62 protein-coding genes and 3 pseudogenes (1 of these 65 only partly in view) are annotated in these 56,132 nt (G+C 34.7%); 46 read left to right on the top strand and 19 right to left on the bottom strand.

Annotated features, from left to right (window positions below):
• Positions 1 to 462: pseudogene (locus AC1DMU_RS15235) on the top strand (hypothetical protein); the annotation flags it as partial.
• Positions 463 to 786: 324 nt separating this feature from the next.
• Positions 787 to 1,734, top strand: coding sequence for a DNA-binding domain-containing protein (locus tag AC1DMU_RS15230; RefSeq protein ID WP_142291732.1), 948 nt, complete (start codon positions 787 to 789; stop codon positions 1,732 to 1,734).
• A gap of 94 nt (positions 1,735 to 1,828) precedes the next feature.
• On the opposite strand, the pseudogene AC1DMU_RS15225 reads toward AC1DMU_RS15230, so the two are convergent.
• A pseudogene (locus AC1DMU_RS15225) lies at positions 1,829 to 2,629 on the bottom strand (flagellin N-terminal helical domain-containing protein).
• Between the two features lie 259 nt (positions 2,630 to 2,888).
• Entirely contained in the window at positions 2,889 to 3,710 is an 822-nt protein-coding gene (locus AC1DMU_RS15220; RefSeq protein ID WP_088062911.1) for a flagellin N-terminal helical domain-containing protein, read from the bottom strand.
• 257 nt (positions 3,711 to 3,967) lie between these two features.
• Here AC1DMU_RS15220 and AC1DMU_RS15215 point away from each other — a divergent pair, with 257 nt between their 5' ends.
• The 19 genes from AC1DMU_RS15215 (at position 3,968) to AC1DMU_RS15125 (ending at position 19,379) form a co-directional block, all read left to right on the top strand.
• Positions 3,968 to 4,753 carry a lytic transglycosylase domain-containing protein gene (locus AC1DMU_RS15215; RefSeq protein WP_088062912.1) on the top strand — a complete coding sequence of 262 codons (786 nt, stop codon included), beginning with the start codon at positions 3,968 to 3,970 and terminating at the stop codon, positions 4,751 to 4,753.
• A 62-nt stretch (positions 4,754 to 4,815) separates the two neighbouring features.
• Positions 4,816 to 5,040 carry a flagellar motor switch protein FliN gene (locus AC1DMU_RS15210; protein WP_000775712.1) on the top strand — a complete coding sequence of 75 codons (225 nt, stop codon included), beginning with the start codon at positions 4,816 to 4,818 and terminating at the stop codon, positions 5,038 to 5,040.
• A gap of 14 nt (positions 5,041 to 5,054) precedes the next feature.
• Positions 5,055 to 6,041, top strand: coding sequence for a flagellar motor switch protein FliM (fliM, locus tag AC1DMU_RS15205; RefSeq protein WP_000012366.1), 987 nt, complete (start codon positions 5,055 to 5,057; stop codon positions 6,039 to 6,041).
• 10 nt (positions 6,042 to 6,051) lie between these two features.
• Positions 6,052 to 6,411, top strand: a complete 360-nt coding sequence (gene fliN, locus AC1DMU_RS15200; RefSeq protein ID WP_000680010.1) for a flagellar motor switch protein FliN — start codon at positions 6,052 to 6,054, stop codon at positions 6,409 to 6,411.
• A gap of 12 nt (positions 6,412 to 6,423) precedes the next feature.
• Positions 6,424 to 6,744, top strand: a complete 321-nt coding sequence (locus AC1DMU_RS15195) for a hypothetical protein (RefSeq protein ID WP_000121176.1) — start codon at positions 6,424 to 6,426, stop codon at positions 6,742 to 6,744.
• Entirely contained in the window at positions 6,741 to 7,499 is a 759-nt protein-coding gene (locus AC1DMU_RS15190) for a flagellar type III secretion system pore protein FliP (protein ID WP_001220582.1), read from the top strand. Before AC1DMU_RS15195 ends, AC1DMU_RS15190 begins: the two co-directional genes overlap by 4 nt.
• A gap of 33 nt (positions 7,500 to 7,532) precedes the next feature.
• The gene (locus AC1DMU_RS15185; RefSeq protein ID WP_001098085.1) at positions 7,533 to 7,808 is read left to right on the top strand and encodes a flagellar biosynthetic protein FliQ; all 276 of its coding nucleotides are present in this window, start codon (positions 7,533 to 7,535) and stop codon (positions 7,806 to 7,808) included.
• 15 nt (positions 7,809 to 7,823) lie between these two features.
• Positions 7,824 to 8,585 carry a flagellar biosynthetic protein FliR gene (locus AC1DMU_RS15180; RefSeq protein WP_088062913.1) on the top strand — a complete coding sequence of 254 codons (762 nt, stop codon included), beginning with the start codon at positions 7,824 to 7,826 and terminating at the stop codon, positions 8,583 to 8,585.
• A 10-nt stretch (positions 8,586 to 8,595) separates the two neighbouring features.
• On the top strand, positions 8,596 to 9,642 hold the full coding sequence (gene flhB / locus AC1DMU_RS15175; protein ID WP_001040117.1) for a flagellar type III secretion system protein FlhB: 1,047 nt from the start codon (positions 8,596 to 8,598) through the stop codon (positions 9,640 to 9,642).
• A 24-nt stretch (positions 9,643 to 9,666) separates the two neighbouring features.
• Positions 9,667 to 11,733: a flagellar biosynthesis protein FlhA gene (flhA, locus tag AC1DMU_RS15170; protein ID WP_064476528.1), complete on the top strand. Its 2,067-nt coding sequence runs from the start codon at positions 9,667 to 9,669 to the stop codon at positions 11,731 to 11,733.
• A 14-nt stretch (positions 11,734 to 11,747) separates the two neighbouring features.
• On the top strand, positions 11,748 to 13,067 hold the full coding sequence (gene flhF, locus AC1DMU_RS15165; protein ID WP_088062914.1) for a flagellar biosynthesis GTPase FlhF: 1,320 nt from the start codon (positions 11,748 to 11,750) through the stop codon (positions 13,065 to 13,067).
• Positions 13,068 to 13,109: 42 nt separating this feature from the next.
• Positions 13,110 to 13,883 carry a flagellar basal-body rod protein FlgG gene (locus AC1DMU_RS15160; RefSeq protein WP_088062915.1) on the top strand — a complete coding sequence of 258 codons (774 nt, stop codon included), beginning with the start codon at positions 13,110 to 13,112 and terminating at the stop codon, positions 13,881 to 13,883.
• A gap of 821 nt (positions 13,884 to 14,704) precedes the next feature.
• Complete coding sequence (locus AC1DMU_RS15155; RefSeq protein ID WP_088062916.1) at positions 14,705 to 15,835, top strand: RNA-guided endonuclease InsQ/TnpB family protein; 1,131 nt, start codon at positions 14,705 to 14,707, stop codon at positions 15,833 to 15,835.
• A 391-nt stretch (positions 15,836 to 16,226) separates the two neighbouring features.
• Positions 16,227 to 17,063: a TrmB family transcriptional regulator gene (locus AC1DMU_RS15150; protein WP_088062917.1), complete on the top strand. Its 837-nt coding sequence runs from the start codon at positions 16,227 to 16,229 to the stop codon at positions 17,061 to 17,063.
• Complete coding sequence (locus tag AC1DMU_RS15145) at positions 17,056 to 17,781, top strand: AzlC family ABC transporter permease (RefSeq protein WP_088062918.1); 726 nt, start codon at positions 17,056 to 17,058, stop codon at positions 17,779 to 17,781. The genes AC1DMU_RS15150 and AC1DMU_RS15145 overlap by 8 nt, the downstream gene beginning before the upstream one ends.
• Positions 17,772 to 18,083 carry an AzlD domain-containing protein gene (locus AC1DMU_RS15140; protein WP_000405863.1) on the top strand — a complete coding sequence of 104 codons (312 nt, stop codon included), beginning with the start codon at positions 17,772 to 17,774 and terminating at the stop codon, positions 18,081 to 18,083. The genes AC1DMU_RS15145 and AC1DMU_RS15140 overlap by 10 nt, the downstream gene beginning before the upstream one ends.
• A 62-nt stretch (positions 18,084 to 18,145) precedes the next feature.
• Positions 18,146 to 18,316: a DUF3951 domain-containing protein gene (locus AC1DMU_RS15135; RefSeq protein ID WP_088062919.1), complete on the top strand. Its 171-nt coding sequence runs from the start codon at positions 18,146 to 18,148 to the stop codon at positions 18,314 to 18,316.
• 87 nt (positions 18,317 to 18,403) lie between these two features.
• Complete coding sequence (locus AC1DMU_RS15130) at positions 18,404 to 18,988, top strand: TetR/AcrR family transcriptional regulator (protein ID WP_088062920.1); 585 nt, start codon at positions 18,404 to 18,406, stop codon at positions 18,986 to 18,988.
• Positions 18,981 to 19,379, top strand: a complete 399-nt coding sequence (locus AC1DMU_RS15125) for a DUF5367 family protein (RefSeq protein WP_142291709.1) — start codon at positions 18,981 to 18,983, stop codon at positions 19,377 to 19,379. Before AC1DMU_RS15130 ends, AC1DMU_RS15125 begins: the two co-directional genes overlap by 8 nt.
• 27 nt (positions 19,380 to 19,406) lie before the next feature.
• Here AC1DMU_RS15125 and AC1DMU_RS15120 read toward each other — a convergent pair whose 3' ends face one another.
• The 5 genes from AC1DMU_RS15120 to AC1DMU_RS15100 form a co-directional block, all read right to left on the bottom strand.
• Positions 19,407 to 19,766: a hypothetical protein gene (locus AC1DMU_RS15120; protein WP_088062922.1), complete on the bottom strand. Its 360-nt coding sequence runs from the start codon at positions 19,764 to 19,766 to the stop codon at positions 19,407 to 19,409.
• The gene (locus tag AC1DMU_RS15115) at positions 19,767 to 20,372 is read right to left on the bottom strand and encodes a dienelactone hydrolase family protein (protein ID WP_088062923.1); all 606 of its coding nucleotides are present in this window, start codon (positions 20,370 to 20,372) and stop codon (positions 19,767 to 19,769) included.
• 2 nt (positions 20,373 to 20,374) lie between these two features.
• Positions 20,375 to 20,710, bottom strand: a complete 336-nt coding sequence (locus tag AC1DMU_RS15110; protein WP_088062924.1) for an antibiotic biosynthesis monooxygenase family protein — start codon at positions 20,708 to 20,710, stop codon at positions 20,375 to 20,377.
• 176 nt (positions 20,711 to 20,886) lie between these two features.
• Positions 20,887 to 21,066, bottom strand: coding sequence for an H-type small acid-soluble spore protein (locus tag AC1DMU_RS15105; protein ID WP_087983182.1), 180 nt, complete (start codon positions 21,064 to 21,066; stop codon positions 20,887 to 20,889).
• A 66-nt stretch (positions 21,067 to 21,132) separates the two neighbouring features.
• Complete coding sequence (locus AC1DMU_RS15100; protein ID WP_088062925.1) at positions 21,133 to 22,347, bottom strand: helix-turn-helix domain-containing protein; 1,215 nt, start codon at positions 22,345 to 22,347, stop codon at positions 21,133 to 21,135.
• 118 nt (positions 22,348 to 22,465) lie between these two features.
• Here AC1DMU_RS15100 and AC1DMU_RS15095 point away from each other — a divergent pair, with 118 nt between their 5' ends.
• Positions 22,466 to 23,734 (top strand): MFS transporter, encoded by a 1,269-nt coding sequence (locus tag AC1DMU_RS15095; protein ID WP_088062926.1) that lies wholly within the window; start codon positions 22,466 to 22,468, stop codon positions 23,732 to 23,734.
• 126 nt (positions 23,735 to 23,860) lie between these two features.
• Complete coding sequence (locus tag AC1DMU_RS15090) at positions 23,861 to 24,385, top strand: COG3014 family protein (protein WP_088062927.1); 525 nt, start codon at positions 23,861 to 23,863, stop codon at positions 24,383 to 24,385.
• Between the two features lie 40 nt (positions 24,386 to 24,425).
• Here AC1DMU_RS15090 and AC1DMU_RS15085 read toward each other — a convergent pair whose 3' ends face one another.
• On the bottom strand, positions 24,426 to 25,319 hold the full coding sequence (locus AC1DMU_RS15085; RefSeq protein WP_088062928.1) for a LysR family transcriptional regulator: 894 nt from the start codon (positions 25,317 to 25,319) through the stop codon (positions 24,426 to 24,428).
• Positions 25,320 to 25,479: 160 nt separating this feature from the next.
• Here AC1DMU_RS15085 and AC1DMU_RS15080 point away from each other — a divergent pair, with 160 nt between their 5' ends.
• The 5 genes from AC1DMU_RS15080 to AC1DMU_RS15060 are packed head-to-tail and all read left to right on the top strand — an operon-like array spanning position 25,480 to position 31,271.
• The gene (locus AC1DMU_RS15080; protein WP_088062929.1) at positions 25,480 to 26,472 is read left to right on the top strand and encodes an ABC transporter ATP-binding protein; all 993 of its coding nucleotides are present in this window, start codon (positions 25,480 to 25,482) and stop codon (positions 26,470 to 26,472) included.
• A complete protein-coding gene (locus AC1DMU_RS15075; RefSeq protein ID WP_088062930.1) occupies positions 26,450 to 27,475 on the top strand; it encodes an ABC transporter substrate-binding protein in 1,026 nt (341 codons plus the stop codon). Before AC1DMU_RS15080 ends, AC1DMU_RS15075 begins: the two co-directional genes overlap by 23 nt.
• Before the next feature lie 12 nt (positions 27,476 to 27,487).
• Positions 27,488 to 29,158 carry an ABC transporter permease gene (locus AC1DMU_RS15070; protein WP_088062931.1) on the top strand — a complete coding sequence of 557 codons (1,671 nt, stop codon included), beginning with the start codon at positions 27,488 to 27,490 and terminating at the stop codon, positions 29,156 to 29,158.
• The gene (locus AC1DMU_RS15065; protein WP_142291710.1) at positions 29,155 to 30,417 is read left to right on the top strand and encodes an MBL fold metallo-hydrolase; all 1,263 of its coding nucleotides are present in this window, start codon (positions 29,155 to 29,157) and stop codon (positions 30,415 to 30,417) included. The genes AC1DMU_RS15070 and AC1DMU_RS15065 overlap by 4 nt, the downstream gene beginning before the upstream one ends.
• Positions 30,418 to 30,437: 20 nt before the next feature.
• Complete coding sequence (locus AC1DMU_RS15060; RefSeq protein WP_000755323.1) at positions 30,438 to 31,271, top strand: hypothetical protein; 834 nt, start codon at positions 30,438 to 30,440, stop codon at positions 31,269 to 31,271.
• A 52-nt stretch (positions 31,272 to 31,323) separates the two neighbouring features.
• Here AC1DMU_RS15060 and AC1DMU_RS15055 read toward each other — a convergent pair whose 3' ends face one another.
• Positions 31,324 to 31,746: a YfmQ family protein gene (locus AC1DMU_RS15055; RefSeq protein WP_073529983.1), complete on the bottom strand. Its 423-nt coding sequence runs from the start codon at positions 31,744 to 31,746 to the stop codon at positions 31,324 to 31,326.
• Between the two features lie 41 nt (positions 31,747 to 31,787).
• Here AC1DMU_RS15055 and AC1DMU_RS15050 point away from each other — a divergent pair, with 41 nt between their 5' ends.
• The 7 genes from AC1DMU_RS15050 (at position 31,788) to AC1DMU_RS15020 (ending at position 36,005) form a co-directional block, all read left to right on the top strand.
• Positions 31,788 to 31,904, top strand: a complete 117-nt coding sequence (locus tag AC1DMU_RS15050; RefSeq protein ID WP_002011946.1) for a hypothetical protein — start codon at positions 31,788 to 31,790, stop codon at positions 31,902 to 31,904.
• A gap of 65 nt (positions 31,905 to 31,969) precedes the next feature.
• Entirely contained in the window at positions 31,970 to 32,131 is a 162-nt protein-coding gene (locus AC1DMU_RS15045) for a peptidase (RefSeq protein WP_087983163.1), read from the top strand.
• A gap of 161 nt (positions 32,132 to 32,292) precedes the next feature.
• Positions 32,293 to 32,928, top strand: a complete 636-nt coding sequence (locus AC1DMU_RS15040; RefSeq protein ID WP_060489788.1) for a cupin domain-containing protein — start codon at positions 32,293 to 32,295, stop codon at positions 32,926 to 32,928.
• A gap of 99 nt (positions 32,929 to 33,027) precedes the next feature.
• Entirely contained in the window at positions 33,028 to 34,119 is a 1,092-nt protein-coding gene (locus AC1DMU_RS15035; RefSeq protein WP_088062932.1) for a serine hydrolase, read from the top strand.
• Positions 34,120 to 34,169: 50 nt separating this feature from the next.
• Positions 34,170 to 34,811 carry a DUF3885 domain-containing protein gene (locus AC1DMU_RS15030; protein ID WP_088062933.1) on the top strand — a complete coding sequence of 214 codons (642 nt, stop codon included), beginning with the start codon at positions 34,170 to 34,172 and terminating at the stop codon, positions 34,809 to 34,811.
• A gap of 157 nt (positions 34,812 to 34,968) precedes the next feature.
• Positions 34,969 to 35,544 carry a histidine phosphatase family protein gene (locus AC1DMU_RS15025; RefSeq protein WP_088062934.1) on the top strand — a complete coding sequence of 192 codons (576 nt, stop codon included), beginning with the start codon at positions 34,969 to 34,971 and terminating at the stop codon, positions 35,542 to 35,544.
• Positions 35,545 to 35,633: 89 nt separating this feature from the next.
• Positions 35,634 to 36,005, top strand: coding sequence for a hypothetical protein (locus AC1DMU_RS15020; RefSeq protein WP_046959012.1), 372 nt, complete (start codon positions 35,634 to 35,636; stop codon positions 36,003 to 36,005).
• Positions 36,006 to 36,023: 18 nt separating this feature from the next.
• Here the strand turns inward: AC1DMU_RS15020 and AC1DMU_RS15015 are convergent, their stop codons facing one another.
• The 3 genes from AC1DMU_RS15015 to AC1DMU_RS15005 are packed head-to-tail and all read right to left on the bottom strand — an operon-like array spanning position 36,024 to position 37,644.
• Positions 36,024 to 36,884, bottom strand: a complete 861-nt coding sequence (locus AC1DMU_RS15015; RefSeq protein WP_088062935.1) for an alpha/beta hydrolase — start codon at positions 36,882 to 36,884, stop codon at positions 36,024 to 36,026.
• 36 nt (positions 36,885 to 36,920) lie between these two features.
• Positions 36,921 to 37,250, bottom strand: a complete 330-nt coding sequence (locus AC1DMU_RS15010; RefSeq protein ID WP_088062936.1) for a DUF3147 family protein — start codon at positions 37,248 to 37,250, stop codon at positions 36,921 to 36,923.
• Positions 37,234 to 37,644: a MarR family winged helix-turn-helix transcriptional regulator gene (locus tag AC1DMU_RS15005; protein ID WP_088062937.1), complete on the bottom strand. Its 411-nt coding sequence runs from the start codon at positions 37,642 to 37,644 to the stop codon at positions 37,234 to 37,236. The genes AC1DMU_RS15010 and AC1DMU_RS15005 overlap by 17 nt, the downstream gene beginning before the upstream one ends.
• Positions 37,645 to 37,768: 124 nt before the next feature.
• Here AC1DMU_RS15005 and AC1DMU_RS15000 point away from each other — a divergent pair, with 124 nt between their 5' ends.
• Positions 37,769 to 38,596, top strand: coding sequence for a PP2C family serine/threonine-protein phosphatase (locus AC1DMU_RS15000; protein ID WP_088062938.1), 828 nt, complete (start codon positions 37,769 to 37,771; stop codon positions 38,594 to 38,596).
• Between the two features lie 42 nt (positions 38,597 to 38,638).
• Here AC1DMU_RS15000 and asnB read toward each other — a convergent pair whose 3' ends face one another.
• On the bottom strand, positions 38,639 to 40,462 hold the full coding sequence (gene asnB / locus AC1DMU_RS14995) for an asparagine synthase (glutamine-hydrolyzing) (RefSeq protein ID WP_088062939.1): 1,824 nt from the start codon (positions 40,460 to 40,462) through the stop codon (positions 38,639 to 38,641).
• 417 nt (positions 40,463 to 40,879) lie between these two features.
• Between asnB and AC1DMU_RS14990 the strand changes: the two genes are divergently transcribed.
• Together AC1DMU_RS14990 and AC1DMU_RS14985 are read left to right on the top strand one after the other, a co-directional pair.
• Positions 40,880 to 41,446, top strand: a complete 567-nt coding sequence (locus tag AC1DMU_RS14990) for a sigma-70 family RNA polymerase sigma factor (RefSeq protein WP_088062940.1) — start codon at positions 40,880 to 40,882, stop codon at positions 41,444 to 41,446.
• On the top strand, positions 41,443 to 42,588 hold the full coding sequence (locus tag AC1DMU_RS14985) for a DUF4179 domain-containing protein (protein ID WP_088062941.1): 1,146 nt from the start codon (positions 41,443 to 41,445) through the stop codon (positions 42,586 to 42,588). The genes AC1DMU_RS14990 and AC1DMU_RS14985 overlap by 4 nt, the downstream gene beginning before the upstream one ends.
• A 39-nt stretch (positions 42,589 to 42,627) precedes the next feature.
• Here the strand turns inward: AC1DMU_RS14985 and AC1DMU_RS14980 are convergent, their stop codons facing one another.
• A complete protein-coding gene (locus AC1DMU_RS14980) occupies positions 42,628 to 43,701 on the bottom strand; it encodes a WD40/YVTN/BNR-like repeat-containing protein (RefSeq protein ID WP_088062942.1) in 1,074 nt (357 codons plus the stop codon).
• Between the two features lie 212 nt (positions 43,702 to 43,913).
• Here AC1DMU_RS14980 and AC1DMU_RS14975 point away from each other — a divergent pair, with 212 nt between their 5' ends.
• Both AC1DMU_RS14975 and fbpA read left to right on the top strand, forming a co-directional pair.
• The gene (locus AC1DMU_RS14975; RefSeq protein ID WP_088062943.1) at positions 43,914 to 44,813 is read left to right on the top strand and encodes a cation diffusion facilitator family transporter; all 900 of its coding nucleotides are present in this window, start codon (positions 43,914 to 43,916) and stop codon (positions 44,811 to 44,813) included.
• Between the two features lie 193 nt (positions 44,814 to 45,006).
• Positions 45,007 to 45,177 (top strand): Fur-regulated basic protein FbpA, encoded by a 171-nt coding sequence (fbpA, locus tag AC1DMU_RS14970; protein ID WP_000098304.1) that lies wholly within the window; start codon positions 45,007 to 45,009, stop codon positions 45,175 to 45,177.
• A 56-nt stretch (positions 45,178 to 45,233) separates the two neighbouring features.
• On the opposite strand, the gene AC1DMU_RS14965 is transcribed toward fbpA, so the two are convergent.
• Positions 45,234 to 45,905, bottom strand: a complete 672-nt coding sequence (locus tag AC1DMU_RS14965) for a GntR family transcriptional regulator (RefSeq protein WP_088063410.1) — start codon at positions 45,903 to 45,905, stop codon at positions 45,234 to 45,236.
• Positions 45,906 to 45,921: 16 nt separating this feature from the next.
• Complete coding sequence (locus tag AC1DMU_RS14960; protein WP_088062944.1) at positions 45,922 to 46,887, bottom strand: DMT family transporter; 966 nt, start codon at positions 46,885 to 46,887, stop codon at positions 45,922 to 45,924.
• Positions 46,888 to 47,142: 255 nt separating this feature from the next.
• Between AC1DMU_RS14960 and AC1DMU_RS14955 the strand changes: the two genes are divergently transcribed.
• From AC1DMU_RS14955 to fumC, 3 genes are all read left to right on the top strand, one after another.
• On the top strand, positions 47,143 to 47,802 hold the full coding sequence (locus tag AC1DMU_RS14955) for a class I SAM-dependent methyltransferase (protein WP_088062945.1): 660 nt from the start codon (positions 47,143 to 47,145) through the stop codon (positions 47,800 to 47,802).
• A 324-nt stretch (positions 47,803 to 48,126) separates the two neighbouring features.
• Complete coding sequence (nhaC, locus tag AC1DMU_RS14950; protein ID WP_088062946.1) at positions 48,127 to 49,530, top strand: Na+/H+ antiporter NhaC; 1,404 nt, start codon at positions 48,127 to 48,129, stop codon at positions 49,528 to 49,530.
• 123 nt (positions 49,531 to 49,653) lie between these two features.
• Positions 49,654 to 51,042 carry a class II fumarate hydratase gene (fumC, locus tag AC1DMU_RS14945; RefSeq protein ID WP_088062947.1) on the top strand — a complete coding sequence of 463 codons (1,389 nt, stop codon included), beginning with the start codon at positions 49,654 to 49,656 and terminating at the stop codon, positions 51,040 to 51,042.
• 88 nt (positions 51,043 to 51,130) lie between these two features.
• Here fumC and AC1DMU_RS14940 read toward each other — a convergent pair whose 3' ends face one another.
• Positions 51,131 to 51,553 (bottom strand): PH domain-containing protein, encoded by a 423-nt coding sequence (locus AC1DMU_RS14940; RefSeq protein WP_087983140.1) that lies wholly within the window; start codon positions 51,551 to 51,553, stop codon positions 51,131 to 51,133.
• Positions 51,554 to 52,066: 513 nt separating this feature from the next.
• Positions 52,067 to 52,218 (bottom strand): annotated as a pseudogene (locus tag AC1DMU_RS14935) (MBL fold metallo-hydrolase); the annotation flags it as partial.
• A 256-nt stretch (positions 52,219 to 52,474) separates the two neighbouring features.
• On the opposite strand from AC1DMU_RS14935, the gene AC1DMU_RS14930 reads away from it, so the two are divergent.
• Together AC1DMU_RS14930 and AC1DMU_RS14925 are read left to right on the top strand one after the other, a co-directional pair.
• Positions 52,475 to 53,239: a DUF2087 domain-containing protein gene (locus AC1DMU_RS14930; RefSeq protein WP_088062948.1), complete on the top strand. Its 765-nt coding sequence runs from the start codon at positions 52,475 to 52,477 to the stop codon at positions 53,237 to 53,239.
• 99 nt (positions 53,240 to 53,338) lie between these two features.
• Positions 53,339 to 54,748 carry an MATE family efflux transporter gene (locus tag AC1DMU_RS14925; RefSeq protein ID WP_000804150.1) on the top strand — a complete coding sequence of 470 codons (1,410 nt, stop codon included), beginning with the start codon at positions 53,339 to 53,341 and terminating at the stop codon, positions 54,746 to 54,748.
• Positions 54,749 to 54,804: 56 nt separating this feature from the next.
• Here AC1DMU_RS14925 and AC1DMU_RS14920 read toward each other — a convergent pair whose 3' ends face one another.
• Entirely contained in the window at positions 54,805 to 55,503 is a 699-nt protein-coding gene (locus tag AC1DMU_RS14920) for a peptidase E (protein WP_088062949.1), read from the bottom strand.
• 490 nt (positions 55,504 to 55,993) lie between these two features.
• Here AC1DMU_RS14920 and AC1DMU_RS14915 point away from each other — a divergent pair, with 490 nt between their 5' ends.
• Positions 55,994 to 56,132: the beginning of a DUF3942 family protein gene (locus AC1DMU_RS14915; RefSeq protein ID WP_002108594.1), read on the top strand. It continues 260 nt past the right edge of the window; only the first 139 of its 399 coding nucleotides appear in the window; its start codon is at positions 55,994 to 55,996; the stop codon falls past the right edge of the window.

Here is a 56,132-nt window from a genome sequence, read left to right as displayed (position 1 = left end):
GCAGCCACAAAAGGAAAAGAACTAGGAACAGCAACAGCGGCAGAAAATGCAGTAGAAGCAAAAGTAGAAATTGATCAAATCGCAAAAGACGCAAAAACAAAAGGCAATGTATACGTAAGTGTACAAAGTAAAGGTGAGTTAGAAAGTACACGTACAGTGAAAGCATATGATACAGAAATTACAGCGGCTCCAAATGCAAGTAATATTGTTGTGTTAAATAATGATGCTGGTGAAGATGATATTGTTCGAGTGACAGGCTTAAAAGCAGGAGATGTAGTGAAAGTATATGACGCGGCACAAGAAGGTAACGAGCTGAAATCAGCAACCGTTGCTGACTCAAAAACGGCAGTAAATGTTAAAATTCCTCAATTAGGTGAGAAAGCAGGAAAGGTATACATTACAGTAACAAACGTGAATAAGGAAGAAAGTGTACGTGTAGCAAAAGATTTTATAGGTGAATAAAAGGTAGAGTATTAAAAATTAGTAGTTCAATAGAGAGCGCCAGGAGGAAGTAGATCTCTTGGCGTTCTTGTTTTTGGTTAAGTAATATAGATAGTAATAAAAAATATTTTTAAAATGGGATATTTAAATTTATGGGAGAAATGCTTTATGCATAAATGAAATAGCTAAATCTGATTTTATACTTTTTATATCTTTTTATATGTTAATTATTTGACAGATAATTTCGAAATGTTATAATATGGATATGTTAAAATTTATATTTTCTTAAAAGACATGGGAGTCAGATGAGAATTGTGAAAGGATGAGGGGGGAGTGACACATATTATGTATCACCACACAGCAATTAATGTATTGAGTCTTTTACAAAACATGTCAAATAATAAAATGAACGATATGAAACTAGATGCGGAATTCAAAAAAATAGAGAAACAATTCAGAATAGGGTATGAAGAGCTAGTTGCTTTATATAAAAGAATGGTACTATTTCAAATAGATATAGAAAAAAATGGCGGTATGCGAGCATATGAAGAATCAGTAATTACATGGCTGAAATCTGAGTTAGAACTATTATATGAAGTGTATCAATTTTGTCAACGTCACGGTTTAAACATCGCAAATATTTCAAAATATGTTAGTAAAAATGAATTGAATATTTTTCCGAAAACAGAAAGCCAATTACAAAACACGTATTATAAATTAAAAAAACAAGAGATGTCTTTTGAAAATATTGAAAAACAAAAACCAGGTCGAAAACGAAAATATAAACCTGTGAAAGAGAAGATTGTTGAGACGAGACAAGAAAGAAAACAAGAAGTAAAAGAAGACGTTCGAAGTAAAGAGGATGAAAAAAGTCTTGTAACAGTTATATCGGGTATCGTTGACAACTTTGAAACAATTAGTCAATGTAGCGAAAAGAAGGAACATGAACTGCATCAATTCATGGAAGGTATTTATAAGCTTTCTAGCATGGCTGCAGATCGTTCGAAAGATGAAAAAAATACACGTGACCTTGAAAGTCAATTAAAGTCGCTACAGTTTGAAAATGAAAGGTTAAAGAGGGAGAAGGAAGAACTCGTCTTTGATATTAAAGAAATGACGCATCATTTAATTCATTTCATTACGAGCTCTGATATCGATCAAATTCGCACATTACCTTACTTTGTAGAAGAGTGTAAACAAGACCTACATAAGCTAGGGCTATATAACGCTCAAGATGGAAAAATGAAAATTATGGTCGATCGTAGTGGACAAGTTATGACCGTAACACAATAAAAAAATTGGGTACAAAATAAAAGGGAGATACATAGTGTATATGTATTTCCCTTTTGTTTTGTGTGGAATCGTTCCAAAGAAGGAGGATGAATTTTTACGATTGTAGTAACTTAGAAACCATTTGCGGAATTTGATTAGCCTGTGAAACCATACTAAGTGCAACTTCAGTTAACAATTTAAACCTTAAAAAATCGCTCATTTCCTGCGCCATACCCGCATCTTCAATTCGAGAAGAAGCATCTGTTAGAGCCATACTTTGGCTATTTAAATTTTCAATATTAAACTGTAAACTATTCATCATGGCACCGAGATTGGCACAATGATGTGATACATTTTGCAAGACCTCTTCAATTTTCCGAATTGCCGCTCTTGCTTCTTGCTCAGTTGAAATGTTGATGCCATGTTGTGTAGGAGAAGGGGGAATATGTTTCATGATATGTACGGTATAACCGATAGCATCTAACGTAATAGAACGGTTTTGTTCGTCAAATACAGATAAATCATTAAACTCAGTTGTCTCGCCGATATAGCCAATTTGTTCTGTTAACGATTGAAACTCTTTATTCAGCGCATCACGGTTTTTGTTTAAATTTGTACCATTCGCAGATTGAACAGCTAAATCACGCATACGCTGTAAAATAATCGTAACAATTTGAAGAGCAGCTTCCGCTGTACGAAGCATTGATATTGCATCCTCGTTATTACGAATCGTCCCACACATACTACTCGCTCTCGCATGCATACGAGTTACAATTGTAATATTAACAGGATTATCAGAAGCAGTATTCAACTTTGTACCAGTCGCTAAATCCTCCATCGAAACATTCATACATTTCTCATTCTCATACTATGACTGCCTAGCATTCATACTCAAAACATTCGTATCAATACGCATAATAGACACTCCTTACCTTAAAGATTCATATATGGTCTTAAAGCGAATAAACAGTTATGAAAAGAAAAAGGGACATATGCTTATCTTCTAGTTGTATTTTAACATGAGAGGGGATAGAGATAGCCACTGACCGCTTCTACGCAACGCGGATGCTCTCTTCCGCCTAAAAAAAGAAAGGTTTTACAAATAATTCATCTATATAGAAAAATAAACCTCTCCGCAAGCAGAGAGGTTTATTCATGAAACTAACTCAAATGGATTATTGTAATAATTTAGAAACCATTTGTGGAGTTTGGTTTGCTTGAGAAAGCATGCTGATACCGGCTTCGTTCAAGATTTTGAACTTAGTCATTTCAGACATTTCTTTTGCCATGTCAGCGTCTTCGATTTGAGAAGCAGCAGCAGCCATGTTTGTTGCTTGGCTAGTTACGTTGTTTAAGTTATGGTCTAAACGGTTTAATTGTGAACCGAAAGTTGCTCTAGCGTCTGCAATTGATTGGATAGCTTCGTCAAGCTTGTCTAATTCTGCTGCAGCCAGTTCATTAGTAGTTATATCATCGCCTAATTTTGCAGTTGTTAAATCTTTTGTATTTAGAGATTCAATTACCAATGTATCTCCTGAAGCGTCAGAAAGTTGAACTGAGATATCAGCATCACCACCAGCATCTGCGTTTAAGAATGCCTTACCATTGAAATTTGTTTTTTCAGCAATATGGTCAATTTCCGCTTTTAATTGAGCATATTCTTTACCAACAGAAGTAACATCGGTTGTACCATTTGTACCACTTGATGCTTGTGTTGCAAGATCACGCATACGAAGTAAGATGTTTGACATTGATTGTAATGCTGAATCACCAGTACGTAATGCTGACATAGCGTCTTGTGTGTTACGAGCACCAACAATTAAGCCGCCCTCTTTTGCACGCATACGAGTAGCGATTGCTAGACCAGCTGCATCGTCAGCCGCACTGTTGATTGATTTACCGCTTGATAAACGGTTCATAGCTGTATTCATTTTGTCTTGGTTTTGGCGCATGTACTCTTGAGTACGCATGCTGTTAATGTTTGTATTAATTCTCATGTTAAGAAACCCCCATTTTTTTATATTGACTTTTCTGCAAATTGAAAAACGGTAATATGCGAAAAAATCAATTTCGAGATTTATTGTAATCCCTGTCATAGCGGGTGTCAACTAAAAATTCGAATTAATAAATATAAAAAAATAACAGTTTAACAATATATTCATTTTTTTATTACAATATTATTAAAAGGATTATTGCAAACTTTAAAAAAAAACTCTAATATTAGATTATCTTTGTTTACCGAAAAGGTGATATTATGTTAGTTGGAAATATAGTAAAAGAAGTGCTTGCATATAAGAAAGGACAAATTCAGCAAAAGCTAAGTAGTCCGCAAGCATTCGTTAGTAGTCGTTTTCAAGAGAAGTTGCAGAGTGAACCTGCGAAGGAGACGAAGGGTACTACGCAGCCGGCAAATGTAGAGGATATGAGTCAGCCGGTACAATCTACAAAAATAGAAACGGCCGTAAATAAACCGGAACAATCTATTAATAAAGTAGAGGAAGCGAGTAAGCCTGAAGAAAAAGCTGAAACGAAGAACGTAGATGAAGTGCAAGTCGCACAAAAAGAGTTTGAACGACGTTTCCCAGAAACGAAAAATGAGGCTGCTGATACGTGGGAATTAACGAAGAAGTATAATATTCAAAAAATACGTTCTTCAAATGAGGGGAAGTATGAGGATATTATTGATCGCGCTAGCCGTACATACGGAATTCCGAAAACGTTAATTCAAAAAATGATTGAAGTAGAGTCTAATTTTAATCCGAAAACGGTGTCACATGCAGGTGCGATGGGTCTTATGCAGCTTATGCCAGCGAATGTGAAAGAGATGGGTATAAAAAATCCATTTTCACCAGCTGAAAGTATTGAGGGCGGTGTGAAAGAGTTAAGCGGTTATTTAAAGAAAAATAACGGCGACTTAGTATTGGCACTTGCTTCTTATAATGCTGGCCCTGGTAATGTGAGAAAGTACGGAGGCGTACCGCCATTTAAAGAAACGCAAGGATATATTAAAAAAATATTAAATATCGACGTTTCAAAATAAGAAATTTCATATATAGAGAGAACATGAAATTTTCGTGAACATGATATGGGAGTTGGCTAGATTTGAAATTACAAGATGATATTCCGTTAACAATTTATTTTGAAATCGGAAATACGAAAAAGAAAATTGAAGATTTGCTTCATATTACGAAAGGTACATTGTATCGTCTTGAAAATTCAACGAAAAATACGGTGCGTCTTATGCTTGAGAATGAAGAGATTGGAACCGGAAAGATTTTGACGAAAAACGGGAAGATGTACGTTGAAATCGTTGAATTGAAAAGGTAGGGAAGGGGATTGTCATGAGTGGCGAAAAATTAAGCCAAGAGCAAATTGATGCCCTGCTGAAGGCGGTAAATGAAGGCGAGGAAATGCCAGCTTTCGCACAAGAAGCAGGAAAGCAAGAGAAATTTCAAGAGTATGATTTTAATAGACCGGAGAAGTTCGGTGTTGAGCATTTACGTAGCTTGCAAGCAATTGCTTCTACATTTGGTAAACAGACGTCACAGACGTTGTCAGCGCGTATGCGTATTCCAATTGAGTTAGAGCCTTCTACGGTTGAACAAGTTCCATTTACGAGTGAGTATGTGGAGAAAATGCCGAAAGATTACTATTTATATTGCGTTATTGATCTTGGCCTCCCGGAGCTTGGAGAAATTGTCATTGAGATTGATTTAGCGTTCGTTATTTACATTCATGAATGTTGGCTTGGCGGAGATAGTAAGCGTAACTTTACGATGCGCAGACCACTTACCGCATTTGAGTTTTTAACACTGGATAATATTTTTATGCTCCTTTGTAAAAATTTAGAGCAATCATTTGAAAGCGTTGTTGCGATTGAACCAAAATTTGTAACGACGGAGACAGACCCGAATGCATTAAAGATTACGACAGCGAGTGATATCATTTCATTACTGAACGTAAATATGAAAACAGATTTTTGGAATACGACGGTGCGTATCGGTATTCCGTTCTTATCTGTTGAAGAAATTATGGATAAGTTAACGTCTGAAAATATTGTCGAACATTCTTCGGATAAGCGTAAAAAGTATACGTCTGAAGTGGAAGTGAAAGTAAATCAAGTGTATAAACCTGTTCACGTTGCAATTGGCGAGCAAAAGATGACAATGGGTGAGATTGAACAAATTGAAGAAGGCGATATTATTCCGCTTCATACGAAAGTTTCGGATGAATTACTTGGTTATGTAGATGGAAAGCATAAATTTAATTGTTTTATTGGGAAAGATGGAACGCGTAAGGCGCTCTTATTTAAAAGTTTTGTAGAGTAGGAGGATCCATATGAAGCATGAAGTATCTCCTGTGTCATTAATGGGATTAGAAGATTTTGCAGGGAAGCGAAATGAAGCAGGTAAAGCACATATTGATACTGTTTCAGACATTTCGATTGAACTTGGTGTAAAGCTTGGGAAGTCATCTATTACGCTTGGTGATGTGAAACAGTTAAAAGTGGGCGATGTTCTGGAAGTAGAGAAAAACCTAGGACATAAAGTAGATGTGTATTTAAGTAATATGAAAGTCGGCATCGGTGAAGCGATCGTAATGGACGAGAAGTTCGGTATTATCATTTCTGAAATTGAAGCCGATAAGAAGCAAGCTGCGCTTATGAAAGCGCAAAGTCAAATGCAAGATAAAGAGTAGAGGAGGAGTCATATGTCGTATATGACGACCTTATTTCAAGTCGTTTTACTGTTTGGTGCGCTCGGCTACGGTGCATATTATATGACGAAAAAGACGCGCAAGCAGCAGTTTTTTAAGCAAGGTGAAAATGGCCATATTCAAGTGAAAGACGGGGTGTATTTAAATCATCAAACGAGCGCCTTTTTATTTGAAGTAGATGGCAAGCAAGTGTTCACTGTTATTAGTAATAACGGTGTACAATCTGTGCAATTAACAGGAACAGGAAATCAGTTTCAACAAGCGTTAGAAGACGCGGTGAAGAGTGAAACGAAAAAAGTAGAGGATCCATCATGAGAATAAAGAAACAGTTATCATTATTAGCCGTTATTTTCGTATTTTCTATCGTTTTTTCAATTATTTTTGTAAATCCAGCGTATGCGGCCCCGAACGGTTTTATTAATTTCGAAAATGGAAAAGAGTTTACGAGTAATTCAAGTGTACAATTATTTGCGCTCGTTACCCTTTTATCATTATCTTCTTCTATCGTTCTATTATTTACACATTTTACTTATTTTATGATCGTTCTTGGGATTACACGTCAAGGACTTGGGGTAATGAATTTACCACCGAACCAAGTGCTTGTTGGACTTGCATTATTTTTATCACTCTTTACGATGCAGCCTGTACTTGGGCAGCTAAAGAGCGATGTGTGGGATCCGATGACGAAAGAGAAAATAACAGTAAGTCAAGCTGCAGAGACGACAGCTCCGATTATGAAAGAGTATATGTCAAAGCATACGTATAAGCATGATTTAAAAATGATGCTGAAAGTGCGCGGAGAAGAGTTGCCGAAAGATTTGAAAGATCTTTCATTATTTACGCTCGTACCATCCTTTACGTTAACGCAAATTCAAAAGGGATTATTAACGGGGATGTTCATTTATTTAGCGTTTGTATTTATAGATTTGATTATTAGTACACTTTTAATGTACCTCGGGATGATGATGGTACCGCCGATGATTTTAAGTTTACCATTTAAAATACTCGTTTTCGTATATTTAGGTGGATATACAAAAATCGTCGACATTATGTTTAAAACGGTCGCCTGAAACGTTTGATGCTATGTGATAGGAGTCATATAAATGAATACGTCACCAATTATAGATATTTTTCAAACCTTTTTTTATAAAGGGGTTATGATTTTAATGCCGGTTGCCGGTGTTAGTATGATTGTCGTTATTATTATCGCTGTCATTATGGCGATGATGCAAATTCAAGAACAAACGCTGACGTTTTTACCGAAAATGGCGAGTATTGTACTCGTTATTATCATTTTAGGTCCGTGGATGTTTCAAGAGTTAACGACGCTTATTTTAGATTTATTTGATAAAATCCCATCGCTATTGCGTTCGTACTAAGATAGGTGAACTGAAATGAATATGGAATTATGGGCGGCGACGTTTTTTGCGTTTTGCCGCATTACTTCATTTTTATATTTTTTACCGTTTTTCTCAGGTCGATCCATTCCAGCGATGGCAAAGGTTGTAGTTGGACTTGCTCTTTCAATCACAGTTGCGGATCAAGTTGATGTCTCTCACATAAAGACAACTTGGGACGTGGCAGCTTATGCAGGAACGCAAATAGTAATTGGATTATCGCTTTCAAAAATTGTAGAAATGCTGTGGAACATTCCAAAAATGGCAGGGCATATTTTAGACTTTGATATCGGTTTATCACAGGCAAGTTTGTTTGATGTAAATGCAGGTTCACAGTCTACTTTACTTTCAACCATTTTTGATATATTTTTTCTCATTATTTTTATTTCACTTGGCGGCATTAATTATTTCGTTGCCACGATTTTAAAGTCGTTTCAATATACAGAGGCGATTTCAAAATTGCTGACGACTAGTTTTCTAGATAGTCTACTCGCAACGTTATTATTTGCGATTACATCCGCGGTTGAAATTGCTCTTCCGCTTATGGGAAGTTTGTTCATCATTAACTTTGTTTTAATTTTAATCGCAAAAAACGCTCCGCAATTAAACGTTTTTATGAATGCGTACGTCATTAAAATCACATGTGGTATTTTGTTTATTGCGATGAGTGTACCGATGCTCGGTTATGTGTTTAAAAATATGACGGATGTATTGCTTGAGGAATATACGAAACTATTTAACTTTTTCTTAACGAAGTAGGGGGACGCGCATGGCAAAGGATAATAAAACAGAAAAGGCCACCCCGCAGAAGCGTAAGAAATCGCGTGAAGAAGGGAATATTGCCCGGAGTAAAGATTTAAATAATTTATTTTCCATACTTGTATTAGCAGTTGTCGTTTACTTTTTCGGAGATTGGCTCGGATATGAGATTGCAAATTCTGTAGCGGTGCTGTTTGATCAAATTGGAAAAAATACAGATTCAACTGAGTATTTTTATTTAATGGGGATTTTATTATTAAAAGTATCCGCGCCGATATTAATACTCGTATACGCTTTTCATTTATTTAATTATATGATTCAAGTCGGTTTCTTATTTTCTTCTAAAGTTATTAAGCCGAAAGCGTCGCGTATTAACCCCAAAAACTATTTTACGAGATTGTTTAGTCGTAAAAGTTTAGTAGATATTTTGAAATCACTATTTTATATGGGATTAATCGGCTACGTTGCTTACGTTCTCTTTAAAAAGAATTTAGAGAAAATCGTTAGTATGATTGGATTTAACTGGACTGCGTCACTTACTGAAATTATTAGGCAAATTAAATTTATCTTTTTAGCTATTTTAATTATATTAATCGTTCTTTCTATTATTGATTTTATTTATCAAAAATGGGAGTACGAACAAGATATTAAGATGAAAAAAGAAGAAGTAAAAAGAGAGCATAAAGATAATGAAGGGGACCCGCAAGTAAAGGGAAAGCGAAAAAACTTTATGCATGCGATCTTGCAAGGGACAATTGCGAAGAAGATGGATGGTGCAACGTTTATTGTAAACAATCCGACTCATATTTCGGTCGTACTTCGGTACAATAAACAGGTTGATGCGGCGCCAATTGTCGTTGCAAAAGGGGAAGATGAGCTCGCATTATACATACGAACGCTTGCCCGCGAACAAGAAATACCAATGGTGGAAAACCGTCCGCTTGCTCGTTCTTTATATTATCAAGTCGAGGAAGATGAGACGATTCCAGAAGATTTATACGTAGCTGTAATTGAAGTTATGCGCTATTTAATTCAAACGAATGAACTTGAAGTATAATAGCGCGGTTGGAGGAGATCTCTTGTGTTTAAGATAGATTCTGCAAGAACCTATTTTTCTATCTTTTTAGCAGCGTCATTCGTAGTGGCGCTCTTAATTCCACTTCCACCATTTATACTTGATATCGTTATCGTTTTTTTACTAAGTATGTCAGTGCTTATTTATATGCGAGCAACAAGTATTAACGAGTGGGATGAATTAAAGTCATTTCCGACGATGCTGTTATTAATCGGGATTTTCCGCGTATCGATTAACGTATCGACGACGCGAGCGATTTTGACAGACGGAAATGCGGGGCATGTTATTGAAGAGTTCGGTCAGTTTGTTATTGGCGGGAACTTATTAATTGGTATCGTTATTTTCATAGTATTAATCATATTCCAGTTTATCGTTGCAAACGGTGCATCTCGTACAGCTGAAGTTGCAGCTCGTTTTACACTTGATTCTTTACCCGGGAAACAAATGTCGATCGATGCTGATTTAAACCAGCGTATTATTACTGAAAAAGATGCACAGGCAAAACGAAAGAAATTAAATATGGAAACAGAGTTTTACGGAGCGATGGATGGTGCCGGAAAGTTCATTAAAGGGGACGTTATTTTCGGGATTGTCATTTTATTCGTAAACATTATTTTCGGTTTAATTGTCGGGATGATGCAGCAGGGCATGAGTTTTGCTGAAGCAGCTATTCACTATACACAGCTAACTGTCGGTGACGGAATCGTAAACCAAATCGGTTCGTTAATGCTTGCGATTTCAACAGGTATTATCGTAACACGTGTATTTGATGGTTCAGCGGATACGGTAACTGAAGGTATCTTTAAAGAGTTATTAGCACATGAAGTTGTTGTATATGCGCTTGGTGGTTTATTTATTGCGATGGGTATTTTCACTCCGCTACCATTTCTACCGTTTGCTCTTGTTGGTGGGACAATTATTTTCTTAGGAATTCGTAATAAAAACCGAATAAAGAAAGAAAAAGAAGACGAGCTTCAAAAAGAATTAGAAATGATTCAAGGCGAAGATGAGCAACTGCAACAAGTGGAAGATTCATTCGGAGTATTTACAGATAAATATCCAATTATAGTAGAACTCGGTTTAGATTTAGCAGCCCTTGTAAAGCAGAAGATTAACGGGGAAACAGCTCGTGATAAAGTTGTTCTTATGAGGAAGTCGATTATTACCGACCTTGGTATTAACGTTCCTGGCATTAACTTTAAAGATAATACGAGTTTTAGACCACGCGGACGTTACATTATTCGTATTAAAGGTGCGAAGGCAGCTGAAGGTGTTTTAAAATCAGGTTATTTATTAGCATTGAAAACACCGAATGTAATGGCCGATTTAGATGCAGAACCAGCGAAAGATCCAATTTTCGGTGAAGATGGATATTGGATTTTAGAGCATATGGTACAAGATGCACAAATGAAAGGCTATCAAGTATTAGAGCCACTTAGCATATTAATCACACATTTAGATGTTGTCGTTAGACGTAATCTTCATGAGTTAATTCAGCGTCAACATGTAAAAGACTTAATTAACTCGCTTGAAAATGATAACGGTGTTTTATTAGAAGAGATTAAGAAGAAAGAAATCGACTTATCACTCGTTCAAAATGTTATTAAACAATTGCTAAAAGAGGGTATTTCTATTCGTGATTTACCAACTATTATCGAAGGTATTATTGACGGAAAAGAAATTTATCAAAATCATGTAGACGGTGTAACGTCATTCGTCCGTGAATGTATTTCAAAAGTGATTTGTGAAAATGCGAAAAATCCTGACGGTAAAATATATGCGGCGCTCTTCTCAGATTCAATAGAGTTAGATGCGGATGTTGTAAATAATTCATACCAAGGTTACTTATTAAACTGGGATTTAGATTTAGAAACACGTGTTGTTGAACAAGTACAGCGTGTCTTTAAACAAGCTCGTTTAATGGGAAGAGAACCAGTATTATTAACGCGTAGAAAAGATTTCAGATTTGCGATTGTAAGACTTCTTGAGCGTTATCAAGTAGAAGCGCAAGTACTTTGTATTAGCGAATTAGCACCAGAAATTGTTGTAGATCAAATTGCCTATATTGAATAGTAGGGGGTGAAGTAATGGAAAGTACAGAAAAGAAAGAAGCGTTAATGCGAATAAAAGCAGCTTCGAAAAATGAATTGTATCGAAAGTTATTTGACCAATATGGTACAGATTATTATTACGTTGTCGATGAAAGTGTAAAACGAAATATCCCGTTTTTTTGGAAAAAGAATTATGAAATGTTAGTTGCTTTTCCAGAGGATAAACAGGAAGAAGTGAATGAAGGCACAGCTCAATTTCATGAACAACTAATGGATGTTGTAAATGATTCTTCAGAACAAATTGTGAAGGCGAACGGAATTCAATCGGTACTGCACAATTTAGAAAACTTGACGACTTCTATGTCATATGCGGCGATGCAAACAGGAAATAGTGAAGAATGGACAAGAAAGAAAGAGAAACTATTAAAGTTGTTTGAAAAAGGTATCGTCGTTGTGAAACAGACGGAAGAAACGAAATTAGCGAAAGTAACAAAAAAGCAAAAAACTGTGAAAAAAGTTGTTCCGGTCAAGAAAGAAGAAGTGGTTGTAAAAAAAGAAAACCAAGAATCTGTACCGTTTATTATTCAAAAAGTAATTCGCATGCTAGAGCAAAATGATGTAGAACAATACTTCATTCATGCATATGCTGAGAAGTTAAAAGTGAAGTTTGAGAATGCGACGATGATTACAGAAGAAGAAGTGATCGGATACATATTGGAAGATATGAGGTCTCATTTCAATACGGAAAACGTTTTTGAAAAAGAAGTGCAAACAATTGCATTAATCGGTCCAACTGGAGTTGGAAAAACGACGACACTTGCGAAAATGGCATGGCAGTTTCACGGTAAGAAAAAAACGGTCGGTTTTATTACGACAGATCATTCGCGCATTGGAACAGTACAGCAACTGCAAGATTACGTCAAGACAATTGGATTTGAAGTAATTGCTGTACGTGATGAAGCTGCAATGACAAGAGCGCTTACGTATTTTAAAGAAGAAGCGCGCGTCGATTATATTTTAATTGATACAGCCGGAAAAAATTATCGTGCGTCAGAAACAGTAGAAGAAATGATTGAAACGATGGGACAAGTAGAGCCAGATTATATTTGTTTAACGTTATCAGCTTCGATGAAAAGTAAAGACATGATTGAAATCATTACGAATTTTAAAGATATTCATATTGATGGTATCGTATTTACGAAATTTGATGAAACAGCAAGTAGTGGTGAATTGTTGAAAATTCCAGCAGTATCATCAGCTCCAATTGTATTAATGACAGACGGACAAGACGTGAAGCAACATATACATATCGCTACAGCTGAACATTTAGCGAAACAAATGTTGCAAACATCATAGAAGAGAGGTGAAGGATAAGGCAACTGCCTTATTCAAACGATTATGAACGGTCTTTATATAGGTTCTATGGGTATGATGAATTACATGCAGCGCATTAATGTTCATTCGAATAACGTTGCAAATGCTCAAACGACAGGATTTAAAGCAGAAAATATGACTTCTAAAGTATTTGATGTACAAGACACATATCGCCGCGGAGATGGGGCTGTGACAAATATCGGTTCGACTGATTACGCTGTAGTACCAGCCGCAACGCATGTGAACTTAGTACAAGGAAATATACAAATGACAAATAGTGATACAGATTTCTTTTTAGATGACGGTACGGCCGGCACAGCTTCGTTTTTCGTTACATCTAAAAATAATGAAACGTTTTTAACGAGGGACGGTAGTTTTACATTAAATAGTGATCGTTATTTACAAACAACTTCAGGCGCTTTCGTAATGGGAGAGAATAATGAACGTATTCGTATTCCAGAAGGAGCAAAAGTAGCTGTACAAGCAGACGGTACGTTATATGATGCAGTAACACAAAATAATATTGCCCGCCTGCAAACAAAAACAGTAGATGCAGAAGCGAATGCACGTCTCGTACAAAGAGAGAACAAAAGCTTTGCGCTAGCTGAAGGGAATATTGCTGATTTACCGAACGGAACAGGGACAGTAAAAAACCATATGCTAGAAAATTCAAATGTAGATATGACGAAAGAGATGGCTGATCTTATGACAGATCAAAAAATGATTTCAGCGTCACAACGCGTTATGACTTCATTTGATAAAATTTATGAAAAAGAAGCGAATGAAATATTGAGATAAGAGACTTCCGTTAGCGGAAGTCTTTTTTTTTATTGCTTTTATTACAGTTACATCATAAAATGATAATGATTATCAACATCGTTATTGTGAGGATAGAATTTCATAATGATAGCAATGTTTATTTAACTAAGTGAATTAAAAAAGGGGTAACTAACTGTTACGATTTATTTAACCAATTATAACCAAAGTTAATTAAATATATCAGCAAGCCCTGCTAGTCAAGTGATTGGCTAGTAGTGAGGGTTAACTGCGGGCAATCCCTAAAGCTGATTGAACTACAACGTGGCTAGAAATAGCGAGTGTGAATGTCGCGAAAGCAGAAAAAATCAATCAGATGGTGCAAGGTTAAATCCTAAACATTAGAATAATGGGTCTTCCGCCTCGAATCATCTAAGTCAAAATGGATAAGATGAATGTTCAACGACTATCTCGTATAACTGACGAGAGTACACCACAAGCCTATGGTGGTGGAAAATCTTCTATCTCTAAAGAGATAAACATATAGTCTGCGCTCATGTGAAAACATGAGAAGTTCATAAGAGAACTGGCTAAGGGATTGCGCCCTTAGTTGAACGAGATAAATTTTATTAAATCTATCAAACTTCATTGAATATATAGAACGTATGTGCTATGGTGGATTCAATGAGGTGAGAATAATAATGAAATTTTCACGAGTTAGTCAAGTATCGGAATTAACAGGTTTGTATCCTAGTAGTCTTAGGAGAATGCTGGTGGAGTACGCTACTATTCAGAAGAATAAATCTTTCATTATCTGAAAGGTGAGTGCCCGAATAATCGCACAGTAAAGGAGTAGGCTTCTGATGATATTGGCGAAGAAAGTCAGACTGATTCCAACGCCTGAACAAGAAAAAGTGCTTAGAAACCATGCTGGTGCTGCAAGATTCGCTTATAACTATTGTAAAAGAATGAGTGATAGATACTATAAGCTATTTGGAAAATCTGTTTCACAGTTAGCTTTACAGAAACGATTTACAAAGATCAAGAAGCGAAAGAGATATGAGTGGTTAAATGACATCAACGCACAAGTTCCCAAACAGGCTTCAAAAGATTTTGATAAGGCGAGGAAACATTCGTTCAAAAAGTACAAAAATGGTTCTCACACTTCTTATAAATCCAAAAAAGATTTAATCCAAGGATTTTATGCTAATTATGAAAGACTGATTATAGGAAAGAAAGTAGTTCATATTCAGTCCGTTGGAGAAGTGAAAACAAGCCAACAACTACCAAGAAACAAAAAGCCATCAAATCCAAGAGTTACCTTTGATGGGCGTCACTGGTGGATTAGTGTAGGGTTCCAAGAAGACTTTGCATCACAAGAACTAACCAATGAGTCGATTGGTGTGGATGTTGGTTTAAAAGAGCTGTTTGTAGCTTCTAATGGTACGAAAGAACGAAATATAAACAAAGATGCTAAGGTTAAAAAACTTTTGAAAAGGAAAAAGTCAGCGCAAAGAGATATGTCTAGGAGATTTAAAAAAGGTGTAAAAATTCAATCTGCCGGATATGAAAAAGCCAAAACTGAGCACCTGCGGTTATCTAGGAAAATTATGAATATCCGAAATAACCATATCCATCAAGCAACAGCTAAATTGGTGAAAACCAAACCAATGAGGATTGTTGTGGAAGACTTATCTATCTCAAACCTGTTAAAAAACAAAAAACTATCGAAAGCATTTTCATTTCAAAAATTAAACTTCTTCTTTCAATGTTTATCATACAAGTGCGAGAAGTATGGCATTGAGTATGTAAAAGCTGATAAATGGTTCGCCTCAAGCAAGATTTGCTCATGTTGCGGAGTAAAATACGACCATTCAGTTCAACCAGAAGGACAGTGGAGTTTAAAAATACGTGAGTGGTGTTGTGCTTCATGCAATAGCCATCACGATAGGGATGTAAATGCTTCGATAAATTTATCAAGATGGGTAAAATAAATGCTTGATAATAGGAGGTAACGATACTGCCTCGTGTGGAGTGTTATATCCCTCGTCCCCTCGGGGTTGCGAGAACACGATGAAGCACTAATTTGTATAAATTTGATTGAATTGTATAGATTTAGTTAAGTTTATCGTATCGGAAGAGTATACAGGTTCTACTTTACGGGAGCATTTGGAGGAGAATCTATCAAATACGTTGCAGCTAAAATAAGTGGAATAGTATGTAAAAAAAGCCTTTTAATTAGAAGGCTTTTTATTTTCGGATGAAATTTCAGAATTATCAATTGACTTTACAGTTCTGTTTTTTTATATTAGTAGGTATACTAATAACTACTAACGTACATACATCGTTTTGAAATGAGAGTTATATAGATTGTGAGGGGTACTGATGGATGAAATTATAAAGGAATTACAAAAGTTAGGTTTTTCCCAGTATGAATGTAAAGCTTATATTGGACTACTAAAACATTCCCCAGTAACTGGGTATGAAGTGAGTAAACAGACAGGAGTACCTCGTTCGATGATTTATGAAGTGCTTGGTAAATTGATGGATAAAGGAGCAGTGCATATCGTTCCTACTGAACCAGTGAAATATGTACCAGTACCAGCTACGGAGTTAATGGATCGAATGCGAAAAGATTTTGAAAAGTCCTTTGAATTTTTAGACCGGAAATTAAATTGTTTAGAACAAGAGCGACAAATAGATGTAATTTCGCATATTCGCTCCAATGATCGTGTTGTAAAAGAAATATGCAATATAATTAATAGGGCGAAGGAAGAGCTATGGATTTCTGTTTGGGAAGATCAAGTGCATGAAATTGAGCCATATATTCGTCAAAAGGAAGAGGAAGGTGTACATATATTTTCAATCTTATTTGGCGCTCCAAATACAAAAATAGGCGCGACGTTTCACCATAATTATATGACGCCCCACGTTGTTGAAAAGAGAATGGGTGGTCATTTAACTGTTATTGCTCGTGATGGAGAGGAAGTATTAATTGCGAACTTCTCAAATGATAGCACTTCATGGGCCGTTACAACGTATGACCCAGCTTTAGTTCTCGTTGCTACAGAGTATGTGCGGCACGATATTATGGTCGAAGAAATTACGAAGGAATTTGGGGCTGATAAGTTAGATACGTTGTGGCGTGAAAATATAGATTTAGTTCATGTCGTAACAGGAAAAAGAACGATGGAAAGAATGGAGGATGATACGAATGAGTAAAGCTCAGGCCCATGTATCTTTACAGAGCGATGATACATTTCAGCAAGGAGTAAAAGATTGTTTACCAACTGTATTTGGTTATTTAAGCATCGGTATAGCAGCTGGTGTAATTGCAAAAACAGCAGGTTTCTCAATCATTGAAATTGCGTTTATGTCCACTTTAATTTATGCAGGTTCTGCCCAATTTATATTAGCTGGTATGTATGCAGCTGGCGCTCCTGCTTCAGCAATCATTTTTACCGTCTTTTTTGTTAATTTACGCCACCTTCTAATGAGTGCTGCCCTTGCACCGTACTTTACGAAACTTCCGCTATTAAAAAACGTATTTATCGGTTCTCAAATTACAGATGAAACGTTCGGCGTGGCAGTGCAGCATGCAGCGCAAAAAGGATATGTAGGCGACAGGTGGATGATGGGCTTAAATGTAACGGCATATTTAAATTGGATTCTTGCTACTATTATTGGCGGGCTGTTTGGTGAGTGGATACCAGATCCACATACGTACGGCATGGATTATGCATTACCAGCAATGTTTATCGGATTATTTGTTCTTCAGCTCATAAGTAGTAAACCGAAACTAGCAATTCATCTTACTGTTGCAATTGTAGCAATTATGATTGCATACGTTTCACACTTATTTATGCCAGATAGTATAGCGGTTATTATCGCTACATTACTAGCTGCGACGATTGGAGTTGTGATTGAAAAATGGAAATAAGATTGGATGTACTATTACTTTTACTAGCAGCAGGAGCTGTCACACTCGTGCCACGTATTTTACCTCTACTCGTATTTAGCAAACTTCAAATTCCGGACTGGGGTTTAAAATGGTTAAATTACATACCAATTGCGATATTAGCAGCACTTTTAGCCCAAGTATTATTTATGCATGAGACGATGCAGTGGGATTATCTTATCGCAGCAATCCCGACATTTCTTGTTGCAATATATACTCGTAGTTTATTAGGTACAGTATTAACGGGAGTGATTGTGATTATTTTGTTACGTTTCTTTTTCTAAAAAGGATTACGCTCATATAATAGCGAAAGGTGTAATAACATGAAAGATATAGGGGTGGTGTTATGATACTTTTAACGATAGGAGCAATTTTGTTAACGTTGTTTATTTTCTTTATTATCGGCTTTATTACGTTTATGATGTTTGTTGATAAGGCGACACCTCAAATATATTATACACCTTGTGAATCAGTGACAGTGAAAGCTAAAGGTAAAGATAAAAGGAAGAAAAGTTGAATGTTGGCTTTTCTTCCTTTTCTTTCATCTGATTTTTCTGTATAGTTTAAGTTAGTTATACAACTAACTTAAAAGGAGGTCGTAGAAGTGGCAAAACCGAACGTTGTTAATAAAGAGAAATTACTAGAAGCAGCAAAAGCAATTATTGCAGAGCACGGGATGGAAAAGTTGACATTAAAAGCAGTTGCAGAAAGTGCTCAAGTTACACAAGGTACCGTATATTATCATTTTAAAACGAAGGATCAATTATTACTTGAAGTAACTGAATCGTTTTGTAAAGCATCGTGGGAACAAATAGGAAAGGATGTACAGTTAGAGAAGGCTTTACAGTCTGCGGAAAGTAGATGTGTGAAAGATTCAATGTATCATCATTTGTTCTTTCAATTAGTAGCAAGTGGATTACAAAATGATGCGATGAAAGATAAAATTGGTGGATTGTTACATTATGAAAATCAAAAATTAAAAGGAGTGTTAAATAAAAAAATAGGAGATACAATGACATCTCAAATTTCAACGGAAACATTGAGCGTTTTATGTAATGCATTAATTGACGGATTGGCATTGCAAGCATTATTCAATCCATCTTTTTCTACAGACAAAGTATATGGTGATTTATATATGCTCTTGGAAAAGTTTACAGTGCTAGAAAAGGGAGGTAATGTCAGTGAATAATAGATTTTGGCTCACTATTTTATTTTCGATTGGTATATGGTTTTTTGCCTCAGCATTCTTCATTATTTTCGGTTCTTCCGTTTTATTAGAATACACTTCAAGTAGATTTTTTCTACAATTGACGTTTCTTGAATTAGGAACAGCTATAGCCTTATACTTTGTAATGTGGTTATACAAAAAACTAGATACCACGAAATATGCAGTTATTAAGTTAGGTATATGCGGTACAGCAATCGGTTTAATTTTAGATACTTACATCTTATATAATTCTTCTAATTTATTCTCACAATTCTCCGCACAGCAAATCATATCATTTACCATTTGGATGGTTATTGCTTATGCATTATATTTAACAATCCCTTTCATCATGGAACGAAAAAAATTGTTGTAAAGAGGTATGTAATCCTCTTTACAACAATTACATCCCGGAAAGAACTAACAAAAACAACCCAAATAAAAAACTAATAAAGGAAAGAAAACCGATACATATTGAGAACACACGATTGTTTCTCCATTCGCGCCAGAAAACGATAAATCCTAAAATACAAAGAAAAAACCAAATGGGCAGGAATATGAACTCGCTAACTTTCTCGGGGAGTAAACCATAAAAAGTTGTTAAATATAAGATCCAATTTGTAAAAAATAAAATGCAAACGATAATAGATTGTAAGTGGGGGCGTTTGAAAAACTCTCCTTTTTTTACGGTTGTAAAAATGATAGTTAGCGCTAATATAAATGTAATGAATATGAAAAAAAGTAAGAGTAATGTAAGTGTCATTTAGATCTCCTTTATAAGATTGTTTTTTACAAGAAATGAATCTATTACATTGTATGCCTGCTTTGTAGAGTTCTCACTATATTTTTCAGTGTACGGATTTAGAAATCCATGTTCACCGTGTAGTTGTATTATTTCTAATAAAGGATTCTTTTGTTGCTGCAATGTTTGGATTAAAGAGGATATTGAAAAACTAACTTCTTTTTCAGGGAAAATAAGTAAGGTAGCACATGTTGGTTTCATATGAATATAGTCACGTATACGGGAACCGTAACAGCCGATAATAAAATCTATTTTCGGATTGTTACTGCATAGCCAAGAGATGGTAGCGCCAACACTAAATCCGATAAGTCCAATATGTGTATAATTACTTGAAAGAGTATTGATGAATTCTTTAATTTGTTCTTTTCCATCATCAAATCCAATATTATTTACAAAATGTTGATATGCTTTTTCTTCATCACTATAATGAAATGCATGTTGCGATTGTAGAAGATTAGGACAGAATACATCTATATGAGATGAAGTGAAGTGGTGGATAACGTGATGCATATGGTCGTTCACACCATATATTTCATGAACAGCAACGAGAGCTAATTTTTTCTTCATCTTTACAATGTACCTCTATGAAACTTAAATTCTTTCTCAACAAGGCAGATACGTAGATGGAAGTTTTCATACCATTGCTCACGACCTCTTTTTTTCGCTTCTTTATGTAAGGCGTTCTGTTTCCAATTGTCAATTGCCGCAAGTGATTCCCAATAAGAAATTGTGATTCCGAGTCCCGAATGATTTCGTGCACTTTCTACACCTAAAAATCCAGGTTGCTGCTTTGCAACTTCCTCCATTTTGTCGGCAACGGTACTATAATCTGTCGTATCATTTGATAAATGAGAAGTGAATATAACTGCATAATAATGATTGTTTTTTTCTAAAGCAGATTTCATTATCTTTCCCCCTTAATATATAGTGCGAATAATTCATTTATAGTTTGTATTTTAGCAGGTTAAAAAAAGAAAAGAAGTAGAAGATTCTTATTTTTTCAGTTGTTGTAAAACAAGGGGGTATAGAGAATTTATATGAAAGTAAGAAAAATGCCACTTCAAAATCGAAGCGGCATTTTTTATATTTCCTCTAAGCTATTAACGGGGACCGTTAATTCGCGGTCTGGATTTTTAACTTCATATATGCGGGCGGTTTCGTTGCTTTCATCGACGTGTTGAATTGTAACAGGCATGCCTTGAAAACTGACATTTGCTTGTTCAGATGAAACAGAAAGCTCTTTTGCACGTTGAATATTCATTTATATTCCTCCCATCATTATTATCTTTGCTAAAAAAGAGGAATAATATACCATTTAGAGACATTCTTAAAGTTTTTGTATTATTTGTAATGTTTCTTTAATAAATGAAGAGAAAATAGAATCCGGATACGATTGTATCATTTCATTTGCTTTTGTTGCTTCTTCAAGAGCTCTTTTTTTATCATTCAGTTTAACGTAACAAAGTGCACGATATGCACCTGCTGTTGTAAGCCACGATTGATCCAATGGATGGTTCATATAATCCGGTATAATGCCACGTTGTAATGCTTCTAAAGCTTCTTCGTAACGTTTTAATCCGTATAAAGATTTTCCTTTTTCAAGATAATACAATCCGTCGTCTTGAAAAATGGGCTGATCTTTTAGTTTTTCTCGATATTGTTCTAGATGTTTTAATGCGATTGTATATTCATTAGTAATCGTGTTGTAGTAATAGGCTTTTAAAATATTAGTCATCGCAATGGATAGAGTATCTTCTGTAAAAATGGCAAATTGCTCAGATTTCTTTATGTAATATAAATAACGCTCTTTATCAACTGTAATGACTTTTTGATAAGATAAAATCCGGTAAAATACATCTGTTTTATAATACACTTGATGTTTTTTTGAAAATGTGAGTGTCTCTAATATCGTTTCTTCACATTTTTCATAATCGCCACATGCCAGTAATATGATGGCTTCATATAAACATAAATCAATATGTATAATAAGATCCATTTCTAAATGTTTCTCTTCATAATCATTTCTAATATTAGATATAAGTTGTAAACATTCTGCATACTTTTTACGTGTGAATATCGCAAAAGATAATTTTAATTTTGTTTCCGTACTGTCTCGGTATAACTTATATTTTTCGAAAATAGAAACAGCTTTTTCTACGTAAGATTCAATGTTGTAATCTTTCATAATCACCGCAGCAGTTACGAATTGTTTGTATATACGAGCCGTATTTAAAGTAGAAGGGAGCTCTTTTTGAACGATAGGTAGTAAAGTCTCGTACACTTCATCACATTTGTTTTTCTTTATGAGTTGCTCCATTTTTGTAATGAGTTCCACAATTTCTCCATCATCATCTTCTAATAAAAAACTCGCTTCACATTCAAGCTTTTCAGCGATGTATTGTAATGTTTTCATGGAAGGGGTAGCTTTTCCATTTTCAATTTGACTAAGCATACTTTTTGTAAGTTCCGAACCTGCCAGTTCTGTTTGTGTAAGTTTTTTTTCTTTACGTAACGCTTTAATTTTTTCACCGAGAGTTGCCATATTATTGCTCCTTTATAATTGGGAAGTTAAATTGTATTTAACTTTTTGTTGTAAAAATTGGAAAGTTGATTATATAATAAGTTTAACACAATTTAACTTTTAAGGGGAGAAAGTCATTATGGGAGATATAAGTATAGGAGAAAATGATTCAAGAATGAAAGTTGCAACGAGAAATATTATTTTGATGATGATTGGAAAGATGACGTCTTTATTAGGGGCAGGTATTTATACATTCGCAATGGGGTTATACGTATTAAAGACAACTGGTTCAGGGATGGGGTTTGCTATTACGCTCGTTTGCGGATCACTACCAAGGATGATCTGTGGTCCGATTGCAGGTGCTGTAGCTGATCGTGTGAATCGAAAATGGCTTGTCATTGGCACTGATTTATTAAGTAGTTTAACGATGCTTATTATGTTTATTCTTGCTACTATATTTGGACCGTCACTTCTTTTTATCTATATTTCAGCGGCATTATTATCAATTTGTGCAAGTTTTTATTCTGTTGCATTAACTTCGTCTATTCCTAATTTAGTAGATGCGGGGCGTATTCAAAAAGCGAGTGCTTTAAATCAAACGGCAGCTTCTTTATCAAATATTTTAGGGCCGATTATTGGTGGAGTTGTATTTGGTTTCTTTTCCATTAAGTCGTTCTTTTTGTTAAATAGTATTACGTTCTTTTTAGCAGTTATTTTGCAATTATTTATTGTATTTGATTTATACAAAAAAGAAGTGGCTGAGAGTAAAGAGCGTTTCTTGACGAGTATAAAAGAAGGATTTTCATATGTAAAACGACAGCATGAAATATATGGTTTAATGAAAATAGCATTGTGGGTAAACTTTTTTGCGTGTGGGCTAACCGTAGCACTTCCATATATTATCGTCCATACATTGCATCTATCTTCAAAGCAACTCGGTACTGTAGAGGGAATGTTAGCAGTCGGGATGCTAATGGGTGCGATTGCTTTATCGGTGCGTAAAGAAGTGAATAATCCGTTTCGTTCTATTTATACTGGGCTGTTTTTGTTTGCGGGTTTAAGTTTATGTACAGTCTTCCCATTGGTAGTTACCATTTCAAAAGGGGCAAGTTTTATTTACTATATTGCTTTTATGATGTTAACGGGTATAGCAATTATGATTGTAAATATTCCGATGCAAGTACATATGCAAAAAACGACAGATCCGAGCTACTTAGGGCGTGTGTTTGGCCTACTTGAAACAATTGCTACTGCAATCGCACCACTCGGTATGATTGTATATGGATTATTATTAGATATGTTGCCAACTAGCATTGTTATGATGACGATAGGCGGGGGGTTATTGTTAGTTGTATTAGTTGGAGTAAAGCAACATATGGCGAAAAAACAAGTAGATATGTCTGCTTAAAAATAAGAAAATAATAAAAATTTGACTTATCATCATGGAAATGACCAAATTAGTATTTTAGTTTTTGAAACTCTTTTTCATGTATGTTACAGTATAGTGAGCAGACAAAGAAAAGGAGAAAACATCATGAAAAAATTAAGTTTTGTTATGCTTTTTCTGTTAGTCGTAATGGCTGGATGTAGTAATTATGGCACGTATATTGATACAGGTATGCAATCATTGAAAGATGAAAAATATAGTGATGCAACGATGTGGTTTGAAAAAGCGGAAAAAGAGAAAACAGGAAATGAAGCGAAGGCATATAAAGAAGTCGCTCAGTTATTGGAGCGCGGAGCTACATCATTAAAAGATGGTAAGTATTTAGAGACGAAAGATATTGCAAATGAGGTATTACAAAAGAAAAAAGACGATGCACTTGAAAAAGCTGTGACATCAAATGCAGAGGATATGCTTCAAAAAGCAAAAGATGTGGAAAAGAAAGTAAATGAAAGAGTGGCAAAGCGGAGAAAAGTAGAAGAAGAAGGAATCGATAAACTCATTAAAGCGGTCGATAGTATAGATGACGTGAAAGAAAAAGAGAAGAAAGTTTCAGAAGCATTAGATAAGGCTGAAGAGGCGCAGGCAAAAGTTGAAGCGAAGAAAAATAAATAGAGTTATAGTTTGAAAGGCTGTCGTGCATAACGACAGCCTTTTAATTTTTTGCGGCATAAGAAGTGATGCTATGTAGTAAAAAAGAAATAATTTTAGAATTCCATCTGTCCTCATGATGAATCGTATAAATGTTACGTTGAAATTCAAATCCAGGGATAGGTATGTAGCATAGTTCATGTCGTTGTATTTCTTGTTCGATAGCGAGTTTAGAAATAAAAGCAATTCCATTACCGTATTTTAAAATTTGTTTCATCGTTTCTAATGAATCTAATTCAATTTCAGATTGGAACGTAATGTTATGTGCTAACGTCCATTGTGTAAGTAAATCTCTCGTTGTAGATGGATTACGATGCAATAATATACGTTCCCTCTCGATATCTTGTAGTGATACATTTTCTTTTTTTGAAAAATGATGTTCTTTGGAGAAAGCAAGAACAAGTGTATCAGGCATTACATTCGTCTGTTTTAAAAGGGATTCATCAAACGGTGCTGCAGAAATTACCCCGAGGTCAATTTCATGATTTTGTAGCATCGTTCGAATTTCAGGAGCTGTTTTTACCATGAGTGTTATTTTTATATTTGGAAATTCGCATTGAAATTGGTGAATAATTTCTGGTAAAAGATAAGTCGCTGGTACATAACTAGCGCCAATTGTTATAGCACCTTTATGAAAATCTTTAAACTCTTGCGTGACCCGCCTAGCTTCTTTCATAAGTGCATCTATTTTACAAGCATAATGATGCAATGCCTCACCAGCCTCTGTTAAGAAATATCTCCCGGATCGTAACTCAAATAAAGGTACACCAAGTTCCTCTTCTAAGCTTTTTATATGGAATGTAATAGTAGGTTGTTTAACACCAAGTTTTTCTGCAACAAGTGTAAGTTTTTTATATTTCTTAATAAGCACTACAATTTCTAATTTTAAGAGATTCATGGCAAGTTGCTCCTTTTTCTTCTAACTATAGAAAAAATCTATAGAAATAAATAGTTTATTAGAAGTTTTTTAATTTAATCTTTACAGTACATTAACATTCAGTATAAATCTTCCATATAGAATGAAAGCAGGTTAAGAGTAAGGGGAGAGAGGTGATACGATGGATATTAAAATTCATGGATTAGAAAAGAACTTTGGAAAAACACAGGCGTTGAAACCATTACAAATTGTTATGAAACAAGGCGAATTCACCACACTTTTAGGACCTTCGGGATGCGGGAAAACGACTTTACTTAGAATGATTGCAGGACTTGAAGAGCCAGATAAAGGTGAAATATATTTTGGGGATAAGTGCATGTATTCTGGTGCAAAAAAAATAAAAACATCTCCTCATGAACGTAATATCGGTATGGTATTTCAAGATTTTGCTTTATGGCCGCATATGACAGTGTTTGAAAATGTTGCATTTGGTTTAAGAGCTACAAAGCAAACGAATCAATTGCGGGAAAAAGTAGAAGATGCAATAAAGAGAGTTCGCTTGCAAGGGATGGAGAAAAGATATCCGCATGAACTCTCTGGTGGACAGCAGCAACGTGTCGCATTTGCTCGAGCAATTGTAACAAAACCGCATTTTATTTTGTTTGATGAACCGCTGAGTGCACTCGATGCAATTTTGCGAGAAGAAATGCGATTAGAGCTTATGGACATCGTTCATTCAATTGGTTTAACGGCATTGTATGTCACGCACGATCAAACAGAAGCAATGTCAATGTCAGATCAAATTATTGTCATGAAACAAGGAGAAGTATTACAAAAAGGAACACCAGAAGACATTTATGTGAAGCCATCTCATGAATTTGTTGCAAAATTTGTTGGTAAGGCAAATTGGCTTGTAGAGGGTAAACAAATGATTCGTCCAGAGCATGTGAGCTGGACGAAAAATGAAGTTTGCGAAATGTATACAGGTGAAATTCAGCACGTTACATATGTAGGAGAACGGTATGAAATGAAAGTAAACATGGGTGCACTTGGAATATGGACAGTTTATCACAATAGTAAATTAAGCATCGGTAAACCAGTATCGTTATATGTGCCAAAAAAATGTATTCATCATATAGGGGGAGAATCGTATGAAGAGATTCAGTTCGCTTAAGTCTTTATTTGTATGTACGTTATTATTTTCTGCTGTAGTAACAGGGTGTAGTTCAAAGACAGGTAATGCAGATGCAAAAAGTAAAAATACGAATGAAAAGAAAATTGTTGTATATAGTGCAGGACCAAAAGGATTAGCAGAAAAGATTCAAAAGGACTTTGAAAAGAAAACAGGTATAAAAGTAGAAATATTTCAAGGAACAACAGGTAAGATTTTAGCGAGAATGGAAGCTGAAAAGAAAAATCCAGTCGTTGATGTAGTCGTACTTGCATCATTACCAGCGATGGAAGGATTAAAAAAGGATGGGCAAACGTTAGCTTATAAAGAAGCGAAACAAGCTGATAAGCTTCGTTCTGAATGGTCGGACGATAAAGGAAATTATTTCGGATATAGTGCTTCAGCGTTAGGAATTGTGTATAACACAAAAAATGTGAAGACAGCGCCGGAAGATTGGAGTGATATAACGAAAGCGGAATGGAAAGGAAAAGTGAATCTTCCAGATCCAGCACTTTCAGGTTCAGCTTTAGACTTTGTAACAGGATATGTGAAAAAGAATGGAAAAGATGGTTGGAATTTATTTGAACAGCTTAAGAAAAATGAAGTTACAGTAGCAGGGGCAAATCAAGAAGCGTTAGATCCAGTAGTAACAGGTGCGAAAGACATGGTCATTGCTGGTGTTGATTATATGACGTACAGTGCAAAAGCAAAGGGTGAACCGGTTGATATTGTGTATCCAAAAAGCGGAACAGTTATTAGTCCACGTGCAGCAGGTATTATGAAGGATAGTAAAAATGTAGAAGGTGCAAAAGAGTTTATTGATTATTTATTATCAGATGATGTGCAAAAACAAGTTGCTAAAGCGTATTTATTACCAGGCAGAACAGATATAAAAGCAGAAAATAGACCGAATGTAGAAGAGATTCCGGTATTAAATATTGATTGGAAAACAGTTGAGAAAGAACAAGATGAAATAGGAAAACAATTTAAGAAAGTATTTCAATAAGATGGTGATTACATGGTAAATCGATTCGTATCAGTAAGACAAGTTGGAATGACGGTAGCGTTATTACTTGTGGCGATGTTAATCGTCATTCCGCTTTTCCTCATTTTATTTTCTAGCGTATATGAAAATAGTAGTTGGAATTTTTTAAAGCCTTTTGAAGTGATGCAGAGTGGTGGATTAGCTGGGATTTTTCTAAACTCGATGCTTCTAGGTGTACTCGTAGTAATAGGAGCAACCGTATTTGCATTTCCATTGGCGTTCATTATGAGCAAAACAGATGTTGGAAAGTATAGTAAATTGGATATTATTTTTATGATTCCATTTATGACTCCGCCGTATATTGGATCGATGGGCTGGATTTTGTTCATGCAACCGAACGGCTATTTCGAACAGTTTTTTCCGATGCTAAAGACGATTTCATCTTCGTTTTTTAGTTTAGGTGGTATGGTTTTAATTATGAGTCTGCATTTATTCCCATTTCTTTACTTCATGTTGAAAAACACGTTACTTCAAATTGGAAGTAGTAAAGAAGAAGCGGCAGCAGTTCATGGTGGAAACTTTTTCTATCGTTTACGAAAAATAATATTGCCGCTATTAGTATCAAGTTATGTAATGGGTGCTTTACTCATTTTCGTAAAGACGATCGCTGAATTTGGAACACCGGCTACATTCGGACGAAGAATAGGATTTCATGTGTTAACATCAGAGATTCATAAATTTATTTCGAGTTGGCCGATTGATTTTAGTAGTGCAACAGCATTATCTTCTTTATTACTTAGTGCGTGTATGCTCATTTGGTATATGCAAAATGTATTGAATCGAAAGTATTCATATGCAATGGTTAGTGGAAAAGGTGTGAAGTCTAAAAGGTATACTTTGTCTATATTTACACGCATTGTAGCATGGGGCTATGTAATTGGTTTATTAATCGTATCAATTGGAATCCCGTATTTTTCTATAATGATTGCTTCATTATCAAAATTAAGAGGCGGTGGCTTACATATAAACAACTTTACAACGAGCCATTATGAAGCATTGTTTACAATTGGATCTCCAGGATTAGAGGCTTTATGGAACAGTTTTCTTTTTTCACTTATAACAGCGATTATTGCTGCTACTATTGGAGTGTTTTTGGCGCTTATGATTCGAAAGGGGAAAAACTCTTCTGAAAAATGGCTTGATATGTGCGGTATGTTACCGAATATGGTACCAGGAATCGTGATGGTTGTAGGGCTTATTTTATTTTGGAATTCACCCTATATGCCCATGTCAATTTACAATACGCCAGTCATGGTTATCGTAACGTACGTTGTTCTTTTTTTACCTTATACGGTGCAATATGTAAAAGCATCGCTCGTGCAAATTGATGATTCTCTAGTACAGGCAGGAAGTATTTTTTCTGGAAATTATATTTATATTTTTAGAAAAATAATATTACCTCTTATTATCCCGGGAGTTCTTGCTGGGTGGGCGATGACATTTACAATCTCGATAAGAGAGTTAGTAGCATCCCTTCTCGTACTGCCTCCATCAGTAGAAACTTCAGCAACATTTATTTTTGCTCAATTTGAACAAGGAGAAGTATCTATTGGCATGGCAATGGCTGTCGTTTCAGTTGGACTTACAACAATATGTTTATTACTTCTGCAACATATGGAGCAAAAACGAAAAGGGGTAGCATGATGAGGATAGAAGTATGGGGAGGAGCGGGAGAATACGGTCGTTCTTGCTACTTCGTAAAAAATAAAGAGACGAAAATAGTATTTGATTGTGGTATTAATCGATCATATGAGGATAGTTATCCAAAAATAGAGAGGGAAGTTGTACCGTTTTTAGATGCAGTATTTTTATCACATATTCATGAAGATCATACGATGGGCTTACCTTTATTAGCGAAGTATGGATATAAGAAAAAAATTTGGACGACTCGTTATACGAAGGAGCAACTTCCCGTTTATTATGAAAAATGGAGAAACTATAATTTGACGCAAGGATGGAATGTACCTTATAACGACCAAAATGTTAAAGATTTAAATTATGTATATATTGATGAAATTAGTAATCCGAATGAATGGATACAGATTACACCTACATTGCGTTTTCAATGGGGGTATAGTGGGCATGTATTGGGGGCTGTTTGGTTTTTAGTGGACATGAGTCATACATATGTATTTTATTCTGGCGATTACTCAGCAGAGTCTAACATACTACGAGCTAATTTACCTGAGAATTTGCGCGCTGATATAAAAGTCGCAATTGTTGATGCAGCTTATCATACTGATGATGTTTCGCAACATGAACGAGTAAACGAACTATGTACAGAAATTGAGGGAGTTGCGCAAAAGAAAGGAATAGCATTACTACCGTTGCCACCGCTTGGTAGGGCGCAAGATATCGTATTGTATTTGTATAAAAAATATAAAGAACTTCCCATTATAGTAGATCAAGAAATTTTGCATGGATTTGAGGAGATGTTCGCATATAAAGATTGGCTCAAAAATAATGAAGAACTTGAAGGGCTTATGGAGAGTTTAAAAAGAAACATAATCGCTATGGATCATGACATCGGTACGCAAAATAGTTATGGAATAGTTGTAATGAGTGATGCGAATATGCAAACGAAACGAGCGCAGTTATATTATGAACAACTGCGATATGAAGAACGAAATTCCATTATATTTACAGGACATATTGCTAAAGGGAGTTTTGCAGAAAAGGTTATGAAAGAACGTGTAAATAAAGAATGTAGGGTGAAGCGAGTTCCTTATAAAGTTCATCAAAGTATAAGTGACGTTAAGGCAATGTTAAATACACTATTACCAGAACATACGGTGTTAGTACACGCTTTGAAAGAGGATACGGATCGATTACAGAAAAAGCTTAGCACGGCAGGGTATGAAAATGTACATTCACTTACTATGGAACGTATAGAAGTCATTTGAAATGTAAAGGGGATAGGTATATGAAAAAAGTATTTGTATTCGTAAGCATTTTCTTTTGTTGTTTCCTTTATAACGTTAAGGAAGGGTTTGCTGCCAGTCCGATGACACCTAGTTTTGAAGTGAAATTATTATTAAAACCAGAACAAGTATTAGGTTATAACAAAGAGATAAATCAAGAGGTACTAGAATATTTCAAGGCTGGTACAAATTATGAAAGAATACAAGTGCAATTTTTAGATACGGCAAATAAAAATTTAAGTAATGAAGGTTGGTTTGCGAGAATTCGAAAGAAAGAATTTAGTAAAGATTTTGAGCTAACATATAAAAAAAGATATCCCATTCAAAATGGTGTAATTCAAGATGCACTAGAAGTGGCTAAAAAGGATGGATTTGATAGTAAAACTGATAACTATGAGGCAGAAATAGATTGGGGATTTGAGAAGAAAACGTTAAGTATTTCAAATAAGAAAAGCTACAGTGCTAAAGGGTATGGAGTACTTGATTTACCAAACGAACGAGATGCTCAAAACATGTTAATAGAAAAGTTGCCAGGGAAAATGAACAAATGGTTGTATACGAATTGGGGAGAAGAAATGCTCAACAATTCTCGTATTTACGGTCCTGTATTAATGAAACGGTATACAGCTGAATTTGAAAATATTAAAACGAATATTGAAGTTTGGCCACTAAGTAATACAGGGAAAATAGAAGATGATTTCGTAATAGAAGTATCGTTTAAAACAAAAGAGGAAAGTATTGCAACAAAACAAAGAGAATTATTAATGAAGAGTTTAGAACAAAAAGGATGGTTGTTACCGAAAGATAGTTTGAAGACAGAGCTTATTTTTCAGTGAATAGTAAAAAGGAATCCATATTCCATGGATTCCTTTTTCTAATATATGAGTATTAAGCTAAATCAGCTGACACGAACATATCATTATTTTGAAGGTTTTTAGAGCGTAAACTATAAGCAACTACTTTCTTTTTATGTTGCTTTACAACATCAACATGCTCTTCATGACTATAAATATAAAATGTAAAATCTTTTTTGCCACGTTTTGCATTGATTATTAAAGGCGTACCCTCATTGTGTGGCGGTGCATAATAGCGATCTAAAAATAAACCTTCGTTAAAATCATGAATAATTTTGGATTTTTGTTCGCCTTCTAAGTTATTTCCATTGATTGTAACAGTCGCATTCTCTTCTTCAAGTTGCGGATGTGTTTCGTACTTGCTAATAATGGATTCAATAACAGTGTTAGGAAGGCTCGAAACGATAATTTTAAATGCCCCAAATACAACTAACATAACAATAAACCAAGTCGTCATAGTATATCATCCCCTTTTTCCTATTAAATAATATAACTCATATGGTAATAGTACATATGGTGAAGTTTTGTATAATTTGTGAAAAATATGCCATTTTTACGAATGAAATATTAGAAAAATCAATTTTGTTACAAAAAGTTGAAATCGAAGTATTTTAAGAGAAAAAGGTTTATAATAAAAATATAACTAATAACCACATTACTAATTATAAGGAAGTGTAACTATGAGTACTGTAACAATCGTGTATGGTATTATTCTTTCCACAATTATCATTTTATTTATCGTTGGGGTTTCACGTTATATTCATAAATGGAAAGAAGGCGTTGCGAAATTAAATCACATTGAAGAAGAACTTAGTGATTTAATGTTACATCATGGTAAGTAAAAAATTTATTTTTTAACTAAATAATGTGAAGAATATCACAAAACATGCTCTCCTTATGAAGGCATGTTTTTTTGTTATGTGAATGATAGGCACATTCATACATTTTTTCCATACGATACAGTGTGAAACTAGAAATGTTCGGAGTGGAAAAGAGGGATAAAATGAGTAGTTCAGGTTATGTTCCAGATAATAAAAATTTAAAGAAAAGTTCAGGAACTCCAAACCTTTTCTTTGATTCGAGAAAAAACATCTTTTTTAAAAGAGATGAGAAAAACGTTGCCTATGAAGTTACGTCAACGCAGTTACCAGCAATGATCGGTGGAGCGTTTGTCGATTTATTTATGACAAAAGGGCACATGCGGGAACCACATTGGCATCCGAATGCGTGGGAATTAGATGTTGTTGTATCAGGAGAAGCAATTACATCTATCTTAAATCCGGAAACGAATCAATTGCAAAATTATCATGTAAAAGCGGGGCAAACCGTCTTTATTCCAATGGGATGGTGGCATTGGATCACAGCGGTAACAGAAGAAGTACAATTACATTTGTTCTTCAATAACGATCAGTTTGAAACAGCAGAAGGATCAGACATACTTAGATTAACACCGCCAGAAGTATTTCAAGCTGCATACGGTGTAAGTGCGGAAAAATTAGGGAAGGACCTTTCGCAAATTAAGGAGTCAGTTGTCATTGGTCCTCCTAACTCCAATCGATTAAAAGGTGCTAAAGAAAGTGGCGACTCAAATATAGTCGTTACGTTAAATGGACAAATAACATCATGTGAAATAGAGTAACTCTTTCTTTTTTAGGAAGAGTTACTCTGTTTTGTATAATTTTGTAATTAGATTCGTTATAATTATATAGTAGGGAACTTAGTAAAGGGGGGGCATATTGTGAACATATTAAAGATTATAGGAATTGTTGCAGGAATTATTATAGTAGCCGCTATAGCTTTCTTTTTTATTATGAAGTACTATTTGTCAAAAGAAGATCCTAATTACGTATTACAGTACATAAAAGAGCATAAAGGTGATAAAACATGTTCATTACTAATTAGAAAAAATGGGGAAGTAGTAACATCTATAAATGAAGATGTAAAATTGCCATTAGCGAGTATGGCCAAAATTGTAATAGCAGTTGAATTTGCTAAGCAAGTGTCAGAAGGAAAAATAAGTCGAGATGAACAAATTTCATTGCAGGAGTTAGAAAAATATTACGTTAAAAACACTGATGGTGGAGCGCATCCTGACTGGTTAGAAGATGCCAAAGCGAGAGAGTTAGTGAAAAATGGACAGATCGCTTTAGAAGAAGTCGCTAAAGGGATGATTCATTATAGTTCTAATGCAAATACAACATATTTGTTAGATAAGCTTGGAATAGAAAGGGTAAATGAAAGTATAAAAGAATTAGAGCTTACTAGTCATGACAAATTCTCTTCGTATACTGCTTCACTATATATGAGAGGGTATGTAGAAAAAGAGCTTCATGAGCCAGAAAATCAATCATTAGAAATGATACGTAACATGTCAAAGGATGAGTATAATAAACATGTATTACAAATTCATGAATGGATGAAAGATGAAGAAGAATGGAAAAAACGGGATATTCCATTAAAGGTAGATATGGAATTTCAGCGAATTTGGTCAGATCGATTAGTGAGTGCAAACGCTAAAGATTATATGAGTATAATGGAAAAAATAAATAGTAGAAATTATTTTCCAAAATCAATGCAAGAAGAAATCGAGAACATTTTCAAAGGAACAGTTAAAAATAGTAAGTTCGAATATGCTGGTCAAAAAGGTGGTTCTACCGCATTCGTATTGACAAAAAGCTTGTATACTACAGATAAGAAAGGGAATAAAGTAGAAGTTGTCATTATGTTTAACGATATAGAAGATCAAGTTGCATATCAAAAGCTGAGAAATAATGTAGATTATTTTATTCGAGACATTATAACAAGTGAGGAATTCAAAAATAAATTATAATAAAATAATTTTATTATGTAAACAAGGTGCTATTAAAGGTAGGTATTGAGATGAGGTTGAATGAGTATATGCTTGAAACGTTTCCAAATTTAGAACTTAGACCACCTCTATTTTATAATGGGGATATTGGTATTCGCTTTAGATTAGGTGTGAACTATGATTGCAATAACATTTATGAAAACTTCCCATATTTAGAAGGCGTTTATAATAGAGCGATTACTTTATTTCAGTCTTTACATGCAACAGAAGATGATATTTATATCGTAGTGGATGTAAATGACTATGCAGACGGTGAAATTTTCAAACACAAATTGAATATCTTTTCTAAGTATGTAAAAGAGAAGTCCGATTTGTTTAAGTTACAGAAAAATACAATCCCTTATATTTTTCCAGAAGACGATGAAGACGGGGTATATAAAACTCATAGATATACTTTGAAATGTAAAGTTTCAGACTTGAAATACATTCCTATGCTAAAAGCAATTTGTAATCAAGATATGGGAATAAAACCGCGTATTTTTCATAGGGTGTATTTCATAAATATTAACAAGAATACTATATTTCACGTTTATGATGATAGGGGTTGTGATGTATTAGCTACCTCTCCTAATACAATTAGAGATATTTATCATACATATAATGATTGGATATTAGAATACGACAGAAATAAAATTGATAAAGTATTTAATTGAATGTAGTCTATTTTAAATGAGGGAAATACCATAGAGGTGTTTCCCTTTTATTAATATGAAAATCAATATTCAAATTTGACAGCACTTATTATAAAGGTAAAGGGATTTGATGGTAATGTATTGAATTTGGATAGAAACAGAAAAGGGGGATGAATGAATGACGACAATATATTTTGTTCGCCATGCCCACTCTACATATACAAAAGAAGAACGGGAAAGGCCTTTATCTGAAAAAGGTTTGTTAGATACGCAGCATGTAACACGCTTATTAAAAGATAAACATATTGATGTTGTGATTTCTAGTCCGTACAAAAGGGCAATGCAAACTGTGCAAGGAATTGCGAATACATATAATTTATCAATACAACTGGAAGAAGATTTACGGGAAAGGCTATTAAGTAAAGAACCAGTACAGGATTTTAATGATGCTCTTCAGAAGGTATGGGAAGACTGGACTTTTGCATACGAAGGCGGAGAATCAAATGATGTAGCGCAAAGACGTGCTGTAATATGTATGCAAAGTATATTAAAAAAATATAAAGGTAAGAATATTGTAATAGGTGCTCATGGGAATATTATGGTATTACTAATGAATTATTTTGATTCGAAATATGATTTTCAGTTTTGGAAAACCCTTCATATGCCTGACGTGTATAAATTAACTTTTGATAATAATTGTTTCAGTTCTGCTGAAAGAATACAGTCTACAGATTATCAGATAAATAATTTGTAAAAGTTTATCAAAAAAAGAGGAAAGGGAGAAGTTATTGTAGAAGTATGACTTTGTAACATAAAAAATATGTGTTAAAGGAGGCTGTTTACATGTTTGAGAAAGAGAAAGAAGGGCTTATTGAAGTTCAGAACGTATTTGAAATTGTACCAGCAGATGGAGCAATTATTGGTATGGCAACGGAAGAAGAAATGGAAATTGCTGCTGAACTAGAGCTGCAGTACTATGCCCATTCTCGTTTGTTAGAAGCAAATATTCAGTTAGACGGTTCCTCCTACAAAGAGTTACTTCAGGAGTTCCAGGAGTACGAAAGAAAATCAATGAGCTTTTGGCGGGCAATACATAAGCGTTTAGCTGTGCCATGGGCATGGGTATTACGTATTGACGTTGCGAATGGCCCTATATATGTAAGTAATGGGAATTCGTATTATGAAGAAATCGATGATGAAGAAGATTATGAATAGATAAGTAAGGAAGCAGCGTTAGTTGCTTCCTTTTTTTATTTGCAAGGAGTGAATTGCTTCAATAATAATATCTGGTCGAGTATTTTCAATTCCGTGACCAGCATGTTCGGCAAGTATATATTGGCTATTTATTGAGAGTTGTAATTGTTCATGAATCAGTTCTTGCCACATTGTTTCTAGTTGTGTTGCTTCCTCTTTTGGCATGCCATCCTCAGTCAACTGAGTAATAGAATATTGAGGGTCCCTACCAATAACGATTAAAGGTGTTTCTAATGTTTTATATAACTCTTTTATTAAGCGAGCACAATTTTTCCACGAACATAGTTCAGAAGCTGTCGCTTTATATAATAGAGGGGAGGTAGAAAATTCAATGTACTGTCTTGATTGATCAACGAGTATAGGTTTTAGTTCATTATTAAGCATGTCTATATCCATTTTGGAGTATGTATTATATTTTTGAAGCCACATATCATCGGAATCCGTTTGATCAGAAATTGGTAAATGCAGTTCATCTAATCGGTGTAAGTTCATAGAAGTAGAATCAACTAAAATAAGTGCTTGCAGCTTATCTTCATGTAACATCGCAAAATGTTGTGCACATAAGCCTCCATAGGAATGACCGATTAAAATGATAGGCTCGTGAATAGCAAGTTCATGTAGTAACATATGAAGTTCGTTTGTCGCTTGTCTTGTAGTACGCGAATAATTTCCTAGTTCACTTTTTCCGTAACCTGGGCGATGGTATGAAATGACTGTAAAATGTTGTGAAAGTTTTTCTATAATAGGGAGCCAATCATAAAATGAGCAACCCATTCCGGTCTGAATAACTACCGTTTGTTTACTACTTCCTTTTGTATATACTTCTATAGTTTGCTCCAATACCTCTACAAATTTATAAATAATAAACCCTCCTAACTAAGCTTGAAATAATTTTTGACAAGCAAAAACGATACACCAAACACCTATACCAAACAGGACAGATGTACTAAGTGAAAATGAGTTTTTTAGACCAATATAGACGATAAATAGTAGTAGTGCGGATGCAGGAAATCCATATAATACGCCTATAGCAAATTGACTTAATTCTTGTTTGTTCCCGCCTTCTAAAGAAATCCAAAATAGGCTTAGTAAACTTACAAGAGGAAGGGCAGCAATAAAGCCGCCTATCGTACTATATTGTTTAGCGACTTCAGTAATAACGCCAATAATAAGTGCAGAAACGATTACTTTAACGAGGAAATGCATATTTTGCCTCCTTCGCTAATAAAGAAAAGGCTTTTTCAATTAATTGTTGTTCTTCTTTTGATAACTGTGATTCTAATATTTTTATCTTTTCTTTATCTAGTAAAGTATGCTTTTCTAATATTTCAATGCCTTCTTTCGTTAAAGTAAGGTTTACGACCCTTTCATCTTGTTTATTTCTTTCTTTCATGATAAATCCTTTTTGAATAAGGCGCTTTACGTGTTCTGATGCTGTGTTATGAGAGAGACTAAGCTCAGTAGCGACTTTTCCAATTGTTATATCTTTCTCACGAGAAATGAGTTGTAAAATACGAATGGCTTGGTGAGAAAGGTTGTCCTCATACTCATATCGTAAGTGATAATAAATGCTCTCCCAATGTTGATTGATGTCTTTCATAATGATAAATCCCCCTATTTTTATATCGTATAGTAAGATATATTCGTGAACATAGAAATAAAATCCTTTTATTTGGATAAAAAATGTTGAAAAAGTTTATTTTTATTGAAATATAAGGTAATCTATGTGTAAAGGTATACATTTAGCAAGAGAGAGGATGATAGCTGTGAATACATTCAAATGGATGAGTCATGAACAGATGTATGTAGATGAAATACATGTTGAAAAATGTGGTCCTCTTTCAGTCGGCGTATATGGGGGAAATCAAGAGAGTGATGCATATGAACGAGGAGATGCGGTACTTGCTTGGTGGGATCCTGAATTACAATTTGAATTTGTTATGATTTTTGATACACACCACAAAACAAAAAATATTGATTATATAATAGAAGCAATTTCAGCAAGAAAAGAGAAACTAAAAGAGTTATTTTCTTACCCGATACATTTAGCTTTTCATCATACGCATATGTACTTATTAGCGTTATTTACAGATGAATTGTTTATTGAAAAATGTGATCAAGATGATGAGGAACTTGCATGCTTAATTTGTTTACGAAAAGGCGAATTTTTATATTGGCTATCGGTTGGTGATTGCTTCGCATATTTATTCCATTCTGAAAAAACGAAGAATGGTAAAGGGCGGTTAAATAAACGGAAGAATTACGAATATATTGGTAGGAAAAATATTTTTGCTGCAAATACACCTTGCTTTACATCAGGTGTCAGAGGATTAGAAAAAGGAATGAATCACATTGTAATGGCAACGGACGGTATTTTAGAGTGTGATAAACGAAAATTTGATGATGATCAATCTTTAGTAGAAATATTGCACGACGGAAGTTGCTTACAGATTGAGCCAGTATTAACAAATGTACTGCAGTGGAAAGGTAGAGATTGTGCCACAATTATTGGATGGTCCATTGATACTGAAAATAAAAAATGCGCTAATTAATATAAAAGGAGTTCAAGGTTTTTATCCTTGAACTCCTTTTTGTTAAGCAATATGAATATGATACGTTTTCAACCATTCATTTACTTGTAGCATATATTCCATAGCACTTCTTGCTTCAAAATTGTTAATTTCTTTATTGCTTTCATCGGCAATGGCAAGTAATGTGGAATGATTAATAAGTGAGAAAATAGGATTGTTTTTATTACTGCACAAGTCGAGTGATAAATGACGGATTGTTTGTAAATAATGTGGATCTTGTGAAGTTGGATAAGCACTTTTTCTTCTATTGCGTACATCGTCAGGTAAAGCAGGTTGCAGTGCTCTACGTAAAATGCCTTTTTCAATATTATCAATGCTTTTTATATTGAAAGGAACGTTCCATAAATATTCAACTAATCTATAATCGCAAAACGGTACACGTACTTCAAAGCCTACAGCCATACTCATACGATCTTTACGATCAAGTAAGAACGGGAGAAATCTCGTTAAAAATAAATAAAACATTTGGCGTTGTTTCGCAGATTTTTTACTTTCCCCTTCAAGAGTAGGTACTTCAAGAATCGCTTCTTGGAAGCGTGTATCAATATAGTTTTCTAAGTTGCATTGGTTATTTACTTCATTTAGTAGAAGAGGGGAAGTGTTTTTCCAATTTGTTAGCCAAGGAAATTTATCGACAAATAGTAAATCCTCTTGATGAAACCAAGGGTACCCACCGAATACTTCATCAGCAGATTCGCCGGATAAAGCTACAGTTGCATCTTTTTTCATTTCGCAAAATAGTAAATATAGTGAAGTTTCCATTTCGCCAGCACTCGGTAAATCTTTTGCACGGAGAGGGACGAATAAGTGATTTGCTAATTCTTCAGCATTCACAATAATGTCATGATGAGATGTCCCTACATGTTCGGAAACACGTTTTACCCAAGGAGCGTCTAAACCAGTGCGAGCAAATGTCAGCTCGAAATCTTTTGCACTATTTACAAAGTCAACGGAATACGTATGAAGTGTTTTATTTTCCGCTGCAAACTCTTTACCCGCTAGTGCAGTAATACCGCTAGAATCTAATCCTCCTGATAACATACAAACGAGAGGAACATCGGCAATTAATTGTCTTTTTACTGTATCTTGTAAAATAGATAAAATATGTGATGATGTATCTTCAGTAGAGTCTGTATGAACTTTACTTTCTAAATTCCAATATTTCTTAACTACTTTTTTATCACGTGTAAACGTTATAGAATGTCCAGCACGTACTTCTTGAATATGTTTAAAGACGCCACATCCTGGAGTTCGAAATAATCCTAATCCAAATATTTCGTTTATGCCATCTGCATCAATTTCAGCAGGGACAGATGGATGGGCTAATAGCGCTTTTATTTCGGATCCGAAAATAATACTGTCATTTCTTTCTGTATAAAAGAGTGGCTTTACGCCTAAATGATCACGTGCTAAAAATAATTGTTGCTTTTGATCATCCCATATTGCAAAGGCAAAAATACCATTTAAATGTTGTACGCAATCTTCTTTCCATTCTAAATAAGCATGTAGTAATACTTCTGTATCTGAATGCGTTTCAAATGCATGACCACATTGTTGAAGTTGCTCTCTCAGTTCACGGAAATTATAAATTTCTCCATTATAAGTAAGAGCATACGTATAATCACCAGCACGAAATGTTTTTGGTTGTGTCCCGCCTTCTGGATCAATTACGATTAACCGACGGTGTGCAAAGGCCGCACGAGGTGAAAACCAAAATCCTTCAGCATCCGGACCGCGATGCTGGATACTATTTGCCATCTTTTCTAAAATAACATGTTCATTGGAAAGATCCTTATTCCAATTTACCCAGCCTGTAATTCCACACATACACATCTCATCTCCTAGTTTAAAATGTTGAAAAGTAGATTAATGAAATAAAGTGAAACTTTAATCAGTGGGGGGGTTTCCATCCCCCACTGATTATTAGTTGAACCAATCGGGCTTTTACGGACAGTTATCTCCCACCTAACTTCCTCGCATTCGCCCAATTTTGAGGTGGGATTTATTGCCCGTTAATGCGGAGTAAAATGTACACCAAGTTAAAGAATGACTATATAAATAGTGTACTACATGAATTAAATTGCAGACTTGAGAAAATTTTCTTGTAATACATAGTTATGTGAGACAATGGCGTAGGGAAAGTATTCCATAACATACAAAAAATAAAAAAGATGAGAGAAAATATTTTGTAAGACGTTATATAGGGTGTAAAAGCTTTTACAAAAAAATAAGGGGAATCGCTACATGAAATCAAATGAGAAAAATTTTATAAAAAGATTACAACGGCAAAAAGAAGATGCGCTAGAATTCGTTGTCGATACATATTTACCACTTATAAAAGGAATAACGCATAAAATCCTTCTTCCGGTTCAAAATGATGGATTAATAGAGGAATGTGTAAACGATATATTTCTTTCCATTTGGAATAACGCAAATAAATTTCATGGAGAGCCGAGTGACTTTAAAAAATGGATAGCGGCGATTGCGAAATTTAAAGCGATTGATTATTACCGGAAAGCGACTAGAAAAGTAGAAATTATTTCAGATGAGTTTCATATTAGTACGGAAAAGTCAGCGGAAGATGAATTAATCGTTATGGAAGATAGGGAAGAGTTATTGAAGCTTATTAATCAATTAGAACCGTTAGATCAAAAGGTGTTCATTATGAAATATCTTCTCGGTATGAAGACAGAAGAAATAGGAGATAAGTTAGGGTTAACTCGGGCAGCGATCGATAATCGTGTGTACCGTGGAAAAAAGAAACTACAACAAAATGCTACGAAAATTAGTTTTGGAGGTAGTGCAATATGAAAGACATTTATGAACTATTAAATGATATTGATATAGATGAAAAAGAAATTGAGGAAATTGAGGCTTCTGAAATTGAAAAAGAAAAAGTGAAACGTAATGTAAAACAATCGATACGTACGAAGAAAAAGATGAAAAGTTGGAAAAAAGGTGTTGCTGCTGCATCTATTTTAGTAGGGTTATCAGTTGCAACGCTTGGTATCGGGTTTCCTACATATGCCGGGGGATTGCCAATTGTAGGTGACATATTCCGATTTTTAGATAATGGTAGAACAGGGTTATATGAAAATTATAAAGCGGACGCAGAGAAGAAAACGGGGCTTCATAATAATTATCAACAATACGCCACAGTACTAAATATGACAAAAGAAAGCAATGGAATTAAGATAACGATTAATAATGCGATTTTCGATGGTAAGACAGTATCAATAAACTATTCTATAGAAAGTAACAGAGATTTAGGTAAAAATCCAAGTACGTTGGATTTTTTAACTATTAAAGGAGCAGGTGCCCAATCAGGAAGCAATGAAATTATTAAGGTCGCTGATAGGAAATATGAAGGTTTAATAAAAACAAGTAGTGATCTAGTTAGTAATAAAGGAACTACAGTGAATGTTGAATGGAGTATACAAAGTATAAACATTTTAGAAACAGAAGAAGAGATAAAAGGAGATTGGAATTTTAATATTAATCTAAAAGGAATAGAAAATAAAGAGAAATTGATTAGAGGTAGTGCAGAAAAAGACGGTGTAAAAGTTAATATGGAGAGAATGGAAATAACACCCATGTCGTTTATTCTATATTACAACCAAGAAGTAGCTCAAGAAATAAGAGGTGTATGGGATGGAGTGGATGTTGATTTAAAAGTGAGAGATGATATAGGTAATCAGTATTATGGAGAAGGAAATGGAGGCTCAGGTGAAGATCCTTATAATTTTAATTGGAGTGAAACATTCCAACAACTTAATGAGAATGCGACTAAGTTAATAATAACGCCTTACATTAATTTAAGAATTCACACTCCTGAAAATTATGGCTCGGTAACAATAGTTGGAGGAGAAGTAAAGGAGCGTTTTGTGCCTCGAAGATTGGGAGGCAATAAGGGTATTGCGTTAGATGATATTGTAATTGACTTAAAGAAATAAAAAAGAGACTGCCTAAAACCATTAGGCAGTCTTTTTTCGTTAAGAATTAGTTACGAGCAATGCATGCGGATGCTGCGTTTTATACTCATCTTTCCACGGAATGTTTAGTTGTTCCCACGATTCGCCGCTATCATTGGATTGAAACACGCCGTTGTTATTTAAAGTGTAAAATGTATGTGGTTCTGCTGGATTTGTCGCAAACATCGAAATGACTGTACCGATTGCAGATGGTAGACCTTGTTGTACTTGCTCGAAAGGAGTATCTTTCGTTTTACGATAAATATAAGATTCATAAGGAATATGGTGATGAGCGAGGTCAGCACTCGGTGCGGCAGAAACGAGAATTGTATCACAATCAGCCGGATCGATAGCCATGCTGTATAAATAATGGTGTTCAAGTCCTTCACTGCATGAGATCCAGCTGTTTCCACCGTTATAACTTTCAAGGTATGCGCGATCAGGTCCGCCCATAAAACCATCACCACATGATGCATAAAGGCGATTTGGAGCTTCAGGGTGCATAAGCAATTGATGCGCATCGATAGGAGCACCGAATTTTTTATCAATCCAAGTATGCCCTCTATCATTACTTTGAATAACAGCACCAGCTTCAATTGAAACATGGATTGTATTTGGATTGTTTGGATCAACTGTAATCCAGCGTACATGATGGGTAAAAGGTCTAGGCGGAAAAGCCCACGTATAAGAAGATAATAATGATTTCATATTTTTAAGTTCAGTCCACGTTTCACCACCATTTTCAGAACGGAATAAAGCGCTCGGTTCTGAGCCGACATAAACGACGCCATAGCCGTTAACTTGTTCATTAGGACTTATCGTAATGGAAGTTATCGAAGAGTGTAAAATACCATCTTCTTTAGGGAAATCAAAGTAACGATATGAATCTCCAATCGGTTTCCACGAATCCCCGCCATCGTCACTTAGCCATAAACCTCGTCCAAATGTGCCGCAATATACACGATTCTTTTGGAATGGATCAACTGCGATACAGGTAGGTTGCATATTTTGTAAGTGATACGTTGTTTCATAGTTACCATATTGTTCTTTCACTACAACTAGTTCACGTTCCATACAGAGAAATAAACGTTTCATTTTAGTAACCTCCTTAAAAATTCTTTCATTAGTAAACAATATGAAGCTGAAAAAGAAGTAGTCTTATTTTTTGTTGAGAAAAAGGACTTATTTAAAAAGAAGCGAAGTGTGTATACAGAGGAAGCGGGCGTTTACGGGCAGTTAATACGGGATAAAGACGGGGAGTTTGTTTCATACTAATGTACAGATATTGCACTTAAAGGAGTATTGGTATGGGGCATTCACATGATCACGGTCATTCTAACAATAAAAAGGCGTTACTAATTGCTTTCGTATTAACGACAAGTTTTATGATTGCTGAGGTGATTGGGGGATTTGTAACAAATAGTTTAGCACTACTATCTGATGCGGGGCATATGTTAAGTGATGCAGTATCCTTAGCATTAAGTTTACTTGCGTTTAAGCTTGGAGAAAAAACAGCAACAGCTGCGAAAACATACGGGTATAAGCGAGTCGAAATGTTAGCGGCATTATGTAACGGTGTCGTTCTTATTGTCATTTCAGTATACATTTTTATTGAAGCAATTCGCCGTTTTAAAGAACCAGTTGAGATTGCTAGTAATGGGATGCTCATTATTGCTGTACTTGGTCTGCTTATTAATATTTTATCAGCTTGGATATTAATGAGAGGCGGAGATGTGAAGGGTAACTTGAATTTAAGAAGTGCTTTCCTACACGTATTAGGCGATCTATTAGGATCAGTCGGAGCGATTATTGCAGCGCTATGTATTAAATTTTTCGGATGGACTGTTGCTGATGCGATTGCTAGTATTCTTGTGTCTATTTTAGTCATTATTAGTGGATGGCGTGTAACACGTGATACCGTCCATATATTAATGGAAGGTGCACCCCAGCACATAAATGTTGAAGAGGTAAAAAGTACATTATTAAATATTACGGTTGTAAAAGAAGTTCATGATTTGCACATATGGTCTGTCACATCTGATTTTCAAGTATTAACTTGCCATTTGATTATTAAAGGTGATGAAACGCAAAATGTATTAAAAGAGGCTACGGATGTATTAAAGGAGAAGTTTCATGTAGAACATGTCACTATTCAAGTAGAAATAGATGGTGAATTTAATCATATTGAGACAACTTGCAAAGTATGAAAGAAAAAGGATAAGAAAATGTGTCATAACATTTTTCGCACGGCATACATATATATAATGTGGCCACAAATACTTTGTAAGGTAAATATTTCATGAAATTACTTTACTTATAAAGAGTCATCTTTTATAATCAAAAATGGTAATTGATAAAGATTATCATTTTCAATGATTGTAGGAAGGAGTTTTTTAAAAGATGAGTAGTCAACTCCGTTTTGCTGTTGAAAATCGTAAGAGGCATTTAATTGATGAGTTAATTGGAGCAGGTGTGTTTAAAATTCGCGACCGACAATTATACGAGCTGTCTTTAGAGGAATTGGAAAAAGAGTACGAAGATATGGAAGAATATGCAGATATTCAGGCATAACTATATAGATTAGTAAAAGGTGAGCTGGTTACGATTTTGTGTAACCAGCTCTATTATTATTTCGTAGAAATTATTTTTGATATTTCTTTCATTGGACGGAGCCAGTTTTGAGACATCATTTGTTTCATTTGTTTTTCGTCCTGCTTTTGCAATGCTTGAATGATAGAGTGATGTTCTTCAATAGATTGACTTGCTGGAACAAAGTTTTGGAAAAACAAATATTCAAGGCGTAAAACGTGAAGTTGCATATTTTCTAGAAAGGGTTCAATATATTGGTTTTTAGCAATAGAAGAAATTGTATTGTGAAATTGTATATCTAGTTTTAAAGCTTGTTTTGCGTTTTTCTTCTCTATAGAGCGCTGAAAATCAGCGTTTATTTCAGAAAGTAGTTTCAGATCAGCGTCTGTAATGTTTTGAAGTGCTTGCTTTCCTATAATAGAGTGAAGACCAGCCATCGTTTCATAAATGATAGGAATGTCGTCTAACTTAATAGGAGCAATTTTTGTTTTTTGCCCAGGTACCATTTCCACTAATCCAGAAAGCTCTAATATTTGAAGTGCTTCTCTTACAGGTGTTCTGCTTACTCCTAGTGCTTCAGCCAATTCCCCATCATTAATTTTTTCATCAGGCTGCAGTACACCTTCAATAATCCAATCTTGTAGTTGATTTAAAACGAGTGATTTTGCCGAAACTCTTCCTTGTTTTTTATAATTTTGAGGGATAGGCATAGTGAATTCAATCCTTTCATTGTATATTTTCTTTTTTCTCATGAACAAACTTTAATTCCTGTTTCCCTTCATCCGGTTTTTGGCTTAAGATGAGCACCATTACAATGACACAAAAAGCCCCTAATAACTGAAAAGATTGAAAGGGTACGTGTAATATAAGTACAGAAGAAATAATAGCTGCGAGTGGTTCAGTACAACCGAATAATGTCGTTTCTTTCGGAGTCAGGTATCGTATGCTGTCTAAGTATAAATAAAATGCAATCAGTGTTCCGAAAATGACGACAAATGTGATGAGCGGTAGGGTACTCAGTTTTACATATTTCATAGTCGATAATAAAATGAATTCGTTTGTAGAAATAAAGTGTAGAATCGTAACGCCAATACCCCCAATAATCATGCCCCATCCAACGATGACAGAGGAAGACCATCTTTCTAGTAATCCCTTTGAATATAAACTATAAAAAGCAAGAGATAATCCAGATAAAATACCCCAAATAATAGCCGGTGTAGAAACAGCCAAGTTATGAACAGACCCATTTGTTAGTAAGAGAAAAGTGCCTACTAATGAAAGGGTAATGGAAATGAAATCAATTTTTGATGGCCGAACGTTCCACTTGAAAAGTAAGTATACAGTAATAAATATAGGAGCTAAATATTGTAATAATGTTGCGACGGCAGCATTCCCTTCTTTAATAGAAGCGAAGTACGTGTACTGTACAGCAAGCATACCGAATAGGCCAAACAATATCATTTTAGTAGCATCAGATCTTTGTTTCCATATGCCGAATATTTCTTTTTTTCTCTTTCCGAATGATGAAATAAGGAGCAAGATAACGCCAGATATAAGCAATCGAATTGTAACTAACCATTCAGTAGAAACATTTTCATATTGAAAAAGTTGTTGTGCAGCTGTTCCGGACAATCCCCATAAACAAGCACCAATTACAACCATTATGATTCCTTTTAAACGATTTGGATCCATATAGTTTTCATTCTCCTTTTCTACAAATTCGTTTCGGATACAATATGCAATATATCACAAAATGAATAAAAAATAAACTGAAATTTCTGTGTTAGAAGGTAGGAATTTTAGTAGTTCCAGTTATGTTTACGATACAAGTGAGGAGGTGAAATAAAGCGAGATAAAATTATAAAAATAAATCATAATCAAGAGGATAAAAAAATAAAGATAAGAGTAATTTGGTTTGTTAAAAATATGTGTAGAAGGAGAAATGTGATGAGCTGGGTTACTCATAAACCAACATTTGAATTTGATCAATACAATCCATATATTCGTATGAATTCTGCTTGGGTGGGACATTTAAACTTCGCTTATGATTTAGTAAGATTTGAAAAGCCAGAAATATTAGTTGAGTTAGGTACACATTTAGGAGCTTCTTTTTTCAGTTTTTGCCAAGGGGTAAAAGATGAAGGATTATCTACAAAATGCTTTGCTGTAGATACTTGGGCGGGAGATGAGCACACAGGTCCATATGGAGAAGGTGTTTTTCAAATAGTGAGTAAATTCGTGAGCACGAGTTATCCTCAAATAGGGAATTTAATTCGGTCTACTTTTGATGAGGCCGTGGATCAGTTTCAAGATGGAACGATAAATTTGTTGCATATTGATGGCTATCATACGTATGAAGCAGTTTCTCATGACTATAAAACATGGCTACCGAAACTTGCGAATAACGGTATTGTGTTATTTCATGATATTGAGGTGAAAGATCGAAACTTCGGTGTGTATAAATTTTGGGATGAGGTCAAGGCGAAGTACCCTCATTTTCAGTTTGAGCATTCCTATGGGCTCGGAGTGTTATTTCCGAAAGGCTGTAGCAATCAGTTTGTGGAAATACTTAAAAATAAAGAAGAAATACAAAATATGTATAAATAAAAGTAGAGCATGCATCATTTTAATGATGTGTGCTTTTTTGTGGAGAAAAATGGTATTCCTTAAAAGGGGAGGATAATAGTAAAAAGTTTTGTTGTGGCAAATATTAAAAAAGTTATTTTTGGATTGTTCTATATAAAAATGTAACATTTTTTATATTTTCCATTGCGAAAAGTAACATCTACTTTTACAATAGAAAAGGTGTTATATTATACTGGAAAAATAAATCGAAATAATATGAAAATTTTGTTTTGTCTTCGCTAATTGTATATTACATACATGTAAGACGACATACGTCATGTTATCGACTTGTAAGGAGAGAAAAAAATGAAAAGTGTAAGATTACCATCGATGCTAGAAATCATAGTTCTTTTATTACTATTTCTTGCTGTTGTCTTTTCCTTCCAAACGATTTTTGATCTCCCAATTCAATTAGCGCTATTTATTTCATGGTTTTTAGTAATTGCGCTTGGATTAAGATTAGGATTTCGTTATCAAGAATTGCAAGATGCAATTACGAAAGGGATTTCTAACGGATTAGAAGCAATACTGATTTTAGTTGCGGTAGGTGCTTTAATTGGAACTTGGATTGCTGGTGGCGTAGTACCAACATTAATCTATTATGGATTAGAGTTTATTCACCCTAGCATATTCCTATTAGCAACATTAATTATTTGTTCAATTACCTCTATCGCAACAGGAACATCATGGGGAACAGTAGGAACAGCAGGTATTGCTATGATGGCGATTGGTGAAGGACTTGGCTTACCACTTCCGCTTGTTGCTGGTGCAGTTCTTTCAGGAGCTTATTTCGGCGATAAATTATCACCACTTTCTGATAGTACAGTTCTTGCAGCGTCTATGGCAAAAGTAGACGTTATTGCTCACGTTCGAGCTATGCTCGTATTAGATGTTCCGGCTTATATTATTACTAGCATTATGTTTACTGTAGCTGGTTGGATGTATGGCGGCGATAATGTAGATTTGAATCGAGTAGAGTTTTTAAAAGAAGCTTTATTAAAGGAATTTGATATTAAAATATGGATGCTTGTTCCGGCGGTCGTTGTTATCGCTCTATTAGCGATGAAGAAACCGTCTATGCCAACAATTGCAATGGGAGCTTTAATTGGTGCAATTTGGGCAACTCTTTTCCAAGGAATGAACTTTGGAGAGGCGATTGGAACAGCGTATAATGGATTCTCAATTCAATCTGGTGTTGAATTTGTTGACAAGTTATTAAACCGTGGTGGAATTAACGGTATGCTTGGCTCAGTAGCCGTTATTATTTTCGGTTTAGGATTTGGTGGATTACTTGAAAAACTAGGAGTTTTAAAAGTAATCGTATCTAAATTTGAGAAGAAATTAAATTCTGCAGGTAATGTAACATTGTCTACATTAATCGTAGCATTCTTAGCGAATATATTTGGTTGTGCGATGTACGTATCACTAATTTTAACACCGAAAATTATGGAAGATAGCTATGATAAATTAAAAATAGACCGACGTGTATTAGCACGTAACTCAGAAGTAGGTGGAACGTTAACTTCAGGTATGGTTCCATGGTCTGATAATGGTATTTTTATGGCTGGTATTTTAGGTGTAGCAACGTTCTCATACGTTCCGTTTATGTGGTTAAGCTTTGTTTCATTAATTTTGGCGGTTATTTACGGATACACAGGCAAATTCATTTGGTATGTAGATGACGTTGAAAAAGGAGAGCAAGCATCATAAAAAAATACCTTCTGCGATGGCGGAAGGTATTTTTTTATATATACGAGTGAGAATCCTTATCATCTGGGTGAAAGTCTGTTAAAATGAGAAATGTAGGTATTTTATTTTCAAGGGGATGAAAAAATGGAGTACAGAATTGAAAGAGATACAATAGGAGAAATAAAAGTTCCAGCTGATAAATTATGGGCAGCACAAACACAACGTAGTAAAGAAAACTTCCCGATTGGAACAGAGCAAATGCCGCTTGAAATTGTAAAAGCATTTGCCATTTTAAAGAAAAGTGCAGCACTTAGTAATCAAAAATTAGGAAAGCTATCAGAAGAAAAAGCAGAAGCAATTGTGGCAGCAGCTGACGAAGTGATCGCAGGGAAATGGAATGAACATTTTCCACTTGTCGTATGGCAAACTGGTAGCGGTACTCAGTCAAATATGAATGTGAATGAAGTAATTGCAAATCGTGGGAATCAAATTTTGAAAGAGAAGGGATCTGACGCACATATTCATCCGAACGATGATGTGAACATGTCTCAAAGTTCAAATGATACATTTCCAACAGCGCTTCATGTAGCATGTGTAATCGCAGTAGAAAATCACGTGTTACCAGCAATTACGAAATTAAAAGAGACATTAGCAGAAAAAGTAACTGCATTTGAACATATTATAAAAATTGGTCGTACACACTTACAAGATGCAACACCGTTAACATTAGGGCAAGAAATTAGCGGATGGCACCGTATGCTTGAAAAAACAGAGCGTATGATTGCAGAGAGCAATACATATATGAAAGAGCTTGCAATTGGTGGTACTGCAGTTGGAACAGGTATTAATGCTCATCCTAAGTTTGGGGAGATGGTGTCAGAGGAAATTAGCCAATTTACAGGTAAGCAATTTATTACTGCACCAAATAAGTTCCACGCATTAACAAGTCATGATGAAGTTGTATATACGCATGGTGCATTAAAAGCATTAGCAGCTGATTTAATGAAAATCGCTAACGATGTGCGCTGGCTTGCAAGTGGTCCGCGTAGTGGTCTAGGAGAAATTATTATTCCGGCAAATGAGCCAGGAAGTTCTATTATGCCAGGTAAAGTAAATCCAACGCAAAGTGAAGCGTTAACGATGGTTGTAGCGCAAGTAATGGGAAATGACGCAACAATCGGATTTGCAGCGAGCCAAGGTAATTTTGAATTAAATGTATTTAAACCTGTTATTGCATATAACTTCTTACAATCTGCTCATCTATTAGCGGATGCAATTGTTTCATTTAATGATAATTGTGCAGTTGGTATTGAAGCAGATGAAGAAGTAATTAAAGAGAATGTGAATCGTTCATTAATGCTTGTTACAGCATTAAACCCGCATATCGGATATGAAAATGCAGCGAAAATTGCGAAGCATGCTCATAAAGAAGGGTTAACGTTAAAAGAAGCAGCACTGCAATCTGGACTACTAACAGAAGAACAATTTAATGAAATTGTCGATCCGAAAAAAATGATTGCTCCGAAAGAGTAATAAAAAAGCCAAGATTCTTTAGAATCTTGGCTTTTTTGATATTTATTTTTATGACTTCCATTTGTATTACTACAAGTGCCAAAATATATTATTTGTTAGCAGGCATGTTCAATACTTTCATTTGTGGACAGTTTTCTTTTAAGAGTGAAATGAACTTTTCTTCTTCTTGAGGTACGAAAGTTGTCACAGAATCAAATAAATTGTAATGGATTTCTAATTGCTGCCTAGTCCACTTTTCTGAGCGAAGTGTTTTGCCAGAGTATGTAATATGGCGAATATCTTCAAATGGAATTTCAGTACGCAGTATGAAACCATGTTTTACGACAAGAGATGATTCCGTTACGTCGTAGTGAGAGAAATAGAATGAAGAAAGATTCACGATATTTAACAGCATCATGAGAGTGAAAAAAATAGAATTTTCATTTTGGAAGAATAGCGAAACGAGAAAAATAGTGATAAATAATGTAATGAAAATGACGTGAAATGGATTCTTTTTCGCTTTGAATTTCAAGTTAGTCACCTCGGTTTACGTGTACTCTAACTAAATTAAATCACAACATCGTAATAAAACGTGTATATATGCATAATTGCATATTCACACGTTTTATTATTCATGTAAAATTTCCTGATGGGATAAAGTGAAACTTTAATCAGTGGGGGTTTTCTTCATCCCCCACTGATTATTAGTTAAACCAATCGGACTTTTATGGGCAGTTGATCCCCCACCTAACTTCTTTGCTTTCGCTGAATTTTGAGGTGGGGATCTTACTGCCCATTAAAGTGGGATAAATTTAAATGGAATTTTGTAATAGTGGAGAGGTATGAAGTGACTTACAAGAATAGAAAGTTAGCGCTAGTCATAATTAGTTGTATGACGGTCATGGGTAGTTGTGCAAATAAATTTGTTGAGGATGGAAATCGAAAGCATATATTTGTACAGGTAAGTAAGGCTTTAGTCGAGGTTATAAATAGAATATATAATGGATAAAAGGTGTTTCCATATACGGAAATACCTTTTTTGTAGTTAAAATTGAATGCTGAAGTTTTGGAATGAGTGAGTACCAGTTCCGTGTAGAACGAGGTTGTTATCACTCAAATATTGAATAGCGTATTTTAGTTCTTTCAGTATAGTAGGGGGAGACCAAGAGTATGATGTGAACCGTAAATTTGATTAACAGTAAACCAAGGATCTTGCAGAATAGTCATGTTTTGTTTCACATCCTATCTTCATTTGTGTATTAAATACATTCGCTTTTTTGTTACTTTAATTCTTTTTATAAAATTATTTAGCAGACGTTTTTTATAAAAGTTTGTAAAATGGGTAAACGTAATGTTGAAATGTTTATTTACTGTATGTTAAGATGATGAAGGGATAGTAAACGTTATTGGGAAATGTCTGTTTTTAGATAAACATTTTAAAGGAGTGTTTAGTGTGAGTGATATTTCAGAGAAGTTTTGGGATGCTTCGGTAGAAGAATTGAAGAAAGGGTATGTATTTGAAGCGGAAGCAGAGGAGTATATTTGTTTAGCTTGTGGAGAAGCGTTTATTAAGGGGGTTATTTATCAAGATAATCAGGTTTTGTATGAAGCAGAGAAGTTTGTACAACTGCATGTGCAAAATGAACATACGTCTATGTTTGATTATTTATTAAACCTTGATAAAAAGTATACTGGTTTAACGGATTTGCAAAAGAAAATGGTTCAGTTTTTCCATATGGGGCTAAGTGATAAAGAGATTGTAAAAGAGATGGATGGCGGAAGTACATCAACCATTCGTAATCATCGATTTACACTTCGAGAGAAAATGAAGCAAGCGAAAGTGTTTTTAGCGTTAATGGAATTATCAGAAGAAAAATCAAAAGTACAAACGAAATTTGTACCGATTCATAGAACAGCAACGATGGTAGATGATCGTTACAATATTACGGAAGAAGAAAATGATGAAGTATTAAAAACGCATTTTACAGAAGGATTAGATGGACCGCTTTCTAAATTTCCGAAAAAGCAAAAGCGTAAATTAATTATATTACGCCATTTAGTGACGAAGTTTGATAGTAATAAAAAGTACACTGAAAAAGAAGTGAATACTGTTATAGAAAGTGTATACCCGGATTTTGTAACTTTAAGAAGATATTTAATTGAATATGGTTTTTTAGATAGAACAGCTGATGGAAGCCAATATTGGGTGAAGTTATAATAATACGGAAAAGAAAATGAATAGAAGCAAATCATTATAACAACTATACAAAGAAATAGAAGTTGAAAAATAGATTTTTAATAAAAGGAGAAATGAAATTTGAAACCACCTACAGATAATAATAAAGAAGGTGCGGAGTCACATAAGTTAGAAAGTGAAAGTAAACCGATTTGGAAATCGATGTCCATGTTTTTAGTACCGTTACTATTAAGTAATGTATTACAATCGATTGGACAATTATTCGGTATGGTAGTAGTAGGAAGATGGCTTGGCGTTAATGATTTAGCGGCTATATCAGCATTCTTTCCACTATTTTTCTTACTCGTTTCATTTGTAATTGGTATTGGTTCAGGGAGTTCTATTTTAATTGGTCAGGCGTTTGGTGCTAAAAACGAAGATCGTTTAAAAGCTATCGTTGGTACGACACTGACATTTACCTTTATTATTGGAGTTGTGTTGGCGATAATAGGTAGTATTTTTGCGATGGATATTATGCGCCTAATGGGAACGCCAGAAAATATTATTGATATAAGTGTTCATTATGCACGTATTTTATTTATATCGATGCCAGTATTATTTTTATATTTTGCATACACAACATTTATGAGAGGTACAGGAGATTCTAAAACGCCATTTTACTTTTTAATTGTAAGTACAGCGCTAAATATGATCTTATTACCAATTCTTATTTTTGGATGGTTAGGAGCTCCGAAATTAGATGTGTATGGAGCAGCCTATGCTTCTGTTATATCTACAGTGATTACGTTTATTGTCATGTTAGTGTATTTAAAGAAGAAAAATCACCCACTACAATTAGATAGTACGGTAAGGAAATATCTTCGCATGGATGGGGAGTTATTGAAGCTATTGTTACGACTCGGTATTCCAGCGAGTATTAATATGATATTAGTTTCATTATCTGAAATTGCGGTCATCGCGTTTGTAAATCGTTACGGTTCAGATGCAACAGCAGCTTATGGCGTTGTAAACCAAGTTGCAAGTTATGTACAAATGCCAGCAGTTAGCCTTGGTATTACAGTTTCCATTTTTGCAGCACAATCAATTGGTGCGAATCAATTTGATCGATTGCAAAAAGTTGTGAAGGCCGGAATTATTATGAACTACGTCATAGGTGGTGTGCTAATATCCCTTATTTACTTGTTCTCAAGAGATATTCTATCGCTATTTTTAACGAGTCAAACTACAATTGAAATTGCTCATAGCCTAGTTATGATTACGTTATGGAGTTATTTAATTTTCGGGCATGCGCAAATTATTAGTGCGACAATGCGAGCGAGTGGTACAGTATTATGGCCAACTGTTATCGGAGTTGTATCAATTTGGCTTGTTGAAGTACCTGTAGCGTATTACCTTTCTTACCATACAAGTCTTGGCATAGAAGGGATATGGATTGGGTACCCAGCAGCATTTATTGTCAGCTTAATATTACAGTATGCATATTATAAGCTTTCATGGCAGAAGAAACGAATTACACGACTAGTGAGTTAAATCATGCAAATGTCCCTAAGTTATTATACTTAGGGACATTTTTTGTAAGTGTATGTTTACAAATAGCTTTTTAAAGTGATATCAAAATGTTGTCTAATGAGCTTGTTATCACTCATATAAAACTCCCACGCTTTTTCAGGTTCACCGATAATTTCAAAAGATTCTTCTGTAATATATAAAGCGCAATTATCCTCTAGTGCAATTCCTTCTATATTACCTTGATGATTTTGTAAAAAGGAATGGAAGGCGTTCATTCTATTTAATTGATTATAATGCGGACAAAACCTTTTGTTAACAATTCCCCAACCGTTACACTCTATATAACCAGAACCTTCATAATCTGATCGGATACTAGATGTGAACCAACACATAGCACCGGCGCTATACCCCGCAATGAGCGTTCCTTGTTGCAAAGCAAATAATAATTTTTCATCGAGTTTAAGTTCTTTCCATTCTGTAACCATTTGAATATAGTTCCCGCCACCGAGATAAATTAAATCAGCAGACTGAATCATTTCGTCTATTTCATATTTAGAAGGTGTATCAGCTATAGTACGTAAAATTTGTACTTCACAGTGTAATTGTTTTTCGAACGTCTCTAAAAATAGCTTTATATAGCTTTCATCATCATGACTAGCTGTAGGAATGAATAATACTTTTGGATACTGTTTATTTGTTAATTCTATAAGTCGCTCATTAATAGGCGAGTGATTTGAATCTTGTAAATCACCGCCACCAATGACAGCTAATTTCATAGTAAAGCACCACCTAATCATTTTTGTTATATAAAAATTCGATAGAAGAGAGTAACATTCCTTCTCTCAAGTAATGAATAAGTAGAAAATATAGTTTAAGTATATCGGAATAGTAAAGGTAGTGATAACTATATAGAAAAATGAATTTGAAACAAATTACCCGGCTATTTGCGGGCTGCCCGTAAAATCTTGATTGGTGAGGGCTGATAATCAGTAGGGGATGAACGAAACTCCCATTGATTAAAGTTTCACTTTATCGATATATAATATTTCATACTATTGTTTCAAAATATGGAAACAATATGTTTAAATGGATATAACAAAGCATTAATTCAAATTGAATTAGTGTTTATATTTTAAAAAGGAATCGGAAATAATAGAGATTTCACAAATCGTTTTTTACTTTTAATAGGAACTTGTATTACAATATGGTAAAATTATTTCAATATATTTATTTAATATAAAAATACAAAGAGGGAGCGTGAAAAAGGTGGATTTTCGATTTGAGTTTGCAGCGAAGGTGAAAGAATACTTAGATGATGAGAAGGATGAAAAAATAATAAAAGATGGACATAGAGATATAATTTTTCACTATTTATATGCGTTAGAGGCTGAAATTGGCGTTGTGA

The sequence above is a fragment of the Bacillus sp. 01N45 genome (genome assembly GCF_056399205.1).
Note: the sequence above shows the minus strand (reverse complement) of the source record. Positions and strands in the feature narration are given on the sequence as shown.

What these genes read in the sequence shown, in the direction of transcription:
- AC1DMU_RS15230 (WP_142291732.1), top strand. Translation starts at nt 787, where the DNA reads ATGTATCACCACACAGCAATTAATGTATTGAGTCTTTTACAAAACATG.
- AC1DMU_RS15220 (WP_088062911.1), bottom strand. Translation starts at nt 3,710, where the DNA reads ATGAGAATTAATACAAACATTAACAGCATGCGTACTCAAGAGTACATG.
- AC1DMU_RS15215 (WP_088062912.1), top strand. Translation starts at nt 3,968, where the DNA reads ATGTTAGTTGGAAATATAGTAAAAGAAGTGCTTGCATATAAGAAAGGA.
- fliM (WP_000012366.1), top strand. Translation starts at nt 5,055, where the DNA reads ATGAGTGGCGAAAAATTAAGCCAAGAGCAAATTGATGCCCTGCTGAAG.
- fliN (WP_000680010.1), top strand. Translation starts at nt 6,052, where the DNA reads ATGAAGCATGAAGTATCTCCTGTGTCATTAATGGGATTAGAAGATTTT.
- AC1DMU_RS15195 (WP_000121176.1), top strand. Translation starts at nt 6,424, where the DNA reads ATGTCGTATATGACGACCTTATTTCAAGTCGTTTTACTGTTTGGTGCG.
- AC1DMU_RS15190 (WP_001220582.1), top strand. Translation starts at nt 6,741, where the DNA reads ATGAGAATAAAGAAACAGTTATCATTATTAGCCGTTATTTTCGTATTT.
- AC1DMU_RS15185 (WP_001098085.1), top strand. Translation starts at nt 7,533, where the DNA reads ATGAATACGTCACCAATTATAGATATTTTTCAAACCTTTTTTTATAAA.
- AC1DMU_RS15180 (WP_088062913.1), top strand. Translation starts at nt 7,824, where the DNA reads ATGAATATGGAATTATGGGCGGCGACGTTTTTTGCGTTTTGCCGCATT.
- flhB (WP_001040117.1), top strand. Translation starts at nt 8,596, where the DNA reads ATGGCAAAGGATAATAAAACAGAAAAGGCCACCCCGCAGAAGCGTAAG.
- flhF (WP_088062914.1), top strand. Translation starts at nt 11,748, where the DNA reads ATGGAAAGTACAGAAAAGAAAGAAGCGTTAATGCGAATAAAAGCAGCT.
- AC1DMU_RS15160 (WP_088062915.1), top strand. Translation starts at nt 13,110, where the DNA reads ATGAACGGTCTTTATATAGGTTCTATGGGTATGATGAATTACATGCAG.
- AC1DMU_RS15155 (WP_088062916.1), top strand. Translation starts at nt 14,705, where the DNA reads ATGATATTGGCGAAGAAAGTCAGACTGATTCCAACGCCTGAACAAGAA.
- AC1DMU_RS15150 (WP_088062917.1), top strand. Translation starts at nt 16,227, where the DNA reads ATGGATGAAATTATAAAGGAATTACAAAAGTTAGGTTTTTCCCAGTAT.
- AC1DMU_RS15145 (WP_088062918.1), top strand. Translation starts at nt 17,056, where the DNA reads ATGAGTAAAGCTCAGGCCCATGTATCTTTACAGAGCGATGATACATTT.
- AC1DMU_RS15140 (WP_000405863.1), top strand. Translation starts at nt 17,772, where the DNA reads ATGGAAATAAGATTGGATGTACTATTACTTTTACTAGCAGCAGGAGCT.
- AC1DMU_RS15135 (WP_088062919.1), top strand. Translation starts at nt 18,146, where the DNA reads ATGATACTTTTAACGATAGGAGCAATTTTGTTAACGTTGTTTATTTTC.
- AC1DMU_RS15120 (WP_088062922.1), bottom strand. Translation starts at nt 19,766, where the DNA reads ATGACACTTACATTACTCTTACTTTTTTTCATATTCATTACATTTATA.
- AC1DMU_RS15115 (WP_088062923.1), bottom strand. Translation starts at nt 20,372, where the DNA reads ATGAAGAAAAAATTAGCTCTCGTTGCTGTTCATGAAATATATGGTGTG.
- AC1DMU_RS15110 (WP_088062924.1), bottom strand. Translation starts at nt 20,710, where the DNA reads ATGAAATCTGCTTTAGAAAAAAACAATCATTATTATGCAGTTATATTC.
- AC1DMU_RS15105 (WP_087983182.1), bottom strand. Translation starts at nt 21,066, where the DNA reads ATGAATATTCAACGTGCAAAAGAGCTTTCTGTTTCATCTGAACAAGCA.
- AC1DMU_RS15100 (WP_088062925.1), bottom strand. Translation starts at nt 22,347, where the DNA reads ATGGCAACTCTCGGTGAAAAAATTAAAGCGTTACGTAAAGAAAAAAAA.
- AC1DMU_RS15095 (WP_088062926.1), top strand. Translation starts at nt 22,466, where the DNA reads ATGGGAGATATAAGTATAGGAGAAAATGATTCAAGAATGAAAGTTGCA.
- AC1DMU_RS15090 (WP_088062927.1), top strand. Translation starts at nt 23,861, where the DNA reads ATGAAAAAATTAAGTTTTGTTATGCTTTTTCTGTTAGTCGTAATGGCT.
- AC1DMU_RS15085 (WP_088062928.1), bottom strand. Translation starts at nt 25,319, where the DNA reads ATGAATCTCTTAAAATTAGAAATTGTAGTGCTTATTAAGAAATATAAA.
- AC1DMU_RS15080 (WP_088062929.1), top strand. Translation starts at nt 25,480, where the DNA reads ATGGATATTAAAATTCATGGATTAGAAAAGAACTTTGGAAAAACACAG.
- AC1DMU_RS15075 (WP_088062930.1), top strand. Translation starts at nt 26,450, where the DNA reads ATGAAGAGATTCAGTTCGCTTAAGTCTTTATTTGTATGTACGTTATTA.
- AC1DMU_RS15070 (WP_088062931.1), top strand. Translation starts at nt 27,488, where the DNA reads ATGGTAAATCGATTCGTATCAGTAAGACAAGTTGGAATGACGGTAGCG.
- AC1DMU_RS15065 (WP_142291710.1), top strand. Translation starts at nt 29,155, where the DNA reads ATGATGAGGATAGAAGTATGGGGAGGAGCGGGAGAATACGGTCGTTCT.
- AC1DMU_RS15060 (WP_000755323.1), top strand. Translation starts at nt 30,438, where the DNA reads ATGAAAAAAGTATTTGTATTCGTAAGCATTTTCTTTTGTTGTTTCCTT.
- AC1DMU_RS15055 (WP_073529983.1), bottom strand. Translation starts at nt 31,746, where the DNA reads ATGACGACTTGGTTTATTGTTATGTTAGTTGTATTTGGGGCATTTAAA.
- AC1DMU_RS15050 (WP_002011946.1), top strand. Translation starts at nt 31,788, where the DNA reads ATGGTAATAGTACATATGGTGAAGTTTTGTATAATTTGTGAAAAATAT.
- AC1DMU_RS15045 (WP_087983163.1), top strand. Translation starts at nt 31,970, where the DNA reads ATGAGTACTGTAACAATCGTGTATGGTATTATTCTTTCCACAATTATC.
- AC1DMU_RS15040 (WP_060489788.1), top strand. Translation starts at nt 32,293, where the DNA reads ATGAGTAGTTCAGGTTATGTTCCAGATAATAAAAATTTAAAGAAAAGT.
- AC1DMU_RS15030 (WP_088062933.1), top strand. Translation starts at nt 34,170, where the DNA reads ATGAGGTTGAATGAGTATATGCTTGAAACGTTTCCAAATTTAGAACTT.
- AC1DMU_RS15025 (WP_088062934.1), top strand. Translation starts at nt 34,969, where the DNA reads ATGACGACAATATATTTTGTTCGCCATGCCCACTCTACATATACAAAA.
- AC1DMU_RS15020 (WP_046959012.1), top strand. Translation starts at nt 35,634, where the DNA reads ATGTTTGAGAAAGAGAAAGAAGGGCTTATTGAAGTTCAGAACGTATTT.
- AC1DMU_RS15010 (WP_088062936.1), bottom strand. Translation starts at nt 37,250, where the DNA reads ATGCATTTCCTCGTTAAAGTAATCGTTTCTGCACTTATTATTGGCGTT.
- AC1DMU_RS15005 (WP_088062937.1), bottom strand. Translation starts at nt 37,644, where the DNA reads ATGAAAGACATCAATCAACATTGGGAGAGCATTTATTATCACTTACGA.
- AC1DMU_RS15000 (WP_088062938.1), top strand. Translation starts at nt 37,769, where the DNA reads ATGTGTAAAGGTATACATTTAGCAAGAGAGAGGATGATAGCTGTGAAT.
- asnB (WP_088062939.1), bottom strand. Translation starts at nt 40,462, where the DNA reads ATGTGTGGAATTACAGGCTGGGTAAATTGGAATAAGGATCTTTCCAAT.
- AC1DMU_RS14990 (WP_088062940.1), top strand. Translation starts at nt 40,880, where the DNA reads ATGAAATCAAATGAGAAAAATTTTATAAAAAGATTACAACGGCAAAAA.
- AC1DMU_RS14985 (WP_088062941.1), top strand. Translation starts at nt 41,443, where the DNA reads ATGAAAGACATTTATGAACTATTAAATGATATTGATATAGATGAAAAA.
- AC1DMU_RS14980 (WP_088062942.1), bottom strand. Translation starts at nt 43,701, where the DNA reads ATGAAACGTTTATTTCTCTGTATGGAACGTGAACTAGTTGTAGTGAAA.
- AC1DMU_RS14975 (WP_088062943.1), top strand. Translation starts at nt 43,914, where the DNA reads ATGGGGCATTCACATGATCACGGTCATTCTAACAATAAAAAGGCGTTA.
- fbpA (WP_000098304.1), top strand. Translation starts at nt 45,007, where the DNA reads ATGAGTAGTCAACTCCGTTTTGCTGTTGAAAATCGTAAGAGGCATTTA.
- AC1DMU_RS14965 (WP_088063410.1), bottom strand. Translation starts at nt 45,905, where the DNA reads ATGCCTATCCCTCAAAATTATAAAAAACAAGGAAGAGTTTCGGCAAAA.
- AC1DMU_RS14960 (WP_088062944.1), bottom strand. Translation starts at nt 46,887, where the DNA reads ATGGATCCAAATCGTTTAAAAGGAATCATAATGGTTGTAATTGGTGCT.
- AC1DMU_RS14955 (WP_088062945.1), top strand. Translation starts at nt 47,143, where the DNA reads ATGAGCTGGGTTACTCATAAACCAACATTTGAATTTGATCAATACAAT.
- nhaC (WP_088062946.1), top strand. Translation starts at nt 48,127, where the DNA reads ATGAAAAGTGTAAGATTACCATCGATGCTAGAAATCATAGTTCTTTTA.
- fumC (WP_088062947.1), top strand. Translation starts at nt 49,654, where the DNA reads ATGGAGTACAGAATTGAAAGAGATACAATAGGAGAAATAAAAGTTCCA.
- AC1DMU_RS14920 (WP_088062949.1), bottom strand. Translation starts at nt 55,503, where the DNA reads ATGAAATTAGCTGTCATTGGTGGCGGTGATTTACAAGATTCAAATCAC.